The organism is Streptomyces sp. NPDC096152 (assembly GCF_044763235.1).
GTDB lineage: Bacteria > Actinomycetota > Actinomycetes > Streptomycetales > Streptomycetaceae > Streptomyces.
In genome coordinates, this window is sequence record NZ_JBIWFW010000004.1 from 56,189 (window position 1) to 112,043 (window position 55,855).

Here is a 55,855-nt window from a genome sequence, read left to right on the forward strand (position 1 = left end):
CGGGGCTCGACGGAGTCGTCGCCAAGCCGCTCGGTCTGCGCTACCTCCAGGACCAGCGCGCCATGTTCAAGGTGAAGCACGAGCGCACGGCCGATGTCGTCGTCGCCGGCTACCGCCACCACAAGAGCGGCCCCGTCGTCGGCTCACTGCTCCTCGGCCTGTACGACGACGGGGGCCGCCTCCAGCACGTGGGCGTGTCGGCCGCCTTCCCGATGAAGCGGCGCGCGGAGCTGGTGACGGAGCTGGAGCCGCTGCGCATGGACGACGTGACCGGGCATCCGTGGGCGGCCTGGTCCGACGAGGCGGCCCACGCCGCGAACCGGCTGCCCGGTGCGCCCAGCCGCTGGTCGGGCAAGAAGGACCTGTCCTGGGTGCCGCTGCGCCCGGAGCGGGTGGCGGAGGTGGCGTACGACCACATGGAGAACGGGGAGCGCTTCCGGCACACGGCCCGCTTCCGCCGCTGGCGCCCGGACCGCACCCCCCGGAGCTGCACCTACGCGCAGCTGGAGGAGCCGGTCCGGTACGACCTCACGGAGATCCTGGGGTCACCGGCCTGACGCGCTCCGGGCCCCTCACGGCGTCAGCCCCTCACGGCGTCATCAGCACCTTGATGGCGCCGTCCTCCTTGTGCTGGAACATCTCGTACGCGCGCGGCGCGTCCGTCAGCGGCACCCGGTGGGTGGCGAAGTCGTCGACGCCGAGCGGGTCCTCATCCGTCAGGTACGGCAGGATGTCGTCGCTCCAGTGGCGCACGTTGGCCTGGCCCATGCGCATCTGGATCTGCTTGTCGAAGAGGGTGAGCAGGGGCATCGGGTCGGCCGTGCCGCCGTACACGCCGGAGATCGAGATGGTGCCGCCGCGGCGCACCAGGTCGATGGCGGTGTGGAGGGCGCCGAGGCGGTCCACGCTGAAGCGTTCCGCGAGCGGGCCGCTCAGGACGCGCGGCATCACCGCGGCGGTCTGCTGCATGAGACGGGCGGCGACACTGCCGTGCGCCTCGGTCCCGACCGCGTCGATCACGGCGTCGGGACCGCGCCCGTCGGTCTCGTCGTGGATCGCCGCGACCAGTTCCTTCTCGTGGTCGAAGTCCCGCAGGTCGTACGTCCGCACCCCGCGCCGGCGCGCCCGGGCCAGCCGCTCGGGCACCAGGTCCACGCCGAACACCTCCGCCGCGCCGCGCGCCAGGGCGATCCGGCAGGCCATGTCCCCGATCGGTCCGAGGCCCAGGACGGCCACGCTGCCGCCGCGCGGCACATCGGCGTAGGCCACCGCCTGCCACGCGGTGGGCAGCACGTCGGAGAGGTAGACGAAGCGGTCGTCGGCCGGGCCCTCGGGGATCTTCATCGGGCCGTAGTGGGCCTGCGGGACGCGCAGGTACTCGGCCTGGGCGCCCGGCACGGCGCCGTACAGGCGGGTGTAGCCGAACAGGGCGGCACCCATGCCCTCGCTGGCGACCTGGGTGGTCTCGCACTGCGTCTGCAGGCCCGAGGAGCACATGAAGCAGTGACCGCAGGAGATCTGGAACGGAACCACCACCCGGTCGCCGGGCTTGAGGTTCGGCACCTCCGGGCCCACCTCCTCGACGATGCCCATCGGCTCGTGGCCGAGGATGTCGCCGGGGGTCATGAACGGGGTGAGCACCTCGTACAAGTGGAGATCGGAGCCGCACAGGCCGGTGGAGGTGATGCGGATGACCGCGTCCGTCGGCTCCTCGATCCTCGGATCGGGCACGTCCTCGACCCGGACGTCCCGCCTGCCCTGCCAGGTCACAGCCTTCATCGCCTCGTGCTCCCTCCGTGACGTCTGCGGACGGCCCGGGTACCCGGCCCGCATCCGCCGAACCGCCCCGTCCGGTCCGGCCGGGCCGCGGGACGGGCGGGATCGGGGCCGAACGGGTCTGGGCAGCGGCGGCCCGGCGGGCCGACAATCGGTGTACGGGAACGGGGGCGTGAACGTGGACGAGGGACGAAGAGCGCGCGCACGGCGCGCGAGGACGACCGCGGTCCTGCTGGCCGCCGTGGCGGCGGCCGCCCTGGCCGCGGGCTGCACGTCCGGGCGCGAGTCCGGCGGGGACGGGCGGGGACGGCCGACGGAGTCGGCGGGCCGCGCCGGGCCGGTGCTGGCCGTCAAGATCGACAATGTGCCGCCGGCCCGGCCGCAGACCGGTCTGGAGGCCGCGGACGTCGTGTACACGGAGCAGGTGGAGGGCGGGCTCAGCCGGCTGATGGCCGTGTACGCCACCCGGCTGCCCCCGGTGGTGGGACCGGTGCGCAGCGCGCGCGAGTCCGATCTGGAGCTGCTGCGTCAGTTCGACCGGCCGACCCTCGCGTTCTCCGGGGCCCAGCGCAAGCTGCTGCCGCTGATCGACGCGGCCCCGCTGTCGGCCCGGCCGCCCGACGACACGCCCGGCGCCTACTTCCGGGAGACCGGCAGGCCGGCCCCCCACAACCTCTACCTGCGCCCGCGCCGGCTGCTCGGCTCGCCACCCGGGGCGGCTGCGCTGACCACCGGTTTCCGTTACGGTCCGGCTCCCGCCGGCGGCCGGCCGGAGACCTCCCGCACCGTGCGCTACCCGGCGGCCCGGTTCACCTTCGCCTGGTCCGCGACCCGGCACGGCTGGCAGGTGGCGATGGACGGCCGGCCCACGGTCACGGCCGACGGGAAGCCGGTCACGCCCGCGACGGTCGTGGTGCAGTACGTCAAGGTGCGCGCGTCCCGGCTGCACGACGTGCTCGGCAGCCGCACCCCGTACACCGAGACCGTGGGGTCGGGCAAGGCGGAGGTGCTGCGCGACGGACGGGTCTTCGACGTCACCTGGAAGCGCCCCCAGGCGGCGGGCGGCACGCGGTTCACGGCCGCCGGCGGCGCGCCGGTGGACTTCGCGCGGGGTCAGGTGTGGGTCGTCCTGACCGACGCCCCGTGACGACGCCCCGTGACCGGCGCCCCGTGACCGGCGTCGTGACCGGGGCGGGAGGGCGGGCTTCGGCCGGGCCCGGCGCCACGCCCTGATCAGGGCTGGGCGGCGACGGTTCCCGCCGGGTTGCGCAGGCCCTCGGCGGCATCCGCGACACGCCGGATGAGGTCGAAGAACAGGGTCTGCTCCTCGGCGCTGAGCGGGGCCAGGAAGACCTGGTTCATCCGGGCGGTGCGCACGGTGAGCTTCCGGTGGGTGCGCTCGCCCTCCGCGGTCGGGCGCAGCAGCGACCGGCGCCCGTCCTGCGGGTCGCGGACCTTGTCGAGGAGCCCTCGGCGGGTGAGCCGGCTGATGACCTCGGCGATGGTGGACCGGTCGAGGCCGACCCGCTCCCCCACCGTGCGCTGGTCGAGCCCCGGCTCCGCGACGAGCGTGTTCAGGACCGCGAACTGGGGCGAGGTGATCTCCTCGGAGACCATCGTGTTCCACAGCAGGTAGTGCGCCTGCTGGAGCCGCCGGGCCAGGTGCCCGGGGTGCGTCGTCAGGTCCACCGCGCCCATGTGCGCTCCTTGCGTCGGTCGGTCGTCGCGCCCGAGGAATTACGTAAGTGCACTGAACGATACAGCGCCCGCCCCACCCCCGCCCCGCCGTCGTCCCACCATCCGATCGGTCTCTTGCTGGGGTCTTGACGGCTCTCGCGCCTGATGGCAGCGTGAGGGAAGCTTCGCGGAAATACTCAGTGCCCTGACTAATTCGGGTGCTGGACGCTCGGAAGGGATGGGACTTCTCCGATGGACAAGGTGGTCGCCACGGCCCTGGAGGCGGTGGCCGACGTGCCGGACGGCGCGTCGCTGGCGGTGGGCGGTTTCGGGCTGAGCGGCGTGCCGAACGTACTGATCCAGGCCCTGTACGAGCGCGGCGTCGGCTCGCTGAGCGTCGTCTCGAACAACTGCGGGGCGATGGAGTCCGGGCTCGCCGTGCTGCTGTCGGCCGGGCGGATCGCCCGGGTGACCGGCTCCTACATCGGGGCCAACAAGGAGTTCGCCCGCCAGTACCTGGGCGGCGAGCTGGAGGTGGAGATGATCCCCCAGGGGACGCTGGCCGAGCGGCTGCGCGCCGGCGGCGCCGGCATCCCCGCCTTCTACACCCCGGCGGGCGTGGGCACCCAGGTCGCCGACGGCGGGCTGCCCTGGCGCTACGACGGGCAGGGCGGGGTCGCCCTGGCCTCGCCGCCGAAGGAGGTCCGCGAGTTCGAGGGCGGGCAGTACGTGCTGGAGCTCGGCATCCGCACCGACTTCGCGCTGGTCCGCGCGGCCCGGGGCGACCGGCACGGCAACCTGGTGTTCAGCAAGTCCTCCCGCAACTTCAACCCGCTCGCCGCGACGGCCGGCCGGGTGACGATCGCCGAGGTCGAGGAACTCGTCGAGCCGGGCGACCTCGACCCGGACGCGGTGCACCTGCCGGGGATCTTCGTCCAGCGGGTGGTGGCACTGACGCCGGAGCAGGCCGCCGACAAGCGGATCGAGAAGCGGACGGTGTCCGCTCCTTCGGCACCAGCGGCGGTGAACGGCTGATGGCCTGGACGCGGGAGGAGATGGCCGCCCGTGCCGCGCGGGAGCTGACCGACGGCAGTTACGTCAATCTCGGCATCGGTCTGCCCACGCTGATCCCCAACTACCTGCCCGAGGGGGTGGAGGTGGTCCTGGAGTCGGAGAACGGCATCCTCGGCACCGGCCCCTATCCCACCGAGGAGCAGGTCGACCCCGACCTGATCAACGCGGGCAAGGAGACCGTCACCGTCCTGCCGGGCGCCTCCTTCTTCGACTCCGCGCTGTCCTTCTCGATGATCCGCGGCGGCCACATCGACATTGCCGTACTCGGTGCCATGCAGGTGTCGGAGCACGGCGACCTGGCCAATTGGGCCGTCCCCGGCAAGATGATCACCGGGATCGGCGGGGCCATGGACCTCGTCCACGGCGCCCGTACGGTCGTCGTGGTCATGACGCACACCGCCAAGGACGGCTCGGCGAAGATCCTCCAGCAGTGCACGCTGCCGCTGACCGGCAGGGCGTGCGTGAACCGGATCATCACCGATCTGGGCGTCCTCGACGTCACCGGCGACGGACTCGTCCTCGTCGAGACCGCGCCCGGCGTGACCGTCGACGAGATCGTCGCCAGGACCGACGCCAAGCTCACCGTCGCGGAGGGACTCGTATGAAGACCGTCTACCTCGTCGACGCCGTACGCACCCCGATCGGGCGTTACAACGGCGGCCTGGCGGGCGTGCGCCCGGACGACCTGGCCGCCCACGTCCTGCGCGAACTGCTCGCCCGTACGCCCGCGCTGGACCCGTCCCGCATCGACGACGTCTACCTCGGCAACGCCAACGGCGCCGGCGAGGAGAACCGCAACGTCGCCCGCATGGCCGCCCTGCTGGCCGGGCTCCCGACCTCCGTGCCCGGCGTGACGGTCAACCGGCTGTGCGCCTCCGGGCTGGAGGCCGTGATCCAGGCGGCCCGCGCCATCGCCGTCGGGGACGCCTCCGTCGCGGTCGCGGGCGGGGTGGAGTCGATGACCCGCGCCCCCTACGTGCTGCCCAAGAGCGACCGGCCCTTCCCGGCCGGACACGCCGAGCTGCACTCGACCACGCTCGGCTGGCGCATGGTCAACCCGGCGATGGACCCGCAGTGGACCGTCCCGCTCGGCGAGTCCGCCGAACTCGTCGCCGACAAGCACAAGATCACCCGAGAGCAGCAGGACGAGTTCGCCCTCGCCTCCCACCGCAAGGCGGCCAGGGCACAGGCCGGGGGACTGTTCGACGCCGAACTCGCGCCCGTGGCCGTCCCCCGCCGCAAGGGCGACCCCGTCGTCCTCGCCGCCGACGAGTGCGTACGTCAGGACGCGTCCCTGGAGGCGATGGCCAGGTTGAAGCCGTCCTTCCGCACCGAGCACGGCACGGTGACCGCGGGCAACGCCTCCCCGCTGAACGACGGCGCCGCCGCCCTGCTGCTGACCGACGAGGAGGGACTGCGGGCCCTCGGCCGCGAGCCGCTCGCCCGGGTGAGCGCGACCGGCGTGTCCGCGACCGACCCGCAGTACTTCGGACTCGCCCCCGTCGAGGCCACCCGGCGCGCCCTCGCCAGGGCCGGCCGGACCTTCGCCGACCTCGACGTCCTCGAACTCAACGAGGCCTTCGCCGCCCAGGTGCTGGGCTGCCTCGCCGAGTGGCCCGGGTTCGACCCCGCGGTACTCAACCCGCAGGGCGGCGCCATCGCCCTCGGCCATCCGCTCGGCGCCTCCGGTGCCCGCCTCGCGGGCACGGTCGCCCACCAGCTCGCCCGCAAGGGCTCCGGGGTGGGCGTCGCCACCCTCTGCATAGGCGTGGGCCAGGGCCTCGCCCTCGTCCTCGAACGCTAGGAAGACCCATGGCTCTCACCCAGCACGACATCGACCAGGAGATCGCGGCCGAGCACGCCGCGTACGAGAAGCGCGTCGCCGACGGCTCCCCCGTCGAGCACCACCCGCGCCGTGACTACGCGCCCTACCGCTCCTCCGTGCTGCGCCACCCCCGGCAGCCGCCGGTCGCCATCGACGTCGCCCAGGACCCGGAGCTGGTGGAGCTGTCCTCCCCGGCCTTCGGCGAGCGCGACCTCACCGAGATCGACAACGATCTGACCCGGCAGCACACCGGGGAGCCGATCGGCGAGCGGATCACCGTCTCCGGCCGGCTGCTGGACCGCGACGGGCGCCCGGTCCGCGGCCAGCTCGTCGAGATCTGGCAGGCCAACTCGGCCGGCCGCTACGCGCACCGGCGCGAGCAGCACGACGCCCCGCTCGACCCCAACTTCACCGGCGTCGGCCGCACCCTGACGGACGACGACGGCCGCTACCGCTTCACCACCGTCCAGCCGGGCCCGTACCCGTGGCGCAACCACGTCAACGCCTGGCGTCCGGCGCACATCCACTTCTCGCTCTTCGGGTCGGCGTTCGCCCAGCGGCTGGTGACGCAGATGTACTTCCCGAACGACCCGCTCTTCCCCCACGACCCGATCCTGCAGTCGGTGACGGACGACGCCGCCCGGCAGCGGCTGGTCGCCACCTACGACCACGGCCTGTCGGTGCCGGAGTTCTCGCTCGGCTACCACTGGGACATCGTGCTGGACGGCCCGCACGCCACCTGGATCGAAGAAGGACGCTGACCCGCCATGACGAGGATCGACACCGACCGGCCGGAGAGCGTACTGCCCACCCCCTCGCACACCGTCGGCCCCTTCTACGGGTACGCCCTGCCCTTCCGCGGCGGCGAGGACATCGCCCCGCTGGGGCATCCGGACACGGTCACCGTGCACGGGTACGTCTACGACGGCGAGGGCCGGCCGCTGCCGGACGCGCTGGTGGAGCTGTGGGGGCCGGACCCGGACGGCAACCTGCCGGCGACCGACGGCTCGATGCGCCGCGACCCGGCCTCCGGGGGCTTCCTCGGCCGCAACGGGGTGGAGTTCACCGGCTTCGGCCGCGTCCAGACCGACGCGAACGGCCACTGGTACGCGCGGACGCTGCGGCCCGGCGCGCGCGGGCGCAACGCGCCGTACGTGAGCGTGTGCGTGTTCGCGCGCGGGCTGCTCGTGCACCTGTTCACCCGGATCTACCTGCCCGGCGACCCGGCCGCGCTCGCCGCCGACCCGCTGCTGTCCCGGCTGGAGGAGGAGCGGCGCGGCACGTTGGTCGCCGCCGAGGAGGCCGGGGGGACCTACCGTTTCGACATCCGCCTTCAGGGCGAGGGCGAGACTCTCTTCCTGGAGTTCCGGTGACATCACCCGCCGACCACCCCGTACCCGACGGCCACCCCGTAGCGTCCGGCCGGCCGGTGGCCGCGGGCCGCCCCGTGGCCGCCGCGCCGGACGCCGGTCTGCTCGCCCCCGGAGGGGCGGGCTCGGCCGCGGCGGCCACGACGAGCGACCTCGCGTATCTGCGGGCGCTGCTCGACGCGGAGGCCGCCCTCACCCGGGCCCAGGCCGCGCTGGGCCTCGCCCCGGCCGGTGCGGCGGACGCGGTGACCCGGGCCGCCGACGCCGCCCGCTTCGACGTGCGCTCGCTCGCCGAGCGTGCCCGTGGCGGCGGCAACCCCGTCATCCCCCTGGTCGCCGATCTGACCGCGGCGGTGGGCACGGAGTACGGGCCCCACGTCCACCGGGGCGCGACCAGCCAGGACATCATGGACACCGCGACCATGCTGGTCGCCGCGCGCACCCTGGAACCGGTACTCGCCGATCTGGGCCGCACCGAGCGGGCGCTGGCCCGGCTGGCGGCCCGGCACCGCGACACCGTGATGCCGGGACGGACGCTGACCCAGCACGCCGTACCGACGACGTTCGGCCTGAAGGCGGCGGGCTGGCGCTCGCTGGTGCTCGACGCCCGGGACCGCCTGACGCTGGTGCGTGACTCGTTGCCCGCCCAACTCGGCGGTGCGGCGGGCACGTTGGCGGCCTTCTCGGTGTACGGCGCCGAGGACGCGACCGCGCTCCCGGCGGCGTACGCACGGGAGCTCGGCCTGGTGGCACCGGCGTTGCCCTGGCACACCCTGCGCACCCCGGTCGCCGACCTCGCCGGGGCCCTCGCCTTCACCGCCGGGGCACTGGGCAAGATCGCCGCGGACGTGCTCACCCTCTCCCGCACGGAGATCGCCGAACTGGCGGAAGGCAGCGGCGGCGGCTCGTCGGCCATGCCGCACAAGGCCAACCCGGTGCGGGCCACCCTGATCGCGGCGGCTGCCCGGCGGGCACCCCAGCTCGCGGCCACGCTGTACGGTTCGCTGGCGGCGGAGGACGAGCGGCCGGCCGGGGCCTGGCACGCCGAGTGGGAGCCGCTGCGCGACCTGCTCCGGCTGGCCGGCGACGCGGCCCGTGACGCCGCCGAACTGGCCGAGGGCCTGCGGGTGGACACGGCGGCGATGCGCGCGCATCTGGGCCTCACCCACGGGCTGATCGTCTCCGAGCGGCTGTCCGCGGAGCTCGCCCCCCGGCTCGGCCGCGGCCGCGCCCGGACGCTGCTCACCGAACTCGCCCGGCGTTCCGCGGCCGAAGGGCGCACGCTGGGCGAACTCCTGGCCGAGGAACCCGAGTTGAAGGACCTCGACCTGGCGGAACTGATCGACCCCACCCGCTACACCGGCTCCGCCGGAGCCCTCACCGACCGTGCGCTGGAGCGACGTTGACCGAGAAACTCCTGAACCACCGCATCGAAGGGCCCGCCTCCGCTCCCCCGCTGCTGCTCGGGCCCTCGCTCGGCACCTCGTACGCGCTGTGGGACGGGACCGCCCCCGAACTGGCGATCACCCACCGGGTGGTGCGCTGGGACCTGCCCGGGCACGGCGGCTCTCCCGCGGACCTCGTCCGGCCGGGCGCGACCGTCGCCGACCTGGCCGCCCTGGTGCTCGAGCTGGCCGACGCGCTCGGCGTCGACCGCTTCGCGTACGCGGGGGTGTCGCTGGGCGGCGCGGTGGGCCTGCACCTGGCCGTGCACCACCCCGAGCGCGTCACGTCCCTGGCGGTGATCTGCTCCTCCGCCCACTTCAACGGAGCGCGGCCGTGGCGGGAGCGGGCCGAGCTGGTCCGGCGGGAGGGACTGGAGCCGCTGGTCAAAACCGCGAACGACCGCTGGTTCACCGGCGGGTTCACGGCGCCGGAGCTGATCCGCGACCACGCGCGGACCGACCCGGAGGCGTACGCCGCCTGCTGCGACGCGCTGGCCGCCTTCGACCTGTCCGAACGGCTGCCGGAGATCACCGCTCCCACGCTCGCCCTGGCGGGCCGTGACGATCCGGCGACCCCGCCCGCGCACCTGCGGCAGATCGCGGACGCGGTGCCGGGTGCGGCGCTGACCGAGATCCCGGGCGCCTCGCACCTGGCGCCCGCGCAGTGCCCGGAAGCCGTCCTGACGGCGCTGCGGGCGCACTTCGCCCCGGCGGCCGGAGGTGCCGGGCGGGGCATGGCGGTACGGCGCGAGGTGCTCGGCGACGCGCACGTCGACCGGGCGCAGACGCGGCAGACCCCCTTCACGGCCCGCTTCCAGGAGTTCATCTCCCGCTATGCCTGGGGCGAGATCTGGACCGACCCGACGCTCACCCGCCGCGAGCGCAGCATGGTCACCCTGACGGCACTCGTCGCGCACGGCCACTACGACGAGTTGGCCATGCATGTGCGCGCGGCGCGCCGCAACGGCCTCACCCCCGAGGAGATCGGCGCGGTGCTGCTGCAGACCGCCGTGTACTGCGGGGTCCCGGCGGCGAACTCGGCGTTCGCGGTGGCCCAGCGGGTGCTGGCCGAGGAGACCGACGACAGGCCGTAGGTGTGGGTGGAGCGTCCCGGGGGGGGCGTCGTTCGGATCGGCACGGGTCCGCGGCGCCCGGCACGGCCTGATCCGACCTGGTCCGGACGAGACCCGCTAGCGCAGCCCGCTCGCGGACTCCAGCACCTGTCGCGCCCGGGCCGCCAGCCCGTCCGCGCCGCACGAACGGGCCAGCGCCAGACCGCGCTCGAGTTCCGCGGTCGAACGGGCGAGGATGCCGTGCTCGACGCGGGCGGCGGCGTGCTCGTACTGGCAGGGGGAGGCCTCCAGGTAGGCCACGGCCTGGGCGGCCAGGCGCACCGCGCGCTGGCCGGTCTCCAGGGCGGCCGCGCAGCGCAGGGCCTCGCCTATGGCGGTGTCGGTGCCGAAGCGCTCGGCCTGGCGGCGGACGTCGGCGGCGAGCCGCCCGGCCCGCGCCGGGTCCTCGGCCGCCAGGGCCAGGGCGAGGTCGACCGCCCAGGGCACCATGACCGGGTTGTGGTGGCCGCGCACGGCCGCCGCCTTCTCGGCGGCCTCCAGTTCGTTGATGCCGTCCTTGGTGCGGCCGACGGCGAGCAGCAGCCGGCCGCGCACGGAGCGCGGGTCGGGGATGACGATGATCGTGGGGTAGGGCGGGGCGAACCCGTACCGCTCGGCGATCTCCCAGGCCTCCTCGACGTGCCCGCGGGCGATCAGGGTGTCGACGAGGTTGCAGGTCGCGGTCCAGTACAGGGGCAGTCCGCGGCCGACCCGCTCGGCGAACCGCAGCGACTCGCGCAGGGAGGCCTCCGCCTCCCTGAGCCGGCCGCGCCTGCGGTGGCCGAGGCCGACGTAGGCGTGGGCCAGGGCGAGGTGGCCGCCGCTCCAGCCGGCGGTCTCGTAGGCGCGCAGGGCCTCGTTGTAGAGGGCGTCGGCGCGGTCCAGCCGGTCGCAGTAGGCGTAGGTGCTGGCGAGCATCAGCAGCAGCTCGATGCCCCACTCGGGGTCGGTCCAGCCGAGGCCGGGCGCGAGGCGGCCGTTGACGAGGGCGCGGTCGCACAGTTCGGCGACCTCCTCGGCGCTCTCGCCGTGGGTCATGGCGTCGAAGCCGCGCAGGATCAGCAGGGCCCTCTCGGGGTTGTCGCGGCCGGTGCAGCTCGCGGCGAGGCGAGCGAGCCGCTCAGAGCGGTCCGGCGAGCTCGACTCGCCCGCGTGGATGCCCTCCCACATGAACTGCACGGCCTGCAGCCGCAGCCGGGTGGGCCCCGGTTCGTGGCGGGCGGCCTCCGCCTCGACCGTGCGGACGGCCTCCTCCAGCTGGTCGTTGTGGAGCAGCGCCTGGGACAGACGCCAGACGGCGTCCACCCGGGTGTCGCCGTCGAGTCCGGGCATGCTCAGGGCCCGTTGGAGGTGCTCGATGGTCCGGGCGGGCGCGGTCAGCAGGGTGGCACAGCCCAGTTCGTAGAGGACGCGGGCGTGGACCTCGGGGGTGGGCGGCTCCAGCAGGGCCCGTTCCAGACAGCGGCGGGCGGCGTCGGGGGCGCCGACGGCGAGGTGTTCGCGGGCGGCCAGGCGCAGTTGCTCGACGAGTTCCTCGTCGTCGTCCGGGTGCACCTGGAGCAGGTGCCGGGAGGCCGCGGCGGCGCCGAGTCCGCAGTCGGCGACGACCTGGGCGGCGATGCCGTGCATGGCGGTGCGCAGGGCGTCCGGGATGGAGTGGTAGACGGCGCTCGCGATGAGCGGGTGGACGAACTCCAGGTCCCCGTCGCCGCCCCGGGCCCCGGCCGGGTCGGGCCTGGTCAGGATCCGGGCGCCGCGCAGCAGTTCGGCGCAGCGGGCGGCCTCGTCGCGGCCCATGGTGGCGAGCCGCGCGACCAGGTCGACGGTGATGCCGGTGCCGAGGATGGCGGCGGCCCAGGCGAACCGGGTGGCGTCGATGCCGAGGTCTTCCAGGCGGGCGACGAGGCCGCCGCCGCGGGCCGAGCGGTTCAGGGCGCGCAGTTCGCCGGCCCTGGCCTCGACCGGTTCCACCTCGCTGTCCTGGCACTTGGCGAGCAGTTCGACGGTCTCGTAGGGGTTGCCGGCGGTGACGGCCCACACCTCGCGGCAGAACGCGGCGTCCGCGTGCGGGCCGAGGGTGGCGCGGGTGAGACCGGCGGTCGCCTGCGGCGTCAGCGCGTTGAGGGTGCTGATGCCCGCGGCCGCGCCGACCGCCGCGAGATGGCGGCCGCTGTCGCCGCCGACCTCCCCGGGGCGGCGGGTCACCACGACCAGCACGGACAGGTCGTCGAGGCGCTCGGCGAACGCGGCGAGCCAGCGCAGGGTCTCCTGGTCCGCCCAGTGGGCGTCGTCGATCAGCAGCACGAGCGGCCACTCGCGCTTGGCGAGGCGGCGTACCGCGGCGACCAGTCCGTCGCACACGCCCTGCGGGTCCGCGTGCCGGTCGCCCGGTTCGGCGATGCCGAGGGCGGGGCCGGCGATGTCGTACCAGTCGCCGAGGTACTCGCGGGCCTCCTCCGGCATCAGCGACAGGAGCGCCGGCTGGAGCAACTGGCGTACGACGTTGAAGGGGACGGACCGGAGAGTCTCGCCGCTGCGGGCCGACCAGACGGTGCAGCCGCGCCGCTCGGCCAGGCGGCGGGTCTCCGCCAGCAGGGCGGTCTTGCCCAGTCCCGCATCGCCCTCGAAGAGCAGCAGGCTGCCCGAGGACGACCGGTCGGCGCACAGGGTGTCGACCGCGCGCAGGACGGCGGCGACTTCCTCGTCACGCTCCCACAGGGAAGCCGAGGCGGCCGCACCCGGCCCCACCTCCGTCATCCCGCTACCTCCCCAAGTCGCCCGAACGACGTACAGAACTCGAGAGTAGCCGTCGGGCCGCCGAAGTGGAGGGCGGTCCGGCCACCTGTTGCCGTGACGGGTGACGGACGGTGCGGACGGGCGACGCGGCGGGTGCCGCGACCTGCGCGGCGGGCGGCCGGTTCGTCAACAGGCCTGCGAGGGAAGACGGTTCGGTTCCCGCGGCCGGAGACCGGCGGGGACGTCGCCGACCGCGCGGGCCGGTTCCCCCCGCGCGAACCCGGGTCCTCTCATCCGGCTTTCACCGACACCTCATACGGTGGGGGCATGACGCAGGTGACTCCTCCCGGGTGGTACCCCGACCCCGGGCAGACGAAGGACGGTCCCGCCACCGAGCGCTGGTGGGACGGCACGGCTTGGACGGACCGGACCCGCGCCGCGGGGACGGCCGGAGCATGGGGTCCCCCGGCGCAGGCGCCGGCCGCCGGGGCGTATCCGGCGTATCCCGGATACCCGGCGTATCCGGCGCAGCCGCAGGCCACGCCGCGCCGCGGCCTGCGCATGGGCGTCGCCGTGGCGGTGGCCGCGGCGGTGCTGGCCAGCATCGGGGTCGGCGTGTTCGCGCTGGCCGCGCACGGCGGGGGCGGCGGCGACCGCGCGGGGTCCCGGCAGGGCCCGGGCGGCCGGGGCGGGCCGGAGGGACCCGACGGCCGGGGCGACCCGTTCGGCGGTCCGGGAGGCTCGGGCGGGTCCGACGGCCGCTCGCCCGGCCCCGGCGAGTCCGAGGCCCCGAAGATCCGCAGCGGCTCGGTCACCGACCGGATCAGCGGCATCAGCCTGCCCGTCCCCCAGGGCTGGTACGGCCAGCAGCTGACCGCGGGCGCCCAGGTGACGTCGGACGGCGCGTACAAGTGCCCCGGCGACACCTCCAAGACGTGCACCAAGGGCGGCGCGTACTCGGCGCCCGCCCTGCTCCTGGGCACCCGGGGCAGCACGGCCGAGGAGGTCGCGAAGGCCGACATAGCGGCCAACGCCCGCGAGTCCTACGGCGGCAAGACGTACGGCTCGATCACCTCGCACCAGGTGCTGGCCTCCAAGGGGGTCACCGTGGCCGGGCAGAAGGGCTATCTGGTCCGCTGGAGGGCGGTCACCGGCAAGGGCGCCGACGGCTACGTCGAGTCGCTGGCCTTCCCCTCGCCCGCGGACTCACGGCGGATGATCGTCGTCCGCTTCGGTGTGGACGTCGGGGAGCAGCAGTCCGTCATCGACGAGATCACCAAGGGCATCAAGGTGGCAACGGGCGGCGGCGACGGCCGGAACGTGTGACCGTCGCGCCCGTCCGCGCACCACACATCGGCCGGGCGGGGCCCCCTCCGCTCCAGAGGAACCCCGCCCGGCCTGGGGTGCGCGCCGCCCCCGTCCCCACGGTGCGGCGCGGTCAGGCCGCCGTCCAGTCATCCCGTGGACGGCGGCCTGAGTCTCAGGTGAGGCCGAGCGCCGGCAGCACGGCGGCCTCCACGAACCGGACCAGGTAGTCCGGGTCGGCGTACTTCCCCTCCAGTACGGGCCGGACGCGCAGCACTCCGAACATCTGCACCGGCACGAACTCCAGGGCGGGATGACCGGCGGGCACCTCCCCGCGTTCGACCCCGCGCCGCAGGATCTCCCGCAGGGCGGCGATCTCCGGCTCCACGAGCGTCTCGCGCAGCGCGCACCTCAGCTCCGGGTCCTGCGTGATGGCGTGCCCGAGCGCCTCCACCAGCCTGGTGTCCTTGCCCGACCACTCCCCCGCGGCCCGCGCGGCGCACCTCAGATCCTCCGCGAGCGAGCCGGTGTCGACGCCGTCGAAGCGCGACCGGCGGTTGGAGCGCAGCGCGGCCGCGACGAACTGCGGCTTGGTCCTCCACTGCCGGTACAGCGTGGACTTGCTGCAACGGGTGCTCGCGGCGACACCCTCCATGGTCACGGAGTCGTAGCCGCACTCGCGGATCTGGTCGAGCACTGCGTCGAAGAACTCCTGCTCGCGCTCGGGCGTCAGCTTGGAGCGGCGCGAGGCGACGACCGGTTCGGGTCGGTCCGCGGCCTGCGGCGTCATGGCTCCTCCCCTCGGTCGGCGTCCGGCGGGCCGGCCGGCCCGCCCCCAGTGTGGCGCACATCCATCGATACGCCAGCGTACCGGTACCGAGCCGTATCGGTACACTCGCGTATCGGTACGCTACCGTATCGATGTGCCCGCCCCGGTGCTCCGGGCCCGGGCACGCACCACACACGCACCACCGTCAGCGAGGGGGCCGGGGATGACCGCCCGTACCGAGGCCGCCGGGACACCGGGGGCGACTCCCCGTGCCGAGGCCGCCGAGGCGGTCGGCGGCCCGAACGCCCGGGCCGCGGCCGCCGCCGAGCCGATCCGGGCCACGGCGGCCGAGCCGGCCCGGGGCGCGAGTACCCGTACCGAGACCGCCGAGCCGGTCCGGGGCACGAAAGCCCGGGCCGCCGCCGCAGCGGCGGAGCCCGGCGCGCCCGCGCGCCCTCCGCTCGTCCGGGAGTTCCTGCTCGTGGCGGGGCTCTTCCTCGTCTACAAGCTCGGCCGGCAACTGGCGGCGGGGCACACCGCCGAGGCGTTCCGCAACGCCCACCGGGTCTGGGACCTGGAGCGGGCGCTCCACCTGCCCGGCGAGGGCGCGGTGCAGTCCCCGCTGCTGCCCGGCGGCCTCCCGGCACACCTCGCCAACACCTACTACGCGGCCGTCCACTTCCCGGCCACCGCGGCCTTCCTGGTCTGGCTCTACCTGCGGCGCCCCGCGCACTACGTCCGGGCCCGCCGGGTCCTCGCCGTGGTGACCGCGGCGGCCCTGGCACTGCATCTGGCGTTCCCACTCGCCCCGCCCCGGATGCTCGGCGCGGCGCACCTGGTGGACACCGCACGCGTGTACGGGCCGTCGGTGTACGGATCGCCGCGCGGCGACCATCTGACGAACCAGTTCGCGGCGATGCCGTCGCTGCACTTCGGCTGGGCGCTGATGGTGGCGGTCGGGCTGATCGCGGCCACCCGGTCCCGGTGGCGCGCACTGTGGCTGCTGCACCCGCTGGTGACGCTGCTGGTGATCGTGGGCACGGCGAACCACTACTGGCTCGACGCGCTCGTGGCGGCGGCCCTGCTCGCCGTGACCCTGACGGCGGTCCGCCCACCGCACCGGAGGGCGGTCCCGGCAGCCCTGGCGACCCCGACCGCCCTGGCGGCCCCGGCGATTCCAGCGACCCCGGCGATCCCCGCGGTGGCGGCGCGCGGCCCCGGGCAGTTCGGGCCGGTCCGGGCCGACGCCCCCGCGGGGGCGGGCCGATGAGCGCCACGCTGCTCGCCGTGGTCCTGTCGCTGTTCTCGGCCGTCGCCTACGCGGCCGCCGCCGTCGCCCAGGAGCGGCTGGCCCGCCTTGGCGCCGGGGCGGGCGCCGGGCGGCTGCTGCGCTCCGGCGGCTGGTGGTCGGCCGTCGGGCTGAACGGGTCGGCGGCCCTGCTGCACGTGGTGGCACTCCGGTACGGCCCGCTGACCGTGGTGCAGCCGCTCGGCGCGCTGACGCTGGTGGCCGCCGTGCCCATGGGGGCCCGGACGGCCGGACGGCGGGTGAGCGGGACCGAGTGGCGGGGCACGGCCTGCACGCTCCTCGGACTCGGCGCGCTGCTCCTCGCGGCCTCCGGGCCCGCGCCCGAGCAGGTGCTGAACCCGGTCCAGGCGCTGGCCGTCGCCGGCGCCACGGCCGCTCTGATCGGCGCGCTGTCCCGGCCGGGGGCGCGGCCGGGTCTGCGGCACGCGACCGCGTCCGGCGTCGCCTCGGGGGTCGCCTCGGCCCTGACCCAGACGGTCACGGTGGCCGCCACCGGCCACTCGGGGCCGCTGCTGAGCGGGCGGGTGGTCCTGGTGGCGCTGCTGGTCGCGGCGTTCGCGACGAGCGGGCTGCTGCTGTCGCAGACCGCCTACCGGGCCGGCCTCGGCGCTCCGCTCGCGGTGGTGACCCTGGCGAACCCGGTGGCGGCGGCGCTGATCGGGCTGACCCTGCTCGGCCAGGGCCTGTCCGGCGGCACGACGGGCGTCCTGCTCGCCCTGGCGGGGGCGGTGCTCGCCGCCGCGGGTGTGGTGCTGCTGTCGCGGGCGGCGCCCCGGCCCGCGCGCCCTGAGACGGCGCCCCGGCCCGAGCGCCCGGAGGCGGCACCCCGGCCCGAGCGGACCGAGACAGCGGGACGGGACGCGTCGGCACCGTACTCGGCGACGGAACGCGACAGCGGCCCCGAGGCGCACCCCGTGGCCGCTGTCCTGACCCTGGAGCCGCAACCGGCGTCGCAGGAGAAGGTGGTGCTGCCCCGGCCCGCCGGACCGGGGCGTCTCACACCGCTGTGACCGTCCGTCAGCCCAGTCCCCGCGAGTCCTGCTTGAGCGCGGTGTCGACGGTCAGCGCCGTCGCCACCACCAGACTCAGCAGCGGCTCGGGCAGCTGGAAGTGGATCTGCAGGACGTAGTTGTCGGCCGTGGTGAACATCGTCTTGGCCAGGCCCTCCCACGTCTTGGTGATCCGGGCGACCTCGTTCTGGGCGTGGTCGACGATCGCGAAGTTCCAGGCGCGCCAGTTCTCCGCCTTGATCGCGCCGACCTGCTGGCCGTTCGCGTTCATCGCGAAGTTGATCTTGCCGAAGACGTTCTGCTGGACGATCTCGCCGACGACGGTGCCGTCCGGACGCGACACGATCACCCGGGACTTGAATATCTTCGCGGGCCGGGTCAGGAGCAGCTGCGGCTGACCGTAGGAGTCGCGGATCTCCAGCTTGTGCGTCATGAACTGGTCGAGGCTGGAGACGAACCGGAGGATCTTCTTCAGCGCGCTCTGACCGACCTCGGTGACCGCGCCGATCTGGTTGCCGTTCTGGTCGAAGACCTTGTACTCGTTGGTCAGCTCGATCAGCTTGGCCTTCTGGTTCACCACCAGCACGGGCTCGCTGAAGAGGGAGCCGCCGCCGGCGCCGCTCGGGGCGACACCGGCCTGCTGCTGCACCTGGCGCTGCACGCGCGCGTCGGGACCGGCCTGCTGCTGCGGCATCTGGGGCGTGCCGTGGCCCGGCTGGCCGGCGTGGGTGTGCTCGGTCCACTGGGAGCCGTCCCAGTAACGCAGCGTCTGGGACGCCCCGTGCGGATCCGGGTACCAACCTGCAGGTGTGTTCGAATGCGTGGTCACCGGGGCACACTACCGTGAGTTGGCCGGAAGGACACCGGCCCCGAGGGGCCCGTCAGCCGGTCGCGATCGCCGGGTCGCTCACCCCCTGACGCCCGTTCTCGACATGTCCGGCGAACCGCCGCAGATACCTCGCGTGCGCGTCGGAGGTGACCTCCAGGTCGTACCAACGGCTGCTCGCCGTCAGGTCGAAGAGCTGCTTCACCGTGACGCCGGGGCGCACCGCCACCGTCCGCGACGCGCCCCCGTAGCCGCTGGTCACCTTCAGCCGCACCGTGGTCGCGCCTTTGTTGGTGAAGGTGAGCTCGACGTCGTCGCCGGTGTGCCGGGCGGTGACCTCGGGGCCGGCCGCCGTGCCGGGGCCCTTGAAGACGCGCAGGAAGCCGCCGGGGCCGTGCACGCTCAGGTCGTAGGAGCCGCCGGAGTACGCGGAGTTCCAGGTGTCGGAGACCGTCTTGCCGGCCTCGGTCGTGTACGTCCACGGGCCGTCGGCGCGGTTGCCGGAGGTGACGAGGAAGACGGCACCGGCGTGCTCGCCGGAGGCGAAGGTCAGCGTGAACTTCCCGGCCGCGGTGTCCGCCGAACCGTCCACGGCGGGCGCGTACTTGAGGGGGCGGGTGGGCCGGTGGCCGCTCTCCTGGCGGGGCAGCACCGGGTGGGCGGGCGGGGTCGGCACGTAGTCGGGGTGGCGGTCGTGGTCCGGCGGCCGGTAGCCGGAGGTGTCCGGCAGCGAGACCGGCCGGGTGTCCTCGCGGGAGAAGTCGAACGCCGAGGTCAGGTCGCCGCAGACGGCCCGCCGCCAGGGCGAGATGTTCGGCTCGTGCACGCCGAAGCGGCGCTCCATGAACCGGATGACGGAGGTGTGGTCCAGCGTCTCGGAGCAGACGAACCCGCCCTTGCTCCAGGGCGAGACGACGAGCATCGGCACCCGCTGGCCGAGTCCGTACGGACCGGGGACGTGTGAGCCGTCGCCCTGGAAGACGTCCGGGCCGACGTCGACCGTCGACTTGCCCTGCGCGGCGGAGGCGGGCGGGAAGGGCGGCAGCACGTGGTCGAAGAATCCGTCGTTCTCGTCGTAGGTGACGAACAGGGCCGTCTTCGCCCACACCTCGGGGTTCGAGGTGAGCGCGTCCAGGACCTGGGATATGTACCAGGCGCCGTAGTTGGCGGGCCAGTTGGGGTGCTCGGTGAACGCCTCGGGGGCGACGACCCAGGAGATCTTCGGCAGTTCGCCGTTCTTGACGTCGGCCCTGAGCCGGTCGAAGAATCCCTCGCCCTTGCGGGCGTCGGTGCCGGTGCGGGCCTTGTCGTGGAGGGGGTCGCCGGGCTGGGCGTTCTGGTACTGCTTGAAGTAAAGCAGGGAGTTGTCGCCGTAGTTGCCGCGGTAGGCATCCTCGATCCAGCCCCAGCCGCCGGCGGCGTCGAGGCCGTCGCCGACGTCCTGGTAGACCTTCCAGGAGACGCCGGCCTTCTCCAGGCGCTCCGGGTACGTCGTCCAGCTGTAGCCGGCCTCGTCGTTGCCGAGGACCGGGCCGCCGCCCTGGCCGTCGTTGCCCGTGCAGCCGGTCCACAGGTAGTAGCGGTTGGGGTCGGTGGAGCCGATGAACGAGCAGTGGTAGGCGTCGCAGACGGTGAAGGCGTCGGCGAGGGCGTAGTGGAACGGGATGTCGTCCCGGTTCAGGTACGCCATCGTGGTGGACGACTTGGCGGGCACCCACTGGTCGTACTTGCCCTGGTTGAAGGCTTGGTGTCCGTCGTTCCAGCCGTGCGGGAGATCCTGGATGAAGGCCAGGCCCAGGTCGTCGGCGTCGGGGTGGAAGGGCAGCACGTCCTTCGTGCCGTCCGACTGGTGCCAGACGGGCTTGCCGTTCGGCAGGGTCACGGGGCGCGGGTCGCCGAAGCCGCGGACTCCGCCGAGCGTGCCGAAGTAGTGGTCGAAGGAACGGTTCTCCTGCATGAGGACGACGATGTGCTCGACGTCCTCGATCGACCCGGTGCGGTGGTTCGCGGGCAGCGCGGCGGCACGTTCGATGCTGCCGGACAGCGCCGTGAGCGCCGTCGTGGCGCCCGCGAGCTGGAGAAAGCGGCGCCGGTTGACTTCGGACATGGGTGAGGGACCTCTCATCCTGACGTACGGATGGCCGGTACAGAGGGAATGCGCGCAGCGAGTGTTCCAAGAGCATCGAACGGGAGGGAAGGGTCGGATTGCGCCCATGTGAAGCTCGGCGGTACGTGAGGTGCGCGGGCGGCCGCCCGGCATCCCCCACGGCGACATCGTTCGAGCTCGCCCTCGACACCCGGGCTCCGCGCAAAGCGCTGTCCACCGGACGTCAGACCGCCAGGGACCGAAGTCCTCTGACCGGCCTTCTCACGGCAGAAAAAATCGGGGGCGCCCTACATCACCGAGGCGGTGGGCCGGAACCAGACGTCCGCCGAACGGCTCTCCCCCGCGCTCACACGCCCGGCTGGTCCACGGAGGGCCCCGCACCGGCGGGCGTGCCCGGCCCTGCCGGGTGGTGGCCGGACACCGGCGCCCGGCCGTCGCCCGAGGCCGGGCCGCAGACGGCAACCGGGGGGCGCAGCGGCACACCGTTGGCGCGCAACACCTCGCGCACGTCCAGGATCAGGGGGAAGACCTCGTGGTTGCGGTCCTCGCCCTGTTCGTCCCACGCCCGTTGCTCGGCTTCGACGGCCATGCGGTCCTCGGCGAACACGCGCTCGGTGAAGTGCCTGATGAGCGGCCACGCCAGGTGCAGCGCGCCCGGAATCCCGGGCTTCTCGATCATGAGGAGGCCGTAGACGTGACACCGGCGCTGCTCGGCGTCCTCGGGCACGTACGCGGTCCACAGGCGGAAGGCCGGGCGTTCGGCGTTCTCCGGGACCAGGTCGAGTGTCTGGTACGGGTACTCCGTACGGATGGTCATCACATCGGCGGAGTCGCTGCCTCCGATGCCCTCCCCAGCCAGCAGGCCGGCGCCGCGGTTTCGCTTCCCTCCAGCGTGGGTGAACAGGTACTTGGCCTCCACCGACCGCTCGCCGGTGCGGTACTCCAGCAGCTCGGGGTGGAGCCTGCCGACGACGCCGCGATGCAGGAACTGGTGGTTCATGTCGAGCAGGTTCTCGTGCATGAACGAGTAGTGGCAGCGCACCGTCCGGGAGAAGGTCATGGTCCTGTACTTCGGCGAGCCGAACGCCGGCAGCTCGGGCAGGGGGGTGACCGCCGCCTTCTCCGGATCGCCGGGGAAGACGAACACCAGGCCGTACGCCTCGTGGACGGGGTAGCCGCGCACGCCGCGCGGCGGCCGGCCGTCGCCCTTGGAGAGGTACGGGATCTGTGAGATGCGGCCGTCGCCGCGATAGGCCCAGGCGTGGTAGCAGCAGCGGAGGGTCTCGCCCTCCACGACCCCCATGCTCAACGGCACCTGCCGGTGGGCGCACCGGTCCTCCAGCGCGTGGACGGCACCGCTCCGCCCGCGGTAGAGCGCGATCCGCTCGCCGGCGAAGGAGGTCGCGATCACCCGGCCGCTGCGCACCTTCCCGGACCGCGCGACCGGATACCAGAAGTCGGGGTTCGCCCCGACACGCCTCAGGTCGACGATGCCGGAGCCGGGATCGCGGGGCCCGGGACGCCGGCGGCTCGCAGCCCCGTCGGAGTCTGTTTCGGTCATGCCTCTCCCTTGCCGAGGGAACACCGGCTTGGACAGTCGCGCGTCAGCCCGGGCATCACCGACTCGCCGGTGCGGCAGGTTCGGCCCCCTCCCATGGTGGCAGGATGTCGCCGCCCCTGTCGTGCGCAGCACGCCCGGAGGGATGAGCACCCCGTTTCGCCGGAACCCCGGACCACCGCGACGCGGTGCTCACCGAGGGGAACGGGCGTCCGGGGAGACCATGATGATCTGCCTGTCCCGGTGCCGGGGAGGGCGGCTGGTGCTCGGCCCCCGAACGGTCAGGGAGCGGCCCAGAGTCCCCGCACATGCCCGAGGTGCCGGGTCAGCACCGTCCGCGCGGCCTCCTCGTCCCGGGCGAGCAGCGCGTCCAGCAGGTCCAGGTGCTCCTCGGCCGACGCCCGGAGCCGCCCCTGCTCGGCCAGGGAGGTCAGCCCGTACAGCCGGGAGCGCCGCCGCAGGTCGCTGACCACCTCCACCAGGTGGCCGTTGCCCGCGAGGGCCAGCAGACCGAGGTGGAAGCGCAGGTCCGCCTCGACGTACCCGATGAGGTCACCGGCCGCGGCCGAGGTCACGATCTCCTGCGCGACGGGCCGCAGCGCGGCCAGGTCGCCGGGGTCGGCGGTGGTCGCCAGCGACGCCGTGGTCGGGATCTCTATCAGGGCACGGACGTGGGTGTACTCGTCGAGCTGCCGCCCGGAGACGGCGGTGACCCGGAAACCCTTGTTGGGGACGGTGTCGACCAGCCCCTCCTTCGCGAGGTCGAGCATCGCCTCGCGCACCGGTGTCGCGGAGACCCCGAAGCGGGCGGCGAGGCCGGGCGCGGAGTACACCTCGCCCGGACGCAGTTCGCCGGTGATCAGCGCGGCCCGCAGCGCGTCCGCCACCCGCTCCCGGTAGCTGGGCCTCCTGCCGCCCAGTGCGGGCAGTGCGGGGCCGTGCTGCGGTGCCATGCGGTCGCCCTCCTCCTGGATCACCGGCACATTATCGGTGCGGCCTACAGGACGAACCCGGCCGGGAAGGGGTCCTCGGGGTCGAGGAGGTACTGGGCGGTGCCGGTGATCCAGGCGCGGCCGGTGAAGCTGGGCAGCACCGCGGGGCGTCCGCCCACCTCCGTGGTGCCGAGCAGCCGGCCGGTGAACCGGGTGCCGATGAAGGACTCGTTCACGAACTCGGTGTGCAGGGGCAGTTCGCCCCGCGCGTGCAGCTGCGCCATCCGCGCGCTGGTACCGGTGCCGCAGGGCGAGCGGTCGAACCAGCCGGGGTGGATCACCATCGCGTGCCGCGAGTGGCGTGCGGTGGCGCCGGGGGCGTACAGGTGGACGTGGTGGCAGCCGCGGATGGACGGGTCCCCCGGGTGCACCGGCTCCCCCTCGGCGTCGACCGCCTCCATCAGCGCCAGTCCGGCGGCGATGATGTCGTCCTTGCGGGCGCGGTCGAAGGGCAGGCCGAACTCCGACAGCGGCGCGATGGCGTAGAAGTTCCCGCCGTACGCGAGGTCGTACGTCACCGTCCGCCCGTCCGGGAGGGTGGCCTCGCGGCCGAGGCCGGCGGCGAAGGACGGGACGTTGCGCAGCGTCACGGCCCCGGCGGCGCCGTCGCGCACGTCGACCTCGGCGACCACGGGGCCCGCCGGGGTGTCCAGCCGGATGGTGGTGACCGGTTCGGCCACTTCGACCATCCCCGTCTCGACCAGCACGGTCGCCACGCCGATCGTGCCGTGCCCGCACATCGGCAGACAGCCGGAGACCTCGACGTAGAGGACGCCCCAGTCGCAGTCGGGGCGGGTCGGCGGCTGGAGGATCGCCCCGCTCATGGCGGAGTGGCCGCGCGGTTCGTCCATCAGCAACCGCCGGACGTCGTCCCGGTGTTCGGCGAACCACAGTCGCCGCTCGTTCATGGTCGCTCCGGGCACGGTGCCGATCCCGCCGGTGACGACGCGGGTGGGCATGCCCTCGGTGTGCGAGTCGACGGCGTGCAGGACGAGTCTGCTGCGCATCAGCGTCCGCCCTCCCCGGCTCCAGGCCCTGTCCGGCCGATCATGCCGCAGACCCGGGGTCCGGCACGCACATCTGCGGCGTTGTCGCCACTCGCCGACTCCCCCAAGCTCTCGGCTTCGCTCGAGCAGGGGGGACCCCCATCGCGTCGACTCCCTCCTCCGCCTTGCAGCTGCACGCACCAGACCCCGCTCGGCCCACGTTGCTCGGTCACTGTCGCTTCCCTGGGACTTGATCGGCCGGACAGGGCCGCTAGGCGAGTCCGGCCGCGAGGGCCTTCTCGGTGGCGGCGCGGACGGCGGCCTCCTGGCCCGGCAGCAGGGGCATACGGGGCGGCCGCACCGGACCGCCGTACCGTCCGGCCACGTCCATGGACAGCTTGACGGCCTGCACGAACTCGGGGCGTGAGTCCCAGCGCAGCAGCGGGTGGAGCTGCCGGTACAGGTGCCGGGCCGTGGCCAGGTCGCCGTCGACGGCGGCGTGGAACAGCTCGACGGTCGCGGCGGGCAGGACGTTCGGGAAGCCGGCCACCCAGCCCTTGGCGCCCGCGAAGGCGAACTCCAGCAGGACGTCGTCGGCGCCGACCAGCAGGTCCAGGTCCGGGGCGAGTTCGGCGATCCGCCAGGCGCGGCGGACGTCTCCGGAGAACTCCTTGACGGCTCGGATGTGTCCCTCGCCGTGCAGCCTCGCCAGCAGCTCGGGCACGAGGTCGACCTTGGTGTCGACGGGATTGTTGTAGGCGACGACGGGCAGGCCCGTCCTGGCGACCTCGGCGTAGTGGGCGAGGACCGAACGCTCGTCGGCGCGGTAGCCGTTGGGCGGCAGCAGCATCACCGCCCGGCAGCCGGCGCCGCCCGCCTGCTCGGCCCAGCGGCGGGCCTCGGCGGACCCGTAGGCGGCCACGCCCGGCACCACGCGCTGCCCTCCGATCGCGGCGACGGCGGTGTCGACGACCCTGGAGCGCTCCTCGGGGGTGAGCACCTGGTACTCGCCGAGCGAGCCGTTGGGCACGACGCCGTCGCAGCCGTTGTCGACGAGCCAGGCGCACTGCTCGGCGTAGCGGTCGTAGTCCACGGACAGGTCCTCGCGCAGCGGCAGCGCGGTGGCGACGAGGACGCCGTGCCAGGGGCGGTGGCCGGTCATGGTCATGGGGTTCCCTCCTCGGTGACGTCGTCGGGGTGGCGGGCGAGCACGCCGAGCGGCACGGGCCGGGCCAACAGCATCCGGCCCGGGACGAGTTCGCAGCCGGCGGTCCCGGCGACCGCCGGTGCGCACATCCGGCCCTGGCACCAGCCCATGCCGGCCCGGGTGAGCAGCTTCACGGTGCGCAGGTCTCCCGCGCCGAGCCCGGTCACCGCCGCGCGGACGGCGCCCGCGGTGACCTCTTCGCAGCGGCAGACCACCGTGTCGTCGGTGACCTGGTCGGCCCAGTGCGCGGGCGGGGCGTACGCGGCGTCGAGTGCCGTCGCGCAGGCGCGCAGCCGGCGGCGGGCCCGGGCGGCCGCGGACCACCCGCGCGGGTCGGGTGCGGTGCCCTTCAGCCGGGCCGCGGCCGACCGGCCGGCGATGTGGCCCTCCGCGAGCGCCAGGCCGGCGCCGCCGATGCCGGTGGTCTCCCCCGCCGCCCACACTCCCGGCACGTCCGTGCGCTGCTCGTCGTCCACCCGCACGGTCGGGCCGTCGAGACCGCAGCCGAGCGCCTGGGCGAGGTCGGTGTGCGGGAGCATCCCGTGCCCGATCGCGAGGGTGTCGCAGTCGAGGTGCCGGGCGGTGCCGGGCCGGACGCGGCCCGTGGTGTCCAGTGCGGCGACGGTGACGCCGGTCAGCGCGGTGTCGCCGTGCGCGCGGACGACCGTGTGGCGGGTCAGGAGGCGGATGCGGTGGCGCAGCAGCCGGGCCGCGTGTCCGGCGCCCTCGGGCACCTTGGCGGCCAGGGCCCGCCCGTGACGTACGAGGGCCCCGGGTCCGGTGGACTCCACCAGCGCGGCGACCTCGGCCCCGGCCGCCGCCAGCCCGGTCGCCACCGGCAGCAGCAGCGGCCCGGTGCCCGCCACGACGGCCCTGCGCCCCGGCACCACCAGCGCCCCCTTCAGCAGGGCCTGCGCTCCGCCCGCGGTGACGACTCCGGGCAGGGTCCAGCCGGGGAAGGGCAGCACCTTCTCGTAGCCGCCGGTGGCGAGCAGCACGGCGCGGGCGCGGACCGCGACGGGCTCCCGCTGGTCCGGGCCGCGCAGGGCGTGCACGGTGAAACCGGGTTCCACGGACCAGACATGATGGTCCGTCAGTACGCGCACATCACTGGCCGCGAGCGCGTCCCGCAGCCGCTCCCAGGTCCGCCAGTGGTGGTGGAGCGTCCGGGAGTGCCGGGCGCCGAGGCCGGGTGCGGGCTGCCGGTGGAACTGCCCGCCGGGCGCCGGGGCCGCGTCGAGCAGGGTGACCCGCGTCCCGCGCGCGGCCGCCGCCAGTGCCGCGGCGAGCCCCGCCGGTCCCGCGCCGATCACCGCGAGGTCAGTCCTCATGGCCCGTCCCCTCCTGCGCGCGGATCACGTCACCGGGCCGCACCGGCACCAGGCAGGCCCGCTGGTTGGGGCGGCCGTTGACGCTCACCAGGCAGTCGAAGCAGACACCGATCCCGCAGAACACCCCGCGCGGGCGGCCCGCGCCCCGGGTGGTGCGCCAGGAGGTGACGCCCGCGGCCAAGAGCACGGCGGCGACCGTCCGGCCGGGCAGCGCCTCGATCTCCCGGCCGTCGAAGGTGACGGTGAAGGCGGGGCCGGGCCGGGCCCCCGCCCGTTCGAGCGGGTTCACCGGGCCTCCCCCCGGACCCGCGCGGGGCGGGCCGGTCCGGCGCCGGGCGGCGGGAAGCGGTCGGGCCGGAACGGCGCCGGGTCCAGGGCGGCTTCCGCCCCGGTCAGCGCCCGCGCGATCAGATGCCCGGTCCCGGTGGCCAGCCCGATGCCCGCGCCCTCGTGCCCGCACGCGTGGTAGAGCCCGGGCGCGCGGGGGTCCGGGCCGATCGCGGGCAGGTGGTCGGGCAGGTACGGGCGGAAACCGGCGTACGTCCGCAGCGCCCGTACACCGGTCAGGAACGGGAACAGCCGGATCGCGCCCGCCGCCAGCGCCCGCAGCGCGGGCAGGGACAACGACCGGTCGAAGCCGACCCGTTCGCGGCCGGCGCCGATCAGTAGCGGTCCGGCGGCCGTCCCCTCGACCACCGGGGAGGTCCGCAGGGCGGTCGAGTCGCCGGCGACATCGGCGACGTAGCCGGCCGCGTAGACCTTGTGCCGGACGCGCGGCGGCAGCGGTTCGGTGACGAGGACGAAGCCGCGCCGGGGCAGCACGGGCAGGAACACCCCGGCGAGCGCGGCGAGTTCGCCGCCCCACACCCCGGCCGCGTTGACGACGGCGGGGGCGTGGACGGTGCCGCGGTCGGTGCGCACCCCGCGCACCGCGCCCGCCGGTCCGCGCAGCACCTCGCCCACCGTCCGGCCGGTCAGCAGCCGCGCGCCGGAGGCCCGCAGCACGTGCGCGGCGGCCAGGGCGGGCATGACCTGGGCGTCCTGCGGGTAGTGCACGGCGCCGGCCAGGCCGGGCGCCAGGTACGGCTCCAGCTCGCGGAGTTGCCCGGAGGGCACGCCCACCGCGCGCACCCCGCGTGCTCGTTGGGCCGACGCCAGGGCCTCCAGCGCGGTCAACGACTCGGGGGTGGTGGCGACGACGACCCCGCCCTTGGGCTCGTACTCGACGAGATCGCCCAGTTCCTCGGCGAGTTCGCGCCACAGGTGCAGGGAGTGCAGGGCCAGGTCCAGTTCGGGGCCGGGCTCCTTGTCGGAGACGAGGAGATTGCCCTCCCCCGCGCCCGTAGTGCCGGAGGCCACCGGCCCGCGGTCCACCACGGTCACGTCCAGGCCCGCCCGAGCGGCGTACAGAGCACACGCGGCGCCCACCATCCCGGCGCCGACGATCACGACATCGCAGGTCAGCGACTCGCCCACGCCAGTACTATGTCACACACCACACCCGGAGGGAACAGGCCCGGCCGGGCGGCCCGGCCCCTCGCGCACCCGCGCGGGCCGGCACCCGCCGACGGCCTCGGACAGCCCCCGCCCGACCCCTGACAGCCCCGGCCGGACCCGGGCGGCCCGCGCCGGACCCGGGCGACAACCGACCCCGGCCGGCTCGGGGCTACACCCGGCTCGTGGTCGCCGTGTCCGCCGAGAGCCGCTGGGCGACGTAGATGGGCACGACGGACAGCAGGACGAGGAGGGCCGCCACGACGTTCACCACCGGCGCCTGCCGCGGCCGGGTCATGTTGCCGAAGATCCAGACCGGCAGGGTCTCGACGCCCGGCCCGGCGGTGAAGGTGGTCACCACGATCTCGTCGAAGGACAGCGCGAAGGCGAGCAGCCCGCCCGCGAACAGCGCCGAGCGCACCAGCGGGAAGGTGACGTCGGCGAAGGCGCGGAAGGTGTGCGCGCCGAGGTCGGCCGCCGCGTCCTCGTAGGAGCCGGAAGTGCGCCGCAGCCGGGCGACGACATTGTTGAAGACGACGACGATGCAGAAGGTGGCGTGCCCGACGACCACCGTGAACAGGCCGAGGCCGACGCCGAGCGGCTCCAGGACCGCGCTGAACGCGGAGTTGAGCGCGATGCCCGTGACGATGCCGGGCAGCGCGATCGGCAGGACGACCACGAAGGAGAGCGTGTCGCGGCCGAAGAAGCGGTGCCGGGCCACCGCGAAGGCGATGAGCGTGCCGAGGACCAGGGCGACGGCGGTGGCGCCGAGGCCCGCCTTCACCGACACCCACAGGGCGGCGCGGGCACCGGAGTTTTCCCAGGCCACCGACCACCAGTGCGCGGTCAGGCCGGGCGGCGGCCAGCTCGCGCTGCGGTCCGGGTTCAGGGAGTTGACGAGGACCAGCAGCAGCGGCACGTAGATCACCGCGAAGCCGAGGCCGGCGGCGACGCGCAGCGCGACGCGGGCCGGACGGGAGAGCTGCATGACGAGGAACACCCCTCTTACAGACTGCTGAGGGCGCCCGTGCGGCGCACGGCCAGCAGGTACAGCACGATGACGACGACGGGGACCGTGCCGAGCGCGGCGGCCATGGGCAGGTTGAGTTCGATGTTGGAGTAGACGAGGTTGCCGATCAGCTGGGTCTTGCCGCCGACGATCTGCACGGTGATGTAGTCGCCGAGGCTGAGCGAGAAGGTGAAGACCGACCCGGCGGCCACGGACGGCAGCACCATGGGCAGCACCACGGAGCGGAAGGTGCGCCAGGCCCCGGCGCCCAGGTCGGCGGAGGCGTCGAGCAGGTTGGCGGGCAGCTGCTCCAGGGCGGTGTGGATCGGCAGGATCATGTACGGCAGCCACAGGTATGTCAGGGTCAGCACGGTGGCCGGCAGGCCGAACCCCGGACCGGCGAGCCCGAACGGCCTCAGCATCCAGTCGGCGAGGCCGCCCTCGGACAGGATCAGCCGCCAGGCGTACACCTTGACCAGGTAACTCGCCCACAGCGGGGTGAGGATGGCGACCACCAGCAGCGGGCGGCGGCGCGGCCGGGCCACGCGGGCGGTGTAGAAGGCGAGCGGGAAGGCGATCACCACGCACAGCGCCGTGACCGCGAGCGCGACGCCGACGCTGCGCAGCACCACCTGGCGGTAGACGGGCGTGGTCAGCAGCGCGCGGAAGTTGTCGGCCGTCCAGACCCGCACCACCTCGGAGGTGAAGGCGTCCGTGGTCCAGAAGGCGGACACGAACAGCGCGGTCAGCGAGCCGAGGTACAGCACGGTCAGCCACAGCAGCGGGGCCGTGAGCAGGGCGGAGAGCCGGAGCCGGGGGTGGCGGTGCAGCACTCCGGCCAGCCGCCGGACGGTGGCCCGCGAGCCCCGCCCGGCGCTGTGCGCGGTGACGGTCATGGATCAGCCCTTGATCTCGGTCCAGGCCTGCACCCACCGTGCGTACGGGACGCACTTGACGTCGGTGCGGCCGTCCAGGCACTGCTGGATGGGGGTGTTCCAGAAGGCGATCCGCTTCCAGTAGGCGGTGTCGCCGGCGTGGTAGGTGGCGCAGAAGTTCTTGTCGGCGGTCCGCGCGCAGGCCTTGGCGTTGGCGGGGGCCTCGCCGAAGTACTCGGCGACCTGGGCGTTGACCTTCGGGGAGACGATCCAGTCCAGCCACTTGTAGGCGCAGGTGGGGTGCTTCGCCTTCGCGGCGACCATCCAGGTGTCGGACCAGCCGGTCGAACCCTCCTTCGGCACCACGGCCTTGACCTTGGCGCCCTCGGAGGCGGCGAGGTTGGCGATGACCTGCCAGGTGGTGCCGACCACGGAGTCGCCGCTCTTGAAGGCGGAGACCTCCTTGAGGTAGTCGCCCCAGTACTCGCCGATGTTCGTGTTCTGCTTCTTCAGCAGGGCGACGGCGGCGTCGAACTGCCTCTGGTCGAGCGCGTAGGGGTCCTTGATCTTCAACTCGGGCCGGGTGGCCTTGAGATACAGGGCCGCGTCGGCGATGTAGATGGGCGAGTCGTACGCGGTGACGTGGCCCCGGTGTGCCGCCGCGTCGTCGAAGACGGCGGACCAGGAGGTGGGCGCGGGGCTGACCTTCTCGGTGTTGTACATCAGCAGGTTGGCGCCGCGGCCGTGCGGGATGCCGTACGCCTTGCCCTTGACGGAGTTCCAGGGCCGCATCTTCAGATCGCCGAAGATGTCCTTGTAGTTCGGGACGAGGGCGGTGTTGACGGGGGCGGCGTCGCCGGAGGCGATCAGGCGCAGCGAGGCGTCGCCGGAGGCCGACACGGCGTCGTACTGGCCGGTCTTCATCAGCTTGACCATCTCGTCGGAGCTGGCCGCCACCTTGGAGTGGACCTGACAGCCTGTGTTCTTCTCGAAGGCGCCGACCCAGTCGGCCTTGGGGTCGTTGGAGCCGTCCTCGACGTAGCCGGCCCATGCGATCAGGTTGACCTGGCCCTCCGCCGCGCCCAGCTTCGACGGCGCCTTGAGGTCGGGCGGGTTGAGTCCGGTGGCCGAGGAGGAGCCCGAGGAACCGGAGGATCCGCAGGCGGTGGCCGTCAGCAGCAGCGCGGCGGCGGCCGCGGCCTGAAGGGTTCGGGTGAGGCGCACGAGGTTCTCCCTGGGGGGCGGGGTGGGTCAGCGGGCGTCGGGGACCTGGACCGCGTGGCGGCGCTGCCACGTCAGGCGGACTCGGGTGCCGCGGTAGGCGGCGACGTCCTCGGCGGAGGTCTCCAGGTTCTGCTGGAGAGCGGTGAGCCGGCCGCCGGCGTCGAGGTCGACCAGGAAGCGGGTGCTGTCGCCCAGGTAGACGACCTCGGCGACGGTGCCCGTGGCGGTGGCGAGCTCCGGCTCGTCGGCGGTGGCGGACTCCTTGAGCACCCGGATCTTCTCCGGGCGGATGCTGTGCGTGCCGGAGGCGCCCAGGATCCGCCGGGCGGACTCGCCGTGCAGCATGTTCGAGGTGCCGACGAAGGACGCCACGAACGAGGTCGCCGGGCGCTCGTAGATCTCGGCGGGGGCGCCGACCTGTTCGATGCGGCCCTGGTGGAAGACCGCGATCCGGTCGCTCATCGTCAGGGCCTCCTCCTGGTCGTGGGTGACGAAGACGAACGTGATGCCGACCTCGCGTTGCAGCGCCTTGAGTTCGACCTGCATCTGCTCGCGCAGCTTCAGGTCGAGGGCGCCGAGCGGCTCGTCGAGGAGCAGCACGCGGGGGCGGCCGACGAGGGCGCGGGCCAGTGCGACGCGCTGGCGCTGACCGCCCGAGAGCTGCGCGGGGCGGCGCTTGCCCAGGCCGTCGAGCCGCACCTCGGCGAGGGCCTTGCGGGCCCGCACCAGCCGCTCGGCCTTGGGGACCTTGCGGATCTTGAGGCCGTAGGCGACGTTCTGCTCGACGGTCATGTGCGGGAACAGCGCGTAGTCCTGGAAGACGGTGTGGACGTCCCGCTCGAAGGGCGCGAGGCCGGTGACCTCCCGCCCGGCGAGGTCGATACGGCCCTCGGTCGGCGTCTCGAAGCCGGCGATCAGGCGCAGGACCGTCGTCTTTCCCGAGCCGGAGGGGCCGAGCATCGAGAAGAACTCCCCGTCCCGGATCTCCAGGTCGACCCCGGCCACCGCGGCCGTCTCCCCGAACGTCTTCCGCAGGCCCTGCAGCCGTACGGCCATTCCCTCCATGCGGGGAACCTTTCTGGCGCTCTCGAACGTTGAGCGGAAACATATGAAGTCATAGTTCAAATCTCAAGACCGCCTCAAGGCAAAGCTTGGGTCAACTGGCAAGGTGGTGACCGTGAAGCAAGAAGAACTCGGGCGCGGGCCCGGCCCGACCGGCGAGGCCGGCACCTTCGGCGGGGCCACGGGCACCACGGGCGGTGCCCGCGGGACAGGCGGGACCGGCGCGACGGGCGGCGCCCTCGGAGCCGCCGACGCCCGCAGGGCCGTCTTCGCGCCGGTCGACGGCCGGGCCCGGGTGGACGCCGTAGTGCGCCGGATCGGCGACGCCATCGAACTCGGGCTGCTCGCGGACGGGGAACAGCTGCCCGGCGAGAGCGAACTGGCGGGCCTGCTCGGTGTGTCCACGGTGACCCTGCGGGAGGCGCTGATGGCGCTGCGGCAGCAGGGTCTGGTGACCACCCGGCGCGGACGCGGCGGCGGCAGCTTCGTCGCGCTGCCCGAAGTGCCGGGCGAGGAGCGGCTGAAGTCCCGGCTGCGCGGCTGGAGCACCGAGGAACTGCGCGACCTCGGCGACCACTGGGCCGCCCTGTCGGGCACCGCGGCCCGGCTCGCGGCGGAGCGCACGGAGCCGCACGACCTGACCCACCTGCGCCGTACGGCCGGGGAGCTGGCGCACGCCGAGGACGCGGCGGGGCGCAGCCGGCTGTACGGCCGGTTCCATGTGGAGCTGGCGGCGGCCGCGCAGTCCGCGCGGCTCACCCGGGAGCAGGTCGCCCTGCAGACGGAGGTCGGGGCGCTGCTGTGCCTGGTGTTCGGCGACGACGAATATCGTGAAGAAGTCGCAGAACGTCATCGTGCCGTGATCTGTGCCGTGCAGGATGGGGACCGTGATTCGGCCCGCACGTCGGCCGAGCGGTGCGTGCGGGAGTCGGTGGCGCGGCTCGTCGCCGTACGCCTGACCCTGTAGCCGCACCGCCTCCGCTCCCGTCCGCTGGAGGGCGCCATGAGCCACAGCCCCGCGCTCACCGAGGCGGCGGCCGTCGCCGCGCGGGACGCGTCCGTGGCGGAACGGGTGGAGGCGCGCGTGACCACGCGGGTGGGCCGCGCCCTGGAGGCTGTTTTCGACGTGGTCGCCGACACCGCCGCGGACACGGCCGAGCTGCTGGCGCGGGCGGCCGGGCGGGGACGCCGGCCGGCCACCGCCGACCTCGCCGCGCTGCGGCCGGGGCTGCATCTGCGCCTGGCCCGCGAGGAACTGGTCTCCGGGGTCGGCTTCATCGCCGCGCCGGGGCTGCTGGCCGATGTGCCGGCCTGGCTGGAGTGGTGGCAGAGCACGGCACAGGGGGACGTACGGCCGCTGCTGCCCGACCTCGATCCGGGGCGGTCGGCGTACGCGGACTACACGCACTGGGACTGGTTCGCGCTGCCCCGCGACACCGGGCTGCGGGCGGTGGCCGGGCCCTACGTCGACTACCTCTGCTCCGACGAGTACAGCCTGACGCTGTCCGCGCCGGTGACCGTGGCGGGCCGGTTCGCGGGGGTGGCCGCGGCCGACGTGTATCTGCGGCACTTCGAGGCGGCGGTGCTGCCGCTGCTGCGGGAACTGCCCGGCCCCGCCCGCCTGGTGAACGCCCGGGGGCGGGTGGCGGCCTCCGCCGATCCGGCGCATCTGGCCGGATCGCTCACCCGGGGGCCGGACTTCGGGGCGGTGCTGGAACGGGCGCGGGCCGTCGCCCACGGCGGGCTGCGGCTGGTGCCGTGCCGGTCGGTTCCGCTCGTGCTCGTGATCGGCGATAGGTGAGGGCGCGGGCGGTACGGCGGTGGCGCGGCGCGGGCGAGGCGGGCGGGGTGCGCGGGCCCGGCGCTGGGGGCGAGTCGCGCGCGGTGGAATGCGGGAGCCCGGTGTCCGGGGCGAATCGCGCGAGACGGTCGGAATGCGTGAGCCCGGCGTCCGGGGCGGGGTCGTCGAGGTGGGCGAACCCGGCGCCGTCGGCGACCTGAACGCCGACGGTGCCGGGTCAGGCCTCCGGGGCGGTCACCACGCTGAGGTGGCTCGCCGCACGCCGCGGGCGCGGTCGTCCGCGCGGGGCCGACGGGGGACGGCGCGTCTCGCGCAGGACCAGGGTGAGCCGTGTGCAGCCGAGGTCGCGCAGGGTGGCCGGGGTCTCCTCGATGATGCGGCAGTCGGTGGCGCCCCAGCGCGGGTCCGGGTGCAGCAGCGGGCGGACCGCGCCGTCGGACACGACGGCCGCGTCACCGACCGCGCGGATCCAGTGCGGCAGGCCGTGCCGGTAGGCGGCCTCCATGATGGGGTCCTGCGCGATGTCGCGGCGGACGGCCTGGAGCGCGGGGTCGTGACCGCGGCGCTCCATGGCGGCCTCGAAGTGCGCCAGCATCGGCAGGCACCACCGTGACTCGTGCTCGCCGAGGACGCTGCCCGCGTCCGGGTGGAACAGCACGAACCGCAGGAAGTTGTCGTGCGGCATGGCCGTGGGGTGCGGTCCGACCCCGCCGAAGAGCGAGGTGAAGGCACTGTTGGTGAGGACCACGTCCCAGCGGTTGTCGACGACGAACGAGGGGAAGGAGACGGCCTCCAGAAGCGCGGCGTAGTCCTGAAGATAGGCCCGCGCCTCGGGACTCTCGGGGACGGGCCGCGGTTCCGGCCGCTGCCCTCCTGCCTGAAATGCCATCGGGAGGTGTCACCCCTCTTGCCTCTGCGGCCTTCACGCGGCGCCTTGATCCTCCTGCTCCGACGCGAGGCGTGTCAACTATCGTGGCATTTCATGCCCGTTGACGGCTGAAATTGGCCACAGTTGTGGCGAGACCTGGATGTGAGTTCGAACGACCCGCTACTCTCCGGGAAGTTCACGGCAACCGCTTGTGAGAAGCCTGTGAGAGACGTAGGAGATCTGTCGGTGACGGATGGCTTCGAGGATCCGGGCACCACGGCGTCGGCTGTCCTGCCGGCCGTCGTCGCACGCGTCACCGCACTCGCCGACCGGCTCGACGTCCCGCACGCGGAGGTCTTCGACGTCAGCCGCCTGTCCGTGGCCTGCGGCGTGCCGGAACCCGTGGTCAGGGCCCTGCTCAGCGGACGGCCCGCGGGCGAGCCGGACGTGCAGGCCCGGTTCCTGCAGCGGCTGGACCTGCTGCGCCGCACCCGGCTGAAGCCCAACGGGCGCCGCTACACGCAGCAGGAGATCGCCGACGGCGCGGGCATGTCGCGGCAGCAGGCGGGCGCCCTCATCAACGGCGACCGGCGCCCCACCATGGAGCACTGCGACGCCATCCAGCGCTTCTTCCGGGTGCACGCCGGCTTCCTCACGGCCGAGGACCCCGAGGCCCTGTCGGGCGCGCTCCAGCGCAGCGAGCAGGAGCTCCTCCAGCGGCTCGCCGACCGCGAGCGGCAGGCCGCCGAGGCCGCCGACGACCCGCTCGAACGGCTGTTGCAGGACCACGGCGTGCGCGGGATCGCCTGGCGGGCCGCGCAACTGCCCACCGACCAGCACCGCGACAAGGTCGCGGAGTGGCTGGACATGCTTCTGGAGAGCGTCAAGCGGCCCGAGTCGTGATGCTGGGGAGGAACGTGGGCATCGGCAGGGACATGCGCCGCCTGTGCGGCGAGCTGGTCGCGGAGCTGACCTTGCCGGCACCGGCCCGGCCGGCCGAGCTGTACGCCGCGCTGTGCGACGCCATGAGCAGGCGCCGCGGCCGGCCCGTCCGCTACCGTACGGCCGCCTTCCCGCCCGGCACCGCCAGCGGGCTGTGGCTCGACATGACCGACCAGGACCTGGTCCTGGTGGAGGAACGCACGGCTCCTGACCACCAGTTGGTCATCCTCGGCCACGAGCTGTGGCACATGCAGGCCGGGCACTGCGGGCATCACGTCGACGGCGTCTCGGTCGCCGCGCGCCTGATCGGCGACCGGACCGACCTCGCCGACCTGCGGGCGACCGTGCACCGGGCCGCGGCGCGCACCCGGTTCGACGTCACCGAGGAGGAGCAGGCCGAGGCCTTCGGGCTGCTCCTCGCCAGCAAGTGCCGTACCTGGCTGGCCGGTTCGTCGCTGCGGGGGCCGGTACGGCGCAATCATCTCGCCGGGCGGATCGAGGCGTCCCTGGGGTATCTGGGCCGCCGCGGCGAGGGCGAGGCGCACGACGCCCCCGGGGACGGGGACGAATTCGAGGCCGGGGACGCCCCCGGGGCCGAGGACGCCCCGGAAGCCGCCCGGGACGCGGGCGAGGCACAGGACGGACGCGAGGCCCGAAACGCGCACGACGCCCGGAACGCATGCGCGGCTCCGGGCGCCCGTGACGCCCGTGCGGCGGACCGGCGGCAGGGCGAGCCGGCCTGAGGCGGCGGGGCAACGCGGGGCGGGGCAGTACAGACACGGCGCGGTCGGCGCGCGGGCCGGTGGTCGGCCCAGGGGTTCTGGCTGGTTTCGCCTCCGCTGAGCGGGCGAACCGGCACGGATCCCCGGGGGCGTTGTCAGTGGCGGGCGGCAAGCTGGGAGTGCGCAGCCGCCGTGCGGAGGCGTACGCGCCCTTCGAGGGGCCGGGCGCGTGACCGTGTGACGCCGACCGGGGAGAGCGAACCATGCCGACCGCCGTACTGACCGACCGCGAGCGCACCGCCGTCCAGACCTACCTGCGGTTGCTGCACACGGTACGCGCGGCCTTCGACGGGCCACCGGACGTCCGGCCGCCGCTCGTGCCGCCCGCCGTGCTGGCCGAGGCGGAGCGCGCCCTGGCCCGCGCGGGTCTCACCGGGAACGAGGAGGCGTTCTTCCGTCTGCTGCGGAGCTGGTGCCCGGGGTCGTGAGCCGCGCCGCCGGACCTCTTCGGGCCGGTGGACCTCATGCGGGGACGGGTCGCCTGCCCCCGCATGAGGGGTGTCAGACGTGAGGAACCGTCACGGCGGTGGCCACCAGGCCCCGCCGGGCGGCCCAGCGGCCCTCGAAGTGCGTGAGCGGGCGGCCGCCCACCAGAGGCCCGGGGACCAGCAGTTCGGCACGGAAGCCGCCGAGCCGCGGCGTCCCGGGGTCGGTGTGGACCTCGATGTCCGCCTCGGTGAAGTCCAGCCACTTCCCGGTGAGGGGGAACCACGCCTTGTAGACGGACTCCTTGGCGCTGAACAGCAGCCGGTCCCAGTGCACGGAGGGCTCCCGGGTGGCCAGCAGGCTCAGCCGCTCCCGCTCGGCGGGCAGGGCGACGGCGGCCAGGACGCCCTCGGGCAGCGGGGCATGGGGCTCGGCGTCGATACCGAGGGAGGCCAGGTCGGTGGCGCGGACCAGGGCGGCGGCCCGGTAGCCGTCGCAGTGGGTCATGCTGCCGGTCAGTCCCTCCGGCCAGCGCGGGGCGCCGCGGTCGCCGGGCAGTACGGGCTGCGGCGGCACGCCGAGCTTCTCCATGGCCCGTCGGGCGCAGGCGCGCACGGCGGCGAACTCACGGCGGCGCTTGTCCACCGCCTGCGCCACCACCGCCAGCTCCTCGGGGTGCAGCGGGGCGCGGTCGGTCTCGTCGTCGCCGTACGCCTCCACGGCCACCACCGAGTCCGGGAGCAGCTCCTCGATCAACGGGATCCGACCTCCATCGGCAGCACACGGCGCAGCCGTCCCGGCGGTTCCGGGCGCTTGCGCCATTCACGGGGGTAACCCACCGACACCTCCTCGAAGCGGACGCCCTCGTGCCAGGTGGTCCGCGGGATGTGGAGGTGGCCGTAGACCATGGTGGCCACGCGGAACCTGCGGTGCCAGTCGGCGGTCAGCCGGGTGCCGCACCACATGGCGAACTCGGGGTGCCACAGGACGTCCATGGGGTGCCGGTCCAGCGGATAGTGGTTGACCAGCACCGTGGGCAGGTCGCCGGACAGTTCGGCGAGCCTGCGCCCGGTCTCCGCGACGCGGGCCCGGCACCAGGCCTCGCGGCTCGGGTAGGGGTCGGGGTGCAGCAGGTACTCGTCGCTGCACACGATGCGCGTGCCGTGCGCGTAGGCCAGCCCCTCGTCCTTGGTGGCGCAGCCGGCCGGCAGGAAGGAGTAGTCGTACAGCAGGAACAGCGGCGCCACGGCAACCGGGCCGCCGGGACCGTCCCAGACCGGGTAGGGGTCCTCGGGCGTGATGACGCCCAGGTCGCGGCAGACCTCGACGAGGTGCTCATAGCGCGCGACACCGCGCAGCGTGACGGTGTCCCTCGGATGGGTCCACAGCTCGTGGTTCCCGGGGGCCCACACCACGGTGCGGAAGCGGTCCGCCAGCGTCTTCAGGGCCCAGCGGATGTCGGCCACGGTCTCGGCGACGTCCCCGGCCACCAGCAGCCAGTCGTCGTCGGAGCCGGGCACCATCGCCTCCACCAGGGCGCGGTTCTCGGCGTATCCGATGTGCAGGTCGCTGACGGCCAGCAGTTCTCCGGCACCGCCGGCCTTCCTCGTCACCTGTCGCCCCCTCCGCGCGCACGACGGTGACCACAAGAACACACCCGGCGCCGCCCGGACAAGGGAACTCCGCGCCGACGGCGGGGCGCGTCGGCCGAAAGCCACTGCTCACGGGAAGGTCGTGCGGCGATCCGTGACGGCCGGCCTCGCGGCTGCCGGGCGCCCCCGTGGCCGGGTGCCGGACGCCCCCCTCGCCGGGGTCCGCGGAAGCGGCGAATCCGTAACACGCGCGTTGCACGCGGCGGCCCTCGGAAGCCGTATGATCGCCCCAACACCACCGCCGTAACTCTCCCTCGCGCAGGGCGGTTTGGTGTCCCTTCCTCCCCCCTGGCCGGGCACGGCCCGCTTCGGCCTGCCCGCGCACCCCGAAAGGCGGCCTGCATGGTCTCTCGCGTACGCGTCTGGCTCAACCGCACGTACGCGGAGAACGTGTTCTTCATGGATCAGCTGCGGAGAAATCCCAGCGACCGGGCCGTGGAGATCCACGCGACGCACGGCGACGCCGACTCCCCCGTACTGGCCGCCGCCGACACCGCCGAAATGGAACCCGAGGGCCTGTCCCCGGCCGGGTACGTGGAGTACGCGCTGGCCCAGTGCCGGCGGCGCGGCATCGACGTGTTCGTCCCGCGGTTGCACCAGGCGGCGATCGTGGCGCACCGCGCCGACTTCGCGGCGGCGGGCACCGCGTTGCTCGCGCCGACTCCCGAGGCGGTCGCCGTCTTCGAGGACAAGGCGACCGCGTACGAGGCGGTCCGCTCTATCGGCGTGCCGGTGCCGCCCTGGTGGCGGGTTCGCACCGCCGACGAACTCCTGTCCGCAGTCGAGGAGTTGGAGTCGGCGGGGCACCGGGCGTGCTTCAAGCCGGCGTCCGGCGCGGGCGGCGTGGGCTTCCGGATGATCACCCGTGCCCCCTTCTCGCTCACGCAGCTGAGTGGCTTCCCGAGCCCCTCCGTCCCGCTCGACCTGGTGCTGCGGGCCCTGGAGGAGGCGGACGAGGAGGCGGCCGGGCAGGTCGACTGGCTGGTGATGCCGCGGCTGGAGCAGCCGGAGGTGTCGGTCGACTGCCTGACCGGGCCGGACAACCGTGTCCGCATGGCCGTGGGCCGCACCAAGAACGGCCGTCGCCGCGGCTTCACCGTGCACGAGCGGTGGCTGGAGCCGGCCTTCCGGATCGCGGAGGGCTTCGGGCTGCACTACCTGTCCAACATCCAGTTCCGGATGTACGGCGACCACCCGGTCCTGCTGGACGTCAACACCCGGCCGGCGGGCGGGCTGCACCAACTGTCCCTGTGCGGGATCAACGCCCCCTGGGCGGCAGTGCAGTTGGCGCTGGGCGAGGACCCCGGGGAGATCGAGCCCCCGTTCCTGGGACAGGACTACACGGTGGTGTCGGGCCCGCGTCCGCTGCGGCCGGTGTCCCTTCCGGCGCAGCGCGCGCAGGAGCCGGAGCCGCTGCCGCCGGCCGTGCCCGCACCGGCCACGGAACCGGCCGGAGCCGCCACGGCACGGACCACCCCGCGGGCCACGGCACCCGCCTAGACTCCCGCGCCCCGACACTCCCGGACGCGCGTCCGGGGACCCGCCCCACCGCGGCGGCCCCCGACGGGCGACCGCCGGCCACAACTCGATACCGGTCTGGACCAATCCCGGCGCCGCGTCTTGACACCGGGATTGGTCCATACCAACTTGGTTGCGCACCATTGCACTTCAGCTGTGCCTCCCGAACACCCCACTTTCATCAGGGAGATCGCGTGCGCAACACACCCGGACGTCACAGACGTCGACTTCTCGCCCTGCTGGGCTCCGCGGCCCTCGCCCTGGCCGGGGCCATCGCCCTCCCCGGCACGGCCCACGCGGCCAACATCCTCTCCAACCCCGGCTTCGAGTCGGGCGGGCTGTCCCCCTGGTCCTGCACCGGGAACCTCGGCTCGGTCGTCTCCTCCCCCGTGCAAGGCGGCACCAAGGCGCTCTCCGGCGCGGTGACGTCGAGCGACAACGCCCAGTGCAGCCAGACCGTCTCGGTCCAGCCGAACACGACGTACACGCTGCAGGGCTGGGTGCGCGGCTCCTACGTCTACCTCGGCGTGAACGGCGGCGCCTCGACCTGGACGACGTCCCCGTCGGCGTACAGCCGGCTGTCGGTGTCCTTCACCACCGGCGCAGCCCAGACGAGCGCCACGATCTACGTCCACGGCTGGTACGCCCAGGGGACCTACTACGCCGACGACATCAGCCTGGACGGCCCGGGCGGCGGCGGTGGCGGCTCGGACACCCAGGCGCCGACCGCGCCCAGCGGCCTGACCTCCACGGGCCGGACGTCGTCGAGCGTGTCGCTGAAGTGGAACGCCGCGACGGACAACGTGGGCGTGACGGCGTACGACGTCTACAGCGGCTCGAACAACGTGCTCAGCGTCTCCGGCACGAGCGCCACGGTCGGCGGGCTGTCGCCGAGCACCTCCTACGCCTTCACCGTGAAGGCGCGGGACGCGGCCGGAAACACCTCGGCGGCCTCGAACTCCGTGAGCGTCACGACGGACGCGGGCACCGGCGGCGGCACCGGCTTCAAGCAGGCCGCGCCCTACCTCTACCTCGGCTGGGGCGACCCGCCGAGCGCGACCTCGGTGATGAGCGCGACCGGGATCAAGTGGTACACGATGGCGTTCATGCTGGACTCCGGCGGCTGCAACCCCGCCTGGGACGGCAGCCGTCCGCTCACCGGCGGCACCGACCAGAGCGTCATCAACCAGATCCGCTCCGCGGGCGGTGACATCGTCCCGTCGTTCGGCGGCTGGCAGGGCAGCAAGCTCGGCGCCAACTGCTCCTCGGCGAGCGCGCTGGCCGGGGCGCTGCAGAAGGTGATCGACGCCTACGGCCTCAAGGCGATCGACATGGACATCGAGAACACGGACGAGTTCGAGAACGAGGCCGTCCAGGCGAAGATCCTCACCGCGCTGAAGACCGTCAAGGCCAACAACCCCGGTCTGCGGACGATCGTCACCTTCGGCACCTCGACGACCGGGCCGACGTACTACGGCAACCGGCTCATCGAGCAGGCGCAGTCGCTGGGCGCGAACATCGACGTCTTCACGATCATGCCGTTCGACTTCGGCGGCGGCTCCGACATGTACGGCAACACGGTCAACGCCACCGAGGGCCTCAAGGCCAAGCTCAAGTCGACCTTCGGCTGGGACGACGCCACGGCCTACGCGCACATCGGCGTCTCCGGCATGAACGGCCTGTCCGACCAGCAGGAGAACACCACCCCGGCGATCTGGACCCAGATCCGCGACTGGGCCAACACCCACCACATCGCCCGGCTCGCCTACTGGGCGGTCAACCGCGACCGGCCCTGCCCCGGCGGCGGCGTGGTGAGCAACTGCTCCGGCATCGACCAGAGCACCTGGCAGTTCACGTCCATCACCGCCGGCTTCACCGGCTGAGCCAACCGCACCCCGCACAAAGCGTCTTGAGGAAGAGCCCCCCTGATCCCGGTCCGGGGGACTTTTCCTCGGCGGGGGTGTATCAGGGGGCCGACCGCCCGCTCTAAAGGAATGAAAGGCACGGGGGAAGCGGGGATCACGGGGGACCACGGGGGACCACGGGGGATCACGGGGGGCCTGGGCGGTCGGTCGCTGTTACGGGGGAGCGACCGACCGCCCGGCGGAACCCCGCCGGCGGGGGTCCACTTCCCGAAGGTGCCCGACCGACGTGCCCGCGCCGCCGCCTACGACCGGTCCCGGCCGAGGTAGGCCAGGCCGGGGTGGACGGCGCGATAGCCGTCGACCAGTCTGCGGGCCACGTTCACCGAGTCGACGAGCGGGTGCAGCGCGAAGGCCTTCACCGCCGTCGCGCGCGAGCCCGACGCGGCGGCCGAGAGCACCTCGCGCTCGACCGCCTTGACCGCGCAGACCAGGCCCGCCGCATGACCGGGCAGCGCATCGGCCGCGACCGGGTGCGCGCCGTTCGCGTCGACCAGGCACGGGACCTCGACGACCGCCTCGGAGTCCAGCACCGGCAAGGTGCCGCGGTTGCGGACGTTGAGGATCAGCGTCGCGCGTTCGTCCCGGGCGATGGCCCGCATCAGGGCCAGGGCCACCTTCTCGTACCCGCCGGACAGGTCGTCGGCCTCACGCTCGCCCGCACCGGCCGTCTCCCGGTTCTCCGCCATGTAGGTGGCCTCGCGCTCGGCCCGGGTACGGTCCCAGACGGCCAGCGCCGACACGTCCGGGTCGCGCGCCTCCGCGTAGAAACGGGCCTGCTGGTCGCGCAGGAAGGCGCCGCGGGTCTGCCCGGCCTCCTGGTAGGCGCGTACGGTCTCGCGGTTGAAGTAGTAGTAGTGCAGGTACTCGTTGGGGATCGCGCCCAGCGACCGCAGCCATTCGGCGCCGAAGAGCCTGCCCTCCTCGAAGGAGCCGAGCAGACCGGGGTCGGCCAGCAGACGCGGGAGTTCGTCGCGGCCGGCGACGCGCAGGCCGCGCACCCAGCCGAGGTGGTTGAGGCCCGCGTAGTCGACCCACGCCTCCTCGGGCCGCACGCCGAGCACGCGCGCGATCCGCCGGCCGAGGCCGACCGGGGAGTCGCAGATGCCGATGACGCGGTCGCCGAGGTGACGGGACATGGCCTCGGTGACCATGCCCGCGGGGTTGGTGAAGTTGATGACCCAGGCGTCGGGGGCGAGCCGGGCCACGCGCCGGGCGATGCCGTCGGCGACGGGCACGGTCCGCAGCCCGTAGGCGATGCCGCCCGCGCCGACCGTCTCCTGACCGAGGACGCCCTCGGCCAGCGCCACCCGCTCGTCCTCCGCCCTCCCCGCCAGGCCGCCGACGCGGATCGCGGAGAAGACGAAGTCGGCGCCGCGCAGGGCCTCGTCCAGATCGGTCGTGGCGGTGACCTCGGGCGCGTCCGGCACTCCCGCCGCCTGCTCGGCGAGGACCCGGGCCACCGCGTTCAGCCGACCCGCGTCGAGGTCGTGCAGCACGACCCGGGTGACCCGCCCCTCGGCGCGGTCGCCGAGGAGCGCCCCGTACACGAGCGGCACCCGGAATCCGCCGCCGCCCAGAATCGTCAGCCTCACAACCGCACCCTTCCCGCCGCGACCGCCGCGACCGCCTCGGCACCCGTGCGCATCAGCGTGCGATCCGCACCCGCGACCGCCTCGGCACCCGCGTGCACCCTGTGCGCCATGATGGTCGATCCCGGGAGGCGCGCCTTGGAGGGGGCCGGGGTGAGGAGTTCGAGTTCGATGTCGTGGTGCCGCAGGTCCTCGACGGTGGTCCGCAGCTCGGCGGCCCCGCGGCCCAGGCGCTTCGCCATGACGACGCATCAGGGAGCGGCGGCCGGCCGGGCCGTCGACGGGGAGGAAGCGGCACGGCGGACAGTTCATGAAGATCAAGCCGGCCGTGACGGCTTCCCTGCTGATCGAGTCCGGACGGGCACGGTGGTCGACCGGCTCCACGTGATCGGTCGTCTTTCAGCCGCCCCGCCGGCGGGCGAGGTACCAGCGTCGGCCAGAGGAAAAGGCGCGCCGTGCCGTGCGTACCGCAGCGATCTGAGTGGCGAGGTGGAGTCGAAGGTGCCAGGGGGTCTGCCCGCCGTGGCGTACCGACATGGCATGCGCGAACGCCACAGCGTCGCGGTCGACGTACTGGTCCACGTGCTCGAACCACGTCATGCTCGTACGCGAGGCCGCCTGCACCGGATGGAGTTCCGCGCGGCGATGGCGGTCGTACTCCCGCAGCGCCTCCTCCACGTCCGCATATGTCTGCAGGCTGTGTGCGAGGACGATCGCATCGATCATTGCCAGTCTGGTGCCCGAACCCAGTGTGAAGTGGGTGGTGTGGGCAGCGTCGCCGACGAGCACCGTCGTGCCGTGGTACCAGGTCTCGTTGGTCACGTGCGCGAAGCGCTGCCAGTGCGCCGGTGCACCCCGTGACCGGCTGATCAGGCGGTGGCCGTCGAGCGGGCGCTTGAAGATGTCCTCCAGGAGTCGCACTCCCTGGTCGCGGTCCAGCACGTCGAGCCCCAGACCGTGCCAGGTCTGTGGTGAGCATTCGACGATGCAGGTGCTGATTCCGGCGACCGAGGGGTAGGCGTGAAACCAGATCCATCCCGCGGACGTCCGCTCGAAGCTGAACACGAAGCTGCGGAACGCCTGGTCCGTGCCGAGCCAGATGTAGGGGTTGAGACCGACCTCGATGCGAGTTCCGAACGCCGGGCTCTGGCCCCGGATCCCGCTGTTCGCGCCGTCGGCAGCGACGAGAAGGTCCGCTTCGGGAAGCGTCGAGAGATCTGCGACGCGGTGGCCGTACTGGACGTCGACACCGAGCTGCACGGCACGCCGGGCCAGGATGTCCAGCAGGTCGGCTCGGCTCATGCTGTATCCGTAACCCCCGAAGTAGGCCGTCTGCTCGCCGTCCGGGCCGTGCACGCGCACCTCCTGGTCCTGCCACAGCACGGACTTGGCATCGATCTCCCGGGCGCTTTCCGGATCATTGCGGTAGAGGACGTCCAACAGGTCGTCCCAGTACACGACGCCCCAGCCGTAGGTGGCCGCGGGCGGGTCACGGTCATACACCGTGATTTCGTGCCCGGCATTGCGCAACTTGGCCGAGATCGCGAAGTACAGCCCCGCGGGCCCCGCACCGACGCACACGATCCTCACCGCTACGCACCACCCCGGATATCGGTCGGATAGGAGGTCTACTGCCCAGAAAGGTCCGGATGCCCGAAGTGTCCGGGCATCCGGATGTGGCGATCATAGGACTGCAGCAGGTTGATCGCGAGCTCACTGCGCCGGAGCGTCAGTGCCCGCCACCGCCGCCGCCACCGCCGCCACCGCCGCCGCCGCCGTAGCCGCCGCCACCGCCGCCGCCGTAGCCGCCGCCACCGCCGCCGCCGTAGCCACCGCCACCGCCGTGGTCACCGCCGCCGCCGTAGCCACCGCCACCGCCGTGGTCACCGCCGCCGCCGTAGCCACCGCCGTGGTCACCGCCGTGGTCACCGCCGTGGTCACCGCCGAAGCCGTGGTCGTGGTCGAAGCCGTGGTCGAAGCCCCAGCCCCAGCCCCAGCCGTCGCCGAAGAAGCAACGGTCTCCCCAGCCCCAGCCCCAGCCCCAGCCGTCGCAGCAGTCCCAGCCCCAGCCGCCACGGAAGGAGCAGAAGTCCGAACGGAACTTGCTGTCGTGAGTGGGAGCGGAAGCGACATGGGACGACGAGGGGAAAGCGGCCGCGCTGGCAGCGCCGGCTCCCGCCGCGATGGCAAGGAGGGGCGCCGTGCAGACCGCAGCGGCGATGCGCCGCATCCTGCTCTTGGTTGCGCGCATGATGATGTCCCCCTTCCGGGGGGGTCGAAACAAGGATCTCGGGCACTCGTGAATCGCCCATGTGCGCCAGATCCTGCGCGCGGGTCTGACGCGAAGTGATCGGCCCGCCCGACCGTGCTGAACACGGTTGCAGTAGTTCCCAGACGGGCTTCCGGATCTTACTATTAAATTACCAAACGGGGTATACAGTACGAAACGCCCCGTTTCGTCAAGGATAGGACTGCTTTTCGGGCCAAGTCAACGGGGTGCCAGTGGGCTCACAAGGGAGGCATGCGGTGGACACCCTCAGGCCCCAGGACGGCCGTCAGAGCGCATCGTCTCCCGAGCGCGCCCAGCCCGACCGCAGCACACCTGACTCGCGGCGGCGCCGCCGCGAGCCTCACGAGGCCGTACTCCGAGCCACCAAAGATCTTCTCGGCGAGGTCGGGTACCAACGTCTGGCGTTCGAGGGGGTCGCCCGGCGGGCCGGAGTCAGCAAGGCCACCATCTACCGGTGGTGGCCGAACAAGGCCGCACTCGTGATCGAGGCCCTCGCCGGCAAGGTCCCGCTCCCTCCCATCAACGAGACCGGCGACCTCGAAGCCGACCTGCGCACCGCCGTCCGTCTCACGATCGAGCTCGTCTCCGCCATGCCCACCTGCCTGATCCTCCCGGCGCTCCTCGCCGACGTGATCGAGGATCCCACCGGCACGGGAGCCTTCGCCGAGCTCATCGAGCCCCGCCGCGCGTCGGTCGTGAACCTGCTGGAGCGGGCCCGCATCGAAGGCCGGTTGCCGCCGGACACCGATACGTCACTGATGGTCGACATCTACTCCGGGGCGGTCGTGTACCTGGCAGCGGTGAACCGTACACCGCCGGGCGAGGCGGTGGTGGACCAGCTCGTCAGCCTGCTCCTGCACGGCCACCTCCCCGTCACGACCGGATCCGCGCCCGCAGACCGGGATGGATCGCCGGGCGGGTGAGTCGGCCGCACGCTGCCACTGCCTCAGCCGGGCTCGACCGAGCAACGCTGCGACCGGCGCGGGTTCCGCGAATGGGAGCGCCCAGGACGGCGGAGGTCGCGGCCCAGTCCGGAGGGACCCCGCCGACCCGGGTCCGCCCGTCGGGCACGGAGCGGGGCCGGGCCAACCGCACGACAGTGACAGGTGGGGGCAGGGCGACATCTGGGAAATCCCGGTCTTCATCACCTGAACTTCCCTCTCGATGAATGCCTTTCCTTGTTTTAAGCCTTGACGATAGGGGCGGCCGAGAGCACATTGGCGGCGCAAACAAGCATGAGAGCGCTCTCAGGCATCGGCCGACGCTCTCCGGACGAGGCACCCGCGCACCCACTCCGTACCCGAGAGGCCCCCATGAGCGACCCATCCGGCACACCTTCCGGCATCCCCTTCGACAGGCCTTCGGGCGCACCCTCCGGCGCGCGTCGCGGACGGCGTTCGCTGCGGCGCAGGCTCATCGCCGCCCTCGGCACGCTCGGTCTCGCCGCGGCCGTCACCACCGCCGCGACGCCGCCCGCCGACGCGTCGGCGCCCACGCCGCCGTCCGGCTGGACGCAGGTGTTCCTGGACGACTTCGACGGCGCCGCGGGGTCGGGCGTCAACACCACCAACTGGCAGTACGACACCGGCACCTCGTACCCCGGTGGCGCCGCCAACTGGGGTACCGGCGAGGTCGAGACGATGACCTCGAGCACCAGCAACGTCGCACTCGACGGCAGCGGCAACCTGCTCATCACCCCGCGCCGCAGCGTCTCCGGCAAATGGACCTCGGGCCGCATCGAGACCAACCGCACCGACTTCCAGCCCCCGGCGGGCGGCAAGCTGCGGGTCCAGGCCCGCATCCAGCTCCCGAACGTCACCGGCGCCGCCGCCAAGGGCTACTGGCCGGCGTTCTGGATGCTCGGGGCGCCGTTCCGCGGCAACTACCAGAACTGGCCGGGCGTCGGTGAGCTGGACGTCATGGAGAACGTCCAGGGCCTCAACACCGACTGGGCCACGATGCACTGCGGCACCAACCCGGGCGGCCCCTGCAACGAGACGTCGGGCATAGGCGGCAACACCTCCTGTACAGGCACCACCTGCCAGGCCGGCTTCCACACGTACTCCATGGAGTGGGACCGCTCGACCAGCCCCGAGGAGATCCGCTTCTACCTCGACGGCGTCAACTTCCACACCGTGAAGTCCACCCAGATGGATGCCACGACCTGGAACAACGCTACCGCCCACGGGTTCTTCATCATCCTGAACGTGGCGATGGGCGGCGGCTTCCCGGACGCCTACGGCGGCGGCCCGGACCGGGGAACCGAGCCCGGCCACCCAATGGTGGTGGACTACGTCCAGGTGCTCCAGTCCTCCGGACCGTAATGACCGGCACCCACGACGTGCACCTCACCCGCACGAGCGGGCAGCGGGCCGACTTCGCCGACGCCGACCGGTTCGACGCCGACCGGTTCGACGCCGACCGGTTCGACGTCGGCCGGTTCGACGTCGGCCGGTTCGACGTCGGCCGCTGACCGCCACCACCCCGTGAGAGACAGGGGCCCCACGCGTCCGCGTGGGGCCCTTCCCACGCCCGGCTGCCACCAGGGGCCTGGCAACGGGCGGCGCGCTCAGCGCAGTTCGGCGCGGAAGGTTACCGGGGTCCGTCCCGTGTGCAGCTGGAAGAACTTGGAGAAGTTCGCCGCGTCGGGGAAGCCGACGGCGGCGCCGATCCGGCCGATCGGCAGGTCGGTGTGGGCGAGCAGGCGCTTGGCCTCCAGCACGACCCGCTTGTCGATGAAGCCCTTGGGCGTCTCGCCGGTGGCCGCGCGGACCGCGCGCACGAGGGTACGGCGGGAGTAGCCGAGGGCGTCGGCGTAGGCGCTGACGCTGTGATTGGTGGCGAAGTCCCGCTCGACGGCGTCCCGGAAGCGGGTGAAGGTCGTGTCGTCCTGCTGCGGCGCCGACCGGGCCGAACTCTCCGCGAGATGCGCGAGGCGCAGCAGGAACGCGGTGAGCGAGTGGCGCAGCACCGAGGCGTGCAGGCTCGGCGGCAGCGTCGCGGTGTCCTCGTACTCGCGTTGCAGTTGCGCCAGCGCGGCCCGCAGGCCGGCGAGCTGTGCGTCGTCGGGCCGCAGCAGTGGCGGCAGGTCGTAGCGGTACAGACCGGTGGCCTCGACGGTGGTGCGGGGCAGGAATCCGGGCTGCATGGTCAGGACGGTTCCGCGGTACTCGCTCGTCCGCGAGAAGCGGTGGACCTGTCCCGGGCGGATCCAGAGCACGTCGCCGGCCCCGGCCTCGTACTCGGCGAAGTCGATCATGTGCCGTACGGGTCCGTGGCTGAAGAGCATGACCACGTGGAAGTCGATGCGGTGGACCCGGTGCAGGGGCGCCTCGGCGTGCCAGGTGCGGCCCGCGCCCATGGGGCCGATCTGCATGCCGACGCCGCGGACGCCGAGCTCGACCGGGAAGGGGAAGGTTCTGATCCCGACGCCGTCCTCAACGCCGCATTCGTCCCCCGCTCCGTCTTCGCCCCGGAGTCCGTTCCGGTCTCCGTCCCGCGGTCCGTCCCGGTCACGGTCTTCGTCCGCGACTCCGCCTCGGATGGTTCTGTCCGCCATGTCCTTCTCGTGCCGTCCCGCTCGCCCGCCGATCCCTCAGCGTGTCCCACTTTCACCACAGGCTGACACAGAGAGACCTTCCCGCGAAAAAGTCAGACTTTTAAGTTTGAACGCGTCCGGCAGCAAATCCGCGACCTTTCGAGGACTTCTTGAAGATGAGCACGCAGACATCCGACCGCTTGGAGTGGACCGAACTCGACCGGCGTGCCGTCGACACCGCCCGCATTCTGGCGGCCGACGCGGTGCAGAAGGTCGGCAACGGTCACCCCGGCACCGCGATGAGCCTCGCCCCTGCCGCATACACGATCTTTCAGAAGGTGATGCGTCACGACCCGGGCGATCCGGAGTGGACCGGCCGTGACCGCTTCGTCCTCTCCCCCGGTCACACCTCGCTGACCCTCTACACGCAGCTCTTCCTGTCCGGGTACGAGCTGGAGCTGGACGACCTGAGGGCGTTCCGCACCCAGGGGTCGAAGACGCCCGGTCACCCCGAGTACGGGCACACGGCCGGGGTGGAGACCACCACAGGACCGCTCGGCCAGGGCGTGGCCAACGCCGTCGGCATGGCGATGGCCGCCCGCTACGAGCGCGGCCTGTTCGACCCCCAGGCGCCCGCGGGCGAGTCCCCCTTCGACCACACGATCTGGGCGATCGTGTCCGACGGCGACCTGGAGGAGGGCGTCTCCGCGGAGGCGTCCTCGCTCGCCGGCCACCAGAAGCTCGGCAACCTGGTCTTCCTCTACGACGACAACCACATCTCCATCGAGGGCGACACGGCCACCGCCTTCTCCGAGGACGTGCTGAAGCGCTACGAGGCCTACGGCTGGCACACGCAGCGCGTGGAGCCCGCCGAGGACGGCGACATCGACGTGCCCGCGCTGTACACGGCGCTGCGGGCGGCCCAGGCCGAGACGGGACGCCCCTCGATCGTCGCGATGCGCACGATCATCGCGTGGCCGGCCCCGAACGCGCGGAACACCGAGGCCGCGCACGGCTCCGCGCTCGGCGCGGAGGAGGTCGCCGCCACCAAGCGCCTCCTCGGCTTCGATCCCGAGCGGTCCTTCCAGGTCGACGGCGAGGTCCTCGCCCACGCCCGGCGGGCCCTCGACCGGGGCGCCGAGGCGCACGCCGCCTGGGACAAGCGGATCGCCGAGTGGCGCGGCACCGAACCCGAGCGCGCGAAACTGTTCGACCGGGTCGTCGCCGGGAAGCTGCCCGAGGGCTGGGAGGACGCCCTGCCGGTCTTCGAGGAGGGCAAGGCGCTCGCCACCCGCGCGGCCTCCGGCAAGGTCCTTCAGGCGCTCGGCGCGGTCCTCCCCGAACTGTGGGGCGGCTCCGCCGACCTGGCCGGCTCGAACAACACCACCATCGACAAGACGTCGTCCTTCCTGCCCGAGGGCAACCCGCTGCCGGACGCCGACCCGTACGGCCGCACCGTGCACTTCGGCATCCGCGAGTTCTCCATGGCCGCGGAGATGAACGGCATCGCCCTGCACGGCAACACCCGCGTCTACGGCGGCACCTTCCTGGTCTTCTCCGACTACATGCGCAACGCCGTGCGCATGTCCGCCCTGATGCAGCTTCCGGTGACGTACGTCTGGACGCACGACTCCATCGGCCTCGGCGAGGACGGCCCCACCCACCAGCCGGTCGAGCACCTGGCCTCGCTGCGCGCGATCCCGGGCCTGAACGTCGTCCGCCCGGCCGACGCGAACGAGACCGCGATCGCCTGGCGCGAGATCCTGAGGCGCCACTCCACCGAGCCGGCCCCGCACGGCCTCGCGCTCACCCGCCAGGGTGTGCCGACGTACGCGCCGAACCCGGACGCGGCCCGGGGCGGCTATGTGCTGCGGGAGTCCCCCACCGGGACCGTGGACGTGGTGCTGCTCGCCACCGGCTCCGAGGTGCAGCTCGCCGTCGCCGCGAGCGAGCTGCTGGGGGCCGAGGGAATCGGCGCCCGGGTGGTGTCGATGCCGTCCGTGGAGTGGTTCGAGGAGCAGCCCCGGGCGTACCGCGAGCGCGTGCTGCCCCCGTCGGTGCGGGCGCGCGTCGCCGTCGAGGCGGGCATCGCCCTGACCTGGTACCGCTACGTGGGCGACGCCGGACGCGTCGTCTCCCTCGAGCACTTCGGTGCCTCCGCCGACGCCGGGACCCTGTTCACCGAATTCGGCTTCACCCCCGAGAACGTCGTCGCGGCGGCCCGCGAGTCGCTGGCCGCCGCACGCGCCTGATCCGAACGCGACAAGGAAGATGATCACTGTGACCGAAGCAACCGCGACCGCGGGAGCGCTCAAGCGCCTGTCCGACGAGGGCGTGTCCATCTGGCTGGACGACCTGTCGCGCAGGCGGATCACCTCGGGCAACCTGGCCGAGCTCGTGGCGTCGCGGCACGTCGTGGGCGTCACCACCAACCCGTCGATCTTCCAGGCCGCGATAGGCTCCGGAGAGGGCTACGAGGAGCAGCTCGCCGACCTGGCGGTGCGCGGCGTGACGGTCGACGAGGCCGTACGGATGATGACCACCGCCGACGTGCGCGCCGCCGCCGACGTCCTGCGGCCGGTGCACGACGCGACCGGCGGCCGGGACGGCCGGGTCTCCATCGAGGTCGACCCGCGGCTCGCCCACGACAGCGCGGCGACCGTCGCCGAGGCCAAGCAGCTCGCCTGGCTGGTGGACCGCCCCAATGTGATGATCAAGATACCGGCCACCCGGGCGGGCCTGCCGGCCATCACGGAGGTCGTCGGTCTGGGTATCAGTGTCAATGTGACGCTGATCTTCTCCCTGGAGCGCTACCGCGAGGTGATGGACGCCTACCTCGCCGGTCTGGAGAAGGCACGGGCCGCGGGCCTCGACCTGGCGGCCATCCACTCCGTCGCCTCCTTCTTCGTCTCCCGGGTCGACAGCGAGATCGACAAGCGGCTGACACTGCTCGGCACGGACGAGGCCCTCGCCCTGAAGGGCCGGGCGGCGCTGGCGAACGCGCGGCTGGCCTACGCGGCCCACGAGGAGGTCTTCGCCGGCGAGCGCTGGCTCGCCCTGGCCGGTGCCGGGGCCAACGCCCAGCGTCCGCTGTGGGCCTCCACCGGGGTGAAGGATCCGGCGTACAAGGACACCCTGTATGTGGACGAGCTGGTCGCTCCCGGCACGGTGAACACCATGCCGGAGGCCACGCTCCGCGCCACCGCCGACCACGGCGAGATCACCGGTGACACGGTGACCGGCGGCTACGACCGGGCCCGCGCCGACCTCGCGGCCGTCGAGCGGCTCGGGATCTCGTACGACGAGATCGTGCGGCAGCTCGAGGACGAGGGTGTCGCCAAGTTCGAGGTGGCCTGGCAGGACCTGCTGGACGCGGTAACGAAGTCCCTGAACAGCAAGGGAGTTGACGCGTAATGACGAAGAAGCCCGCCGAGGCGGCGGCCACGCGGGCCGCCGGGGCGGCAGCGGCCGGCGCACCGGCCGACGAGGAGACCGCCGGGGCCGGCACGGCCCCCGCCGGGACCGAAGCCGCCGGGTCACCGGCCGCCGTGCCGGGCGAGGGCGCCGCGGCCGAGGCGCCGCGGGCGGCGACCGCCGGGACCGAGGCCGCGAAGTCCCGCGCCACCGCGGCCGACGTCCGGGTCCCGGTCGTCCCGGCCGCCGACTGGGCGAATCCGCTGCGTGACGAGCGGGACCGCCGGCTGCCGCGGATCGCGGGGCCGTCCGGGCTCGTCATCTTCGGCGTGACCGGCGACCTGTCCCGCAAGAAGCTGATGCCGGCCGTGTACGACCTGGCCAACCGCGGCCTGCTGCCGCCGGGCTTCTCACTCGTCGGCTTCGCCCGGCGGGACTGGGAGGACCAGGACTTCGCGCAGGTCGTGCACGACGCGGTCAAGGAGCACGCCCGGACCCCGTTCCGCGAGGAGGTGTGGCAGCAGCTCGCCGAGGGGATGCGGTTCATCCCCGGCGACTTCGACGACGACACGGCGTTCAAGCAGCTTCGCCAGGCCGTGGAGGAGCTGGACGCCTCCCGCGGCACCGGAGGCAACTTCGCCTTCTACCTCTCCGTACCGCCGAAGTTCTTCCCCAAGGTCGTGCAGCAGCTGAAGAGGCACGGCCTGGCGGAGGGCCCGCGGGGCGCCTGGCGGCGGGCGGTCATCGAAAAGCCGTTCGGCCGCGACCTGGCCACCGCCCGGGAGCTCAACCGGATCGTGCACGAGGTGTTCGACCCGGAGCAGGTCTTCCGCATCGACCACTACCTGGGCAAGGAGACCGTCCAGAACATCCTGGCGCTGCGCTTCGCCAACCAGATGTACGAACCCGTCTGGAACCGGTCGTACGTCGACCATGTGCAGATCACCATGGCCGAGGACATCGGGATCGGCGGCCGGGCCGGCTACTACGACGGCATCGGCGCCGCTCGCGACGTCATCCAGAACCACCTGCTGCAGCTGATGGCGCTCACCGCCATGGAGGAGCCGATCGCGTTCGACGCGGAGGCGCTGCTCACCGAGAAGCTCAAGGTGCTGAAGTCGGTGCGGCTGCCGGAGGACCTCGGCGCCCACACCGTGCGCGCCCAGTACGCGGACGGCTGGCAGGGCGGCGCGAAGGTCGCCGGGTACCTCCAGGAGGAGGGCATCGACCCGCAGTCGAAGACGGACACCTACGCGGCCGTGAAGCTGGAGATCGACAACCGGCGCTGGGCCGGCATCCCCTTCTACCTGCGCACCGGCAAGCGCCTCGGCCGCCGCGTCACGGAGATCGCGGTGGTCTTCAAGCGCGCCCCGCACTCCCCCTTCGACTCCACGGCCACCGAGGAGCTCGGCCAGAACGCGATCGTGATCCGCGTCCAGCCGGACGAGGGCATGACGGTGCGGTTCGGCTCGAAGGTGCCGGGAACCTCCATGGAGATCCGGGACGTGACGATGGACTTCGCCTACGGCGAGTCCTTCACCGAGTCCAGCCCCGAGGCGTACGAGCGCCTCATCCTGGACGTGCTGCTCGGGGACGCCAACCTGTTCCCCCGCCACCAGGAGGTGGAAGAGTCCTGGAAGATCCTCGACCCGATCGAGGAGTACTGGGACACGCACGGCAGGCCGGCGCAGTACCCCGCGGGCACGTGGGGTCCCCGGGAGGCCGACGAGATGCTCGCACGAGACGGACGGAGCTGGCGCAGGCCATGAAGATCGACCTGATCGACACCACGGCAAGCAAGATCAACAAGGCGCTGGTGCACGGTCGCCGGGCCATCGGCACGCCGGCCGTGGGCATGGTCCTGACGATGGTCATCGTCACGGACGAGGAGAACGCCTACGACTCGCTCAAGGCGGCCGAGGAGGCCTCCCGCGAGCACCCCTCGCGCACCCTGGTCGTGATCAAGCGGCACGCCCGCACCCTGCGGGACCGCACGCACTCGCGGCTGGACGCGGAGGTACGGGTCGGCTCCGAGGCCGGCACCGGCGAGACGGTCGTGCTGCGGACCTACGGCGAGGTGTCCGGCCACGCCGACTCCGTGGTGCTGCCGCTGCTGCTGCCGGACGCTCCGGTCGTCGTGTGGTGGCCGGTGGACGCGCCCGAGAACCCCGCGCAGGACCCGCTGGGCGCCCTGGCGCAGCGCCGGATCACCGATCTGTACGCCGTCGAGCGGCCGCTGGAGGTCCTGGAGACCCGGGTGCGCTCCTACGCACCCGGTGACACCGACCTCGCCTGGACCCGGCTCACCCCGTGGCGCTCGATGCTGGCCGCCGCCCTGGACCAGGCCCGGGTGAAGGTGACCTCGGCGGCCGTGGAGGCGGAGGCCGAGAACCCGAGCGCCGAACTGCTCGCCCGCTGGCTCGAGGCACGGCTGGGCGTCGAGGTGGACCGCGTGGTCACCGCCGGCCCCGTCGTCACCGCCGTACGGCTCGGTACCGAGAACGGCGAGATCGTCATCGACCGGCCGGAGGGCCCGCTGGCCACGCTGACCCTGCCGGGCCAGCCCTCGCGCACCCTCGCGCTGAAGGTCCGCGCCACCTCCGAACTCATCGCCGAGGAGCTCCGCCGCCTCGACGCCGACGAGATGTACGCCGTCGCCCTGCGCGGCGAGGCCATCAAGGAGACCGTCTGACATGTCCGACACCCCCAAGCTCACCCGGCGGCCCGAGTGGACCGCCCTGGAGGACCACCGCGCGACCACGTTCCGCGAGCCGGACCTGCGGGAGCTGTTCGCTGCCGACCCCGGCCGTGCCGAGCGGTACACGGTCCGGGTCGGGGACCTGTACATCGACTACTCCAAGCATCTGGTCACCGACGAGACCCTCGCCCTGTTGCAGGAACTCGCTGTGGCCACGGATGTGTTCGGGTTGCGGGACGCGATGTTCCGTGGTGAGCGGATCAACGTCACGGAGGACCGGTCGGTGCTGCACACGACGCTGCGTGCGCCGCGTGGGGCGGTGGTCGAGGCCGG

The 55,855-nt window shown here is 73.2% G+C and carries 50 protein-coding genes and 3 pseudogenes (2 of these 53 cut by a window edge); 28 read left to right on the plus strand and 25 right to left on the minus strand.

Annotation, left to right across the window (positions count from 1 at the left end):
• Positions 1-557, plus strand: the 3' portion of a protein-coding gene (locus tag ACIQ9G_RS14950; protein WP_403608917.1) for an ATP-dependent DNA ligase. The gene continues 514 nt to the left of window position 1, outside the view; only the last 557 of its 1,071 coding nucleotides appear in the window; its start codon lies off the left edge, out of view; the stop codon is at positions 555-557.
• Positions 558-588: 31 nt separating this feature from the next.
• Here the strand turns inward: ACIQ9G_RS14950 and ACIQ9G_RS14955 are convergent, their stop codons facing one another.
• Positions 589-1,779 (minus strand): zinc-dependent alcohol dehydrogenase, encoded by a 1,191-nt coding sequence (locus tag ACIQ9G_RS14955; protein ID WP_403608918.1) that lies wholly within the window; start codon positions 1,777-1,779, stop codon positions 589-591.
• 175 nt (positions 1,780-1,954) lie between these two features.
• Between ACIQ9G_RS14955 and ACIQ9G_RS14960 the strand changes: the two genes are divergently transcribed.
• On the plus strand, positions 1,955-2,923 hold the full coding sequence (locus ACIQ9G_RS14960; RefSeq protein WP_403610011.1) for a DUF3048 domain-containing protein: 969 nt from the start codon (positions 1,955-1,957) through the stop codon (positions 2,921-2,923).
• A gap of 86 nt (positions 2,924-3,009) precedes the next feature.
• Here ACIQ9G_RS14960 and ACIQ9G_RS14965 read toward each other — a convergent pair whose 3' ends face one another.
• Positions 3,010-3,474 carry a MarR family winged helix-turn-helix transcriptional regulator gene (locus ACIQ9G_RS14965; RefSeq protein ID WP_403608919.1) on the minus strand — a complete coding sequence of 155 codons (465 nt, stop codon included), beginning with the start codon at positions 3,472-3,474 and terminating at the stop codon, positions 3,010-3,012.
• 231 nt (positions 3,475-3,705) lie between these two features.
• On the opposite strand from ACIQ9G_RS14965, the gene ACIQ9G_RS14970 reads away from it, so the two are divergent.
• From ACIQ9G_RS14970 to pcaD, 7 genes are all read left to right on the plus strand, one after another.
• On the plus strand, positions 3,706-4,488 hold the full coding sequence (locus ACIQ9G_RS14970) for a CoA transferase subunit A (RefSeq protein WP_403608920.1): 783 nt from the start codon (positions 3,706-3,708) through the stop codon (positions 4,486-4,488).
• Positions 4,488-5,132 carry a CoA transferase subunit B gene (locus tag ACIQ9G_RS14975; protein WP_403608921.1) on the plus strand — a complete coding sequence of 215 codons (645 nt, stop codon included), beginning with the start codon at positions 4,488-4,490 and terminating at the stop codon, positions 5,130-5,132. Before ACIQ9G_RS14970 ends, ACIQ9G_RS14975 begins: the two co-directional genes overlap by 1 nt.
• Entirely contained in the window at positions 5,129-6,331 is a 1,203-nt protein-coding gene (locus ACIQ9G_RS14980) for a thiolase family protein (protein ID WP_403608923.1), read from the plus strand. The genes ACIQ9G_RS14975 and ACIQ9G_RS14980 overlap by 4 nt, the downstream gene beginning before the upstream one ends.
• Before the next feature lie 8 nt (positions 6,332-6,339).
• A complete protein-coding gene (gene pcaH, locus ACIQ9G_RS14985) occupies positions 6,340-7,113 on the plus strand; it encodes a protocatechuate 3,4-dioxygenase subunit beta (protein WP_403608924.1) in 774 nt (257 codons plus the stop codon).
• Between the two features lie 6 nt (positions 7,114-7,119).
• A complete protein-coding gene (pcaG, locus tag ACIQ9G_RS14990; protein ID WP_403608926.1) occupies positions 7,120-7,725 on the plus strand; it encodes a protocatechuate 3,4-dioxygenase subunit alpha in 606 nt (201 codons plus the stop codon).
• 74 nt (positions 7,726-7,799) lie between these two features.
• Positions 7,800-9,128, plus strand: coding sequence for a 3-carboxy-cis,cis-muconate cycloisomerase (gene pcaB, locus ACIQ9G_RS14995; RefSeq protein WP_403610015.1), 1,329 nt, complete (start codon positions 7,800-7,802; stop codon positions 9,126-9,128).
• Positions 9,125-10,261 (plus strand): 3-oxoadipate enol-lactonase, encoded by a 1,137-nt coding sequence (gene pcaD, locus ACIQ9G_RS15000; RefSeq protein WP_403608927.1) that lies wholly within the window; start codon positions 9,125-9,127, stop codon positions 10,259-10,261. Before pcaB ends, pcaD begins: the two co-directional genes overlap by 4 nt.
• A 96-nt stretch (positions 10,262-10,357) precedes the next feature.
• On the opposite strand, the gene ACIQ9G_RS15005 is transcribed toward pcaD, so the two are convergent.
• The gene (locus ACIQ9G_RS15005) at positions 10,358-13,036 is read right to left on the minus strand and encodes an ATP-binding protein (RefSeq protein WP_403608928.1); all 2,679 of its coding nucleotides are present in this window, start codon (positions 13,034-13,036) and stop codon (positions 10,358-10,360) included.
• Between the two features lie 306 nt (positions 13,037-13,342).
• Here ACIQ9G_RS15005 and ACIQ9G_RS15010 point away from each other — a divergent pair, with 306 nt between their 5' ends.
• A complete protein-coding gene (locus tag ACIQ9G_RS15010; protein WP_403608929.1) occupies positions 13,343-14,341 on the plus strand; it encodes a DUF2510 domain-containing protein in 999 nt (332 codons plus the stop codon).
• Positions 14,342-14,495: 154 nt separating this feature from the next.
• Here the strand turns inward: ACIQ9G_RS15010 and ACIQ9G_RS15015 are convergent, their stop codons facing one another.
• Positions 14,496-15,110 carry a TetR/AcrR family transcriptional regulator C-terminal ligand-binding domain-containing protein gene (locus ACIQ9G_RS15015; RefSeq protein ID WP_392196321.1) on the minus strand — a complete coding sequence of 205 codons (615 nt, stop codon included), beginning with the start codon at positions 15,108-15,110 and terminating at the stop codon, positions 14,496-14,498.
• A gap of 202 nt (positions 15,111-15,312) precedes the next feature.
• On the opposite strand from ACIQ9G_RS15015, the gene ACIQ9G_RS15020 reads away from it, so the two are divergent.
• Positions 15,313-16,359: a phosphatase PAP2 family protein gene (locus ACIQ9G_RS15020; protein ID WP_403608930.1), complete on the plus strand. Its 1,047-nt coding sequence runs from the start codon at positions 15,313-15,315 to the stop codon at positions 16,357-16,359.
• The gene (locus ACIQ9G_RS15025; protein ID WP_403608931.1) at positions 16,356-17,408 is read left to right on the plus strand and encodes a hypothetical protein; all 1,053 of its coding nucleotides are present in this window, start codon (positions 16,356-16,358) and stop codon (positions 17,406-17,408) included. The genes ACIQ9G_RS15020 and ACIQ9G_RS15025 overlap by 4 nt, the downstream gene beginning before the upstream one ends.
• A 7-nt stretch (positions 17,409-17,415) precedes the next feature.
• On the opposite strand, the gene ACIQ9G_RS15030 is transcribed toward ACIQ9G_RS15025, so the two are convergent.
• The 3 genes from ACIQ9G_RS15030 to ACIQ9G_RS15040 form a co-directional block, all read right to left on the minus strand.
• Positions 17,416-18,237, minus strand: coding sequence for a phospholipid scramblase-related protein (locus tag ACIQ9G_RS15030; RefSeq protein WP_403608933.1), 822 nt, complete (start codon positions 18,235-18,237; stop codon positions 17,416-17,418).
• Between the two features lie 52 nt (positions 18,238-18,289).
• The gene (locus ACIQ9G_RS15035; RefSeq protein WP_403608934.1) at positions 18,290-20,341 is read right to left on the minus strand and encodes a phosphocholine-specific phospholipase C; all 2,052 of its coding nucleotides are present in this window, start codon (positions 20,339-20,341) and stop codon (positions 18,290-18,292) included.
• Between the two features lie 346 nt (positions 20,342-20,687).
• Positions 20,688-21,902 (minus strand): Rieske 2Fe-2S domain-containing protein, encoded by a 1,215-nt coding sequence (locus ACIQ9G_RS15040; protein ID WP_403608935.1) that lies wholly within the window; start codon positions 21,900-21,902, stop codon positions 20,688-20,690.
• A 161-nt stretch (positions 21,903-22,063) separates the two neighbouring features.
• On the opposite strand from ACIQ9G_RS15040, the pseudogene ACIQ9G_RS15045 reads away from it, so the two are divergent.
• Positions 22,064-22,167: pseudogene (locus ACIQ9G_RS15045) on the plus strand (oxidoreductase); the annotation flags it as partial.
• 13 nt (positions 22,168-22,180) lie between these two features.
• On the opposite strand, the gene ACIQ9G_RS15050 reads toward ACIQ9G_RS15045, so the two are convergent.
• The 10 genes from ACIQ9G_RS15050 to ACIQ9G_RS15095 all read right to left on the minus strand — a co-directional run bounded on the left by ACIQ9G_RS15050 (position 22,181) and on the right by ACIQ9G_RS15095 (position 32,082).
• Positions 22,181-22,852, minus strand: coding sequence for a GntR family transcriptional regulator (locus ACIQ9G_RS15050; protein WP_403610017.1), 672 nt, complete (start codon positions 22,850-22,852; stop codon positions 22,181-22,183).
• 44 nt (positions 22,853-22,896) lie between these two features.
• Entirely contained in the window at positions 22,897-23,898 is a 1,002-nt protein-coding gene (locus ACIQ9G_RS15055) for a proline racemase family protein (protein ID WP_403608936.1), read from the minus strand.
• Positions 23,899-24,148: 250 nt separating this feature from the next.
• Positions 24,149-25,045 carry a dihydrodipicolinate synthase family protein gene (locus ACIQ9G_RS15060; RefSeq protein ID WP_403608938.1) on the minus strand — a complete coding sequence of 299 codons (897 nt, stop codon included), beginning with the start codon at positions 25,043-25,045 and terminating at the stop codon, positions 24,149-24,151.
• Positions 25,042-26,415 carry an NAD(P)/FAD-dependent oxidoreductase gene (locus ACIQ9G_RS15065; protein ID WP_403608940.1) on the minus strand — a complete coding sequence of 458 codons (1,374 nt, stop codon included), beginning with the start codon at positions 26,413-26,415 and terminating at the stop codon, positions 25,042-25,044. The genes ACIQ9G_RS15060 and ACIQ9G_RS15065 overlap by 4 nt, the downstream gene beginning before the upstream one ends.
• Positions 26,405-26,704, minus strand: coding sequence for a (2Fe-2S)-binding protein (locus ACIQ9G_RS15070; RefSeq protein ID WP_403608941.1), 300 nt, complete (start codon positions 26,702-26,704; stop codon positions 26,405-26,407). The genes ACIQ9G_RS15065 and ACIQ9G_RS15070 overlap by 11 nt, the downstream gene beginning before the upstream one ends.
• Positions 26,701-27,891 (minus strand): NAD(P)/FAD-dependent oxidoreductase, encoded by a 1,191-nt coding sequence (locus tag ACIQ9G_RS15075; protein ID WP_403608943.1) that lies wholly within the window; start codon positions 27,889-27,891, stop codon positions 26,701-26,703. Before ACIQ9G_RS15075 ends, ACIQ9G_RS15070 begins: the two co-directional genes overlap by 4 nt.
• Before the next feature lie 190 nt (positions 27,892-28,081).
• Positions 28,082-28,897, minus strand: a complete 816-nt coding sequence (locus ACIQ9G_RS15080) for an ABC transporter permease (RefSeq protein WP_403608944.1) — start codon at positions 28,895-28,897, stop codon at positions 28,082-28,084.
• 17 nt (positions 28,898-28,914) lie between these two features.
• Complete coding sequence (locus ACIQ9G_RS15085; protein ID WP_403608945.1) at positions 28,915-29,814, minus strand: ABC transporter permease; 900 nt, start codon at positions 29,812-29,814, stop codon at positions 28,915-28,917.
• 3 nt (positions 29,815-29,817) lie between these two features.
• Positions 29,818-31,017 carry an ABC transporter substrate-binding protein gene (locus tag ACIQ9G_RS15090; RefSeq protein ID WP_403608946.1) on the minus strand — a complete coding sequence of 400 codons (1,200 nt, stop codon included), beginning with the start codon at positions 31,015-31,017 and terminating at the stop codon, positions 29,818-29,820.
• Between the two features lie 27 nt (positions 31,018-31,044).
• Positions 31,045-32,082 (minus strand): ABC transporter ATP-binding protein, encoded by a 1,038-nt coding sequence (locus tag ACIQ9G_RS15095; RefSeq protein ID WP_403608947.1) that lies wholly within the window; start codon positions 32,080-32,082, stop codon positions 31,045-31,047.
• Between the two features lie 292 nt (positions 32,083-32,374).
• On the opposite strand from ACIQ9G_RS15095, the gene ACIQ9G_RS15100 reads away from it, so the two are divergent.
• Together ACIQ9G_RS15100 and ACIQ9G_RS15105 are read left to right on the plus strand one after the other, a co-directional pair.
• On the plus strand, positions 32,375-33,046 hold the full coding sequence (locus ACIQ9G_RS15100; protein WP_403610020.1) for a FadR/GntR family transcriptional regulator: 672 nt from the start codon (positions 32,375-32,377) through the stop codon (positions 33,044-33,046).
• 36 nt (positions 33,047-33,082) lie between these two features.
• A complete protein-coding gene (locus ACIQ9G_RS15105) occupies positions 33,083-33,880 on the plus strand; it encodes a cache domain-containing protein (protein WP_403608948.1) in 798 nt (265 codons plus the stop codon).
• Between the two features lie 217 nt (positions 33,881-34,097).
• On the opposite strand, the gene ACIQ9G_RS15110 is transcribed toward ACIQ9G_RS15105, so the two are convergent.
• Positions 34,098-34,769, minus strand: a complete 672-nt coding sequence (locus tag ACIQ9G_RS15110) for a hypothetical protein (RefSeq protein WP_403608950.1) — start codon at positions 34,767-34,769, stop codon at positions 34,098-34,100.
• 225 nt (positions 34,770-34,994) lie between these two features.
• On the opposite strand from ACIQ9G_RS15110, the gene ACIQ9G_RS15115 reads away from it, so the two are divergent.
• The 3 genes and pseudogenes from ACIQ9G_RS15115 (at position 34,995) to ACIQ9G_RS15125 (ending at position 36,900) form a co-directional block, all read left to right on the plus strand.
• Positions 34,995-35,651, plus strand: coding sequence for a helix-turn-helix domain-containing protein (locus ACIQ9G_RS15115; RefSeq protein ID WP_403608951.1), 657 nt, complete (start codon positions 34,995-34,997; stop codon positions 35,649-35,651).
• Between the two features lie 32 nt (positions 35,652-35,683).
• A pseudogene (locus tag ACIQ9G_RS15120) lies at positions 35,684-36,220 on the plus strand (toxin-antitoxin system, toxin component); the annotation flags it as partial.
• A gap of 455 nt (positions 36,221-36,675) precedes the next feature.
• Entirely contained in the window at positions 36,676-36,900 is a 225-nt protein-coding gene (locus ACIQ9G_RS15125; protein ID WP_403608952.1) for a hypothetical protein, read from the plus strand.
• 73 nt (positions 36,901-36,973) lie between these two features.
• Here ACIQ9G_RS15125 and ACIQ9G_RS15130 read toward each other — a convergent pair whose 3' ends face one another.
• The gene (locus ACIQ9G_RS15130; RefSeq protein ID WP_403608953.1) at positions 36,974-37,654 is read right to left on the minus strand and encodes a 4'-phosphopantetheinyl transferase; all 681 of its coding nucleotides are present in this window, start codon (positions 37,652-37,654) and stop codon (positions 36,974-36,976) included.
• Positions 37,651-38,511, minus strand: coding sequence for a metallophosphoesterase family protein (locus ACIQ9G_RS15135; protein WP_403608955.1), 861 nt, complete (start codon positions 38,509-38,511; stop codon positions 37,651-37,653). Before ACIQ9G_RS15135 ends, ACIQ9G_RS15130 begins: the two co-directional genes overlap by 4 nt.
• Positions 38,512-38,892: 381 nt before the next feature.
• On the opposite strand from ACIQ9G_RS15135, the gene ACIQ9G_RS15140 reads away from it, so the two are divergent.
• Positions 38,893-40,050 (plus strand): ATP-grasp domain-containing protein, encoded by a 1,158-nt coding sequence (locus ACIQ9G_RS15140; RefSeq protein WP_403608956.1) that lies wholly within the window; start codon positions 38,893-38,895, stop codon positions 40,048-40,050.
• Positions 40,051-40,262: 212 nt separating this feature from the next.
• Positions 40,263-41,951 carry a carbohydrate binding domain-containing protein gene (locus ACIQ9G_RS15145; protein WP_403608958.1) on the plus strand — a complete coding sequence of 563 codons (1,689 nt, stop codon included), beginning with the start codon at positions 40,263-40,265 and terminating at the stop codon, positions 41,949-41,951.
• Positions 41,952-42,235: 284 nt separating this feature from the next.
• Here the strand turns inward: ACIQ9G_RS15145 and ACIQ9G_RS15150 are convergent, their stop codons facing one another.
• From ACIQ9G_RS15150 to ACIQ9G_RS15165, 4 genes are all read right to left on the minus strand, one after another.
• Positions 42,236-43,585 carry a 6-phospho-beta-glucosidase gene (locus ACIQ9G_RS15150; protein ID WP_403608960.1) on the minus strand — a complete coding sequence of 450 codons (1,350 nt, stop codon included), beginning with the start codon at positions 43,583-43,585 and terminating at the stop codon, positions 42,236-42,238.
• Positions 43,582-43,824 carry a hypothetical protein gene (locus ACIQ9G_RS15155; RefSeq protein ID WP_403608961.1) on the minus strand — a complete coding sequence of 81 codons (243 nt, stop codon included), beginning with the start codon at positions 43,822-43,824 and terminating at the stop codon, positions 43,582-43,584. Before ACIQ9G_RS15155 ends, ACIQ9G_RS15150 begins: the two co-directional genes overlap by 4 nt.
• 157 nt (positions 43,825-43,981) lie before the next feature.
• A complete protein-coding gene (locus ACIQ9G_RS15160; protein ID WP_403608963.1) occupies positions 43,982-45,172 on the minus strand; it encodes an FAD-dependent monooxygenase in 1,191 nt (396 codons plus the stop codon).
• Positions 45,173-45,311: 139 nt separating this feature from the next.
• On the minus strand, positions 45,312-45,833 hold the full coding sequence (locus ACIQ9G_RS15165; protein ID WP_403608965.1) for a hypothetical protein: 522 nt from the start codon (positions 45,831-45,833) through the stop codon (positions 45,312-45,314).
• Between the two features lie 275 nt (positions 45,834-46,108).
• Here ACIQ9G_RS15165 and ACIQ9G_RS15170 point away from each other — a divergent pair, with 275 nt between their 5' ends.
• From ACIQ9G_RS15170 to ACIQ9G_RS15180, 3 genes and pseudogenes are all read left to right on the plus strand, one after another.
• Positions 46,109-46,795: a TetR/AcrR family transcriptional regulator gene (locus ACIQ9G_RS15170; protein WP_403608967.1), complete on the plus strand. Its 687-nt coding sequence runs from the start codon at positions 46,109-46,111 to the stop codon at positions 46,793-46,795.
• A gap of 390 nt (positions 46,796-47,185) precedes the next feature.
• A pseudogene (locus ACIQ9G_RS15175) lies at positions 47,186-48,190 on the plus strand (glycoside hydrolase family 16 protein); the annotation flags it as partial.
• A 5-nt stretch (positions 48,191-48,195) separates the two neighbouring features.
• Positions 48,196-48,345: a hypothetical protein gene (locus tag ACIQ9G_RS15180; RefSeq protein WP_403608969.1), complete on the plus strand. Its 150-nt coding sequence runs from the start codon at positions 48,196-48,198 to the stop codon at positions 48,343-48,345.
• Between the two features lie 96 nt (positions 48,346-48,441).
• Here the strand turns inward: ACIQ9G_RS15180 and ACIQ9G_RS15185 are convergent, their stop codons facing one another.
• Positions 48,442-49,431 (minus strand): helix-turn-helix domain-containing protein, encoded by a 990-nt coding sequence (locus ACIQ9G_RS15185; protein WP_403608970.1) that lies wholly within the window; start codon positions 49,429-49,431, stop codon positions 48,442-48,444.
• 155 nt (positions 49,432-49,586) lie between these two features.
• Here ACIQ9G_RS15185 and tkt point away from each other — a divergent pair, with 155 nt between their 5' ends.
• The 5 genes in view from tkt to pgi are tightly spaced (at most 19 nt apart) and all read left to right on the plus strand, a layout consistent with a single transcriptional unit that may run on beyond the window.
• Positions 49,587-51,662, plus strand: a complete 2,076-nt coding sequence (tkt, locus tag ACIQ9G_RS15190) for a transketolase (protein ID WP_403608971.1) — start codon at positions 49,587-49,589, stop codon at positions 51,660-51,662.
• 19 nt (positions 51,663-51,681) lie between these two features.
• Positions 51,682-52,824: a transaldolase gene (gene tal / locus ACIQ9G_RS15195; RefSeq protein WP_403608973.1), complete on the plus strand. Its 1,143-nt coding sequence runs from the start codon at positions 51,682-51,684 to the stop codon at positions 52,822-52,824.
• Positions 52,824-54,593: a glucose-6-phosphate dehydrogenase gene (gene zwf, locus ACIQ9G_RS15200; RefSeq protein WP_403608974.1), complete on the plus strand. Its 1,770-nt coding sequence runs from the start codon at positions 52,824-52,826 to the stop codon at positions 54,591-54,593. Before tal ends, zwf begins: the two co-directional genes overlap by 1 nt.
• Entirely contained in the window at positions 54,590-55,516 is a 927-nt protein-coding gene (gene opcA, locus ACIQ9G_RS15205; RefSeq protein ID WP_403608975.1) for a glucose-6-phosphate dehydrogenase assembly protein OpcA, read from the plus strand. The genes zwf and opcA overlap by 4 nt, the downstream gene beginning before the upstream one ends.
• Before the next feature lies 1 nt (position 55,517).
• Positions 55,518-55,855: the start of a glucose-6-phosphate isomerase gene (gene pgi, locus ACIQ9G_RS15210; protein ID WP_403608976.1), read on the plus strand. The gene runs 1,309 nt beyond the window's last position; 338 of the gene's 1,647 nt are visible here — the first part of the coding sequence; the start codon lies at positions 55,518-55,520; its stop codon lies off the right edge, out of view.

Excerpts from the sequence above, each read along its gene's own strand:
- ACIQ9G_RS14955 (WP_403608918.1), bottom strand. The coding sequence starts at position 1,779 with ATGAAGGCTGTGACCTGGCAGGGCAGGCGGGACGTCCGGGTCGAGGAC.
- ACIQ9G_RS14965 (WP_403608919.1), bottom strand. The coding sequence starts at position 3,474 with ATGGGCGCGGTGGACCTGACGACGCACCCCGGGCACCTGGCCCGGCGG.
- ACIQ9G_RS14970 (WP_403608920.1), top strand. The coding sequence starts at position 3,706 with ATGGACAAGGTGGTCGCCACGGCCCTGGAGGCGGTGGCCGACGTGCCG.
- ACIQ9G_RS14975 (WP_403608921.1), top strand. The coding sequence starts at position 4,488 with ATGGCCTGGACGCGGGAGGAGATGGCCGCCCGTGCCGCGCGGGAGCTG.
- ACIQ9G_RS14980 (WP_403608923.1), top strand. The coding sequence starts at position 5,129 with ATGAAGACCGTCTACCTCGTCGACGCCGTACGCACCCCGATCGGGCGT.
- pcaH (WP_403608924.1), top strand. The coding sequence starts at position 6,340 with ATGGCTCTCACCCAGCACGACATCGACCAGGAGATCGCGGCCGAGCAC.
- pcaG (WP_403608926.1), top strand. The coding sequence starts at position 7,120 with ATGACGAGGATCGACACCGACCGGCCGGAGAGCGTACTGCCCACCCCC.
- ACIQ9G_RS15005 (WP_403608928.1), bottom strand. The coding sequence starts at position 13,036 with ATGACGGAGGTGGGGCCGGGTGCGGCCGCCTCGGCTTCCCTGTGGGAG.
- ACIQ9G_RS15010 (WP_403608929.1), top strand. The coding sequence starts at position 13,343 with ATGACGCAGGTGACTCCTCCCGGGTGGTACCCCGACCCCGGGCAGACG.
- ACIQ9G_RS15015 (WP_392196321.1), bottom strand. The coding sequence starts at position 15,110 with ATGACGCCGCAGGCCGCGGACCGACCCGAACCGGTCGTCGCCTCGCGC.
- ACIQ9G_RS15020 (WP_403608930.1), top strand. The coding sequence starts at position 15,313 with ATGACCGCCCGTACCGAGGCCGCCGGGACACCGGGGGCGACTCCCCGT.
- ACIQ9G_RS15025 (WP_403608931.1), top strand. The coding sequence starts at position 16,356 with ATGAGCGCCACGCTGCTCGCCGTGGTCCTGTCGCTGTTCTCGGCCGTC.
- ACIQ9G_RS15035 (WP_403608934.1), bottom strand. The coding sequence starts at position 20,341 with ATGTCCGAAGTCAACCGGCGCCGCTTTCTCCAGCTCGCGGGCGCCACG.
- ACIQ9G_RS15040 (WP_403608935.1), bottom strand. The coding sequence starts at position 21,902 with ATGACCGAAACAGACTCCGACGGGGCTGCGAGCCGCCGGCGTCCCGGG.
- ACIQ9G_RS15050 (WP_403610017.1), bottom strand. The coding sequence starts at position 22,852 with ATGGCACCGCAGCACGGCCCCGCACTGCCCGCACTGGGCGGCAGGAGG.
- ACIQ9G_RS15055 (WP_403608936.1), bottom strand. The coding sequence starts at position 23,898 with ATGCGCAGCAGACTCGTCCTGCACGCCGTCGACTCGCACACCGAGGGC.
- ACIQ9G_RS15060 (WP_403608938.1), bottom strand. The coding sequence starts at position 25,045 with ATGACCATGACCGGCCACCGCCCCTGGCACGGCGTCCTCGTCGCCACC.
- ACIQ9G_RS15065 (WP_403608940.1), bottom strand. The coding sequence starts at position 26,415 with ATGAGGACTGACCTCGCGGTGATCGGCGCGGGACCGGCGGGGCTCGCC.
- ACIQ9G_RS15080 (WP_403608944.1), bottom strand. The coding sequence starts at position 28,897 with ATGCAGCTCTCCCGTCCGGCCCGCGTCGCGCTGCGCGTCGCCGCCGGC.
- ACIQ9G_RS15085 (WP_403608945.1), bottom strand. The coding sequence starts at position 29,814 with ATGACCGTCACCGCGCACAGCGCCGGGCGGGGCTCGCGGGCCACCGTC.
- ACIQ9G_RS15095 (WP_403608947.1), bottom strand. The coding sequence starts at position 32,082 with ATGGAGGGAATGGCCGTACGGCTGCAGGGCCTGCGGAAGACGTTCGGG.
- ACIQ9G_RS15105 (WP_403608948.1), top strand. The coding sequence starts at position 33,083 with ATGAGCCACAGCCCCGCGCTCACCGAGGCGGCGGCCGTCGCCGCGCGG.
- ACIQ9G_RS15110 (WP_403608950.1), bottom strand. The coding sequence starts at position 34,769 with ATGGCATTTCAGGCAGGAGGGCAGCGGCCGGAACCGCGGCCCGTCCCC.
- ACIQ9G_RS15125 (WP_403608952.1), top strand. The coding sequence starts at position 36,676 with ATGCCGACCGCCGTACTGACCGACCGCGAGCGCACCGCCGTCCAGACC.
- ACIQ9G_RS15140 (WP_403608956.1), top strand. The coding sequence starts at position 38,893 with ATGGTCTCTCGCGTACGCGTCTGGCTCAACCGCACGTACGCGGAGAAC.
- ACIQ9G_RS15155 (WP_403608961.1), bottom strand. The coding sequence starts at position 43,824 with ATGGCGAAGCGCCTGGGCCGCGGGGCCGCCGAGCTGCGGACCACCGTC.
- ACIQ9G_RS15165 (WP_403608965.1), bottom strand. The coding sequence starts at position 45,833 with ATGCGCGCAACCAAGAGCAGGATGCGGCGCATCGCCGCTGCGGTCTGC.
- ACIQ9G_RS15180 (WP_403608969.1), top strand. The coding sequence starts at position 48,196 with ATGACCGGCACCCACGACGTGCACCTCACCCGCACGAGCGGGCAGCGG.
- ACIQ9G_RS15185 (WP_403608970.1), bottom strand. The coding sequence starts at position 49,431 with ATGGCGGACAGAACCATCCGAGGCGGAGTCGCGGACGAAGACCGTGAC.
- tkt (WP_403608971.1), top strand. The coding sequence starts at position 49,587 with ATGAGCACGCAGACATCCGACCGCTTGGAGTGGACCGAACTCGACCGG.
- tal (WP_403608973.1), top strand. The coding sequence starts at position 51,682 with ATGATCACTGTGACCGAAGCAACCGCGACCGCGGGAGCGCTCAAGCGC.
- zwf (WP_403608974.1), top strand. The coding sequence starts at position 52,824 with ATGACGAAGAAGCCCGCCGAGGCGGCGGCCACGCGGGCCGCCGGGGCG.
- opcA (WP_403608975.1), top strand. The coding sequence starts at position 54,590 with ATGAAGATCGACCTGATCGACACCACGGCAAGCAAGATCAACAAGGCG.